60 protein-coding genes and 2 pseudogenes (1 of these 62 running past the window's edge) are annotated in these 57,671 nt (G+C 39.2%); 52 read left to right on the top strand and 10 right to left on the bottom strand.

Translation table 11 applies throughout. From position 1 onward, the window contains the following. The 5 genes from nifJ to B5Y67_RS02975 form a co-directional block, all read left to right on the top strand. Positions 1-1,985, top strand: the 3' portion of a protein-coding gene (gene nifJ, locus B5Y67_RS02995) for a pyruvate:ferredoxin (flavodoxin) oxidoreductase (protein WP_088225133.1). 1,522 nt of this gene lie to the left of the window's left edge; 1,985 of the gene's 3,507 nt are visible here — the last part of the coding sequence; its start codon lies off the left edge, out of view; the stop codon is at positions 1,983-1,985. A gap of 354 nt (positions 1,986-2,339) precedes the next feature. Beyond that, a complete protein-coding gene (locus B5Y67_RS02990) occupies positions 2,340-2,825 on the top strand; it encodes a CarD family transcriptional regulator (protein WP_088225132.1) in 486 nt (161 codons plus the stop codon). Positions 2,826-3,121: 296 nt separating this feature from the next. Next, positions 3,122-3,424, top strand: coding sequence for a zinc-ribbon domain containing protein (locus B5Y67_RS02985; protein ID WP_088225077.1), 303 nt, complete (start codon positions 3,122-3,124; stop codon positions 3,422-3,424). A gap of 299 nt (positions 3,425-3,723) precedes the next feature. Beyond that, positions 3,724-4,020 (top strand): metalloregulator ArsR/SmtB family transcription factor, encoded by a 297-nt coding sequence (locus B5Y67_RS02980; RefSeq protein WP_088225076.1) that lies wholly within the window; start codon positions 3,724-3,726, stop codon positions 4,018-4,020. Positions 4,021-4,148: 128 nt separating this feature from the next. Beyond that, complete coding sequence (locus B5Y67_RS02975) at positions 4,149-4,907, top strand: EFR1 family ferrodoxin (protein ID WP_088225075.1); 759 nt, start codon at positions 4,149-4,151, stop codon at positions 4,905-4,907. A 74-nt stretch (positions 4,908-4,981) separates the two neighbouring features. On the opposite strand, the gene B5Y67_RS02970 is transcribed toward B5Y67_RS02975, so the two are convergent. Continuing rightward, the gene (locus B5Y67_RS02970; RefSeq protein ID WP_088225074.1) at positions 4,982-5,818 is read right to left on the bottom strand and encodes a methyl-accepting chemotaxis protein; all 837 of its coding nucleotides are present in this window, start codon (positions 5,816-5,818) and stop codon (positions 4,982-4,984) included. A 255-nt stretch (positions 5,819-6,073) separates the two neighbouring features. Here B5Y67_RS02970 and B5Y67_RS02965 point away from each other — a divergent pair, with 255 nt between their 5' ends. Next, entirely contained in the window at positions 6,074-7,051 is a 978-nt protein-coding gene (locus B5Y67_RS02965; protein ID WP_088225073.1) for an AraC family transcriptional regulator, read from the top strand. A 174-nt stretch (positions 7,052-7,225) separates the two neighbouring features. Next, on the top strand, positions 7,226-8,149 hold the full coding sequence (locus B5Y67_RS02960; protein WP_348982281.1) for an SDR family oxidoreductase: 924 nt from the start codon (positions 7,226-7,228) through the stop codon (positions 8,147-8,149). 182 nt (positions 8,150-8,331) lie between these two features. Here B5Y67_RS02960 and B5Y67_RS02955 read toward each other — a convergent pair whose 3' ends face one another. Beyond that, entirely contained in the window at positions 8,332-8,775 is a 444-nt protein-coding gene (locus tag B5Y67_RS02955) for a MerR family transcriptional regulator (RefSeq protein ID WP_088225071.1), read from the bottom strand. A gap of 130 nt (positions 8,776-8,905) precedes the next feature. On the opposite strand from B5Y67_RS02955, the gene B5Y67_RS02950 reads away from it, so the two are divergent. The 13 genes and pseudogenes from B5Y67_RS02950 (at position 8,906) to B5Y67_RS02895 (ending at position 17,855) form a co-directional block, all read left to right on the top strand. Then, the gene (locus tag B5Y67_RS02950; RefSeq protein ID WP_088225070.1) at positions 8,906-9,931 is read left to right on the top strand and encodes an aldehyde reductase; all 1,026 of its coding nucleotides are present in this window, start codon (positions 8,906-8,908) and stop codon (positions 9,929-9,931) included. 241 nt (positions 9,932-10,172) lie between these two features. Then, positions 10,173-10,724: a glycopeptide resistance protein VanZ-A gene (gene vanZ-A / locus B5Y67_RS02945; RefSeq protein WP_088225069.1), complete on the top strand. Its 552-nt coding sequence runs from the start codon at positions 10,173-10,175 to the stop codon at positions 10,722-10,724. Positions 10,725-10,828: 104 nt separating this feature from the next. Further along, complete coding sequence (vanR, locus tag B5Y67_RS02940; RefSeq protein ID WP_088225068.1) at positions 10,829-11,527, top strand: VanR-ABDEGLN family response regulator transcription factor; 699 nt, start codon at positions 10,829-10,831, stop codon at positions 11,525-11,527. A 246-nt stretch (positions 11,528-11,773) separates the two neighbouring features. Continuing rightward, a pseudogene (locus tag B5Y67_RS02935) lies at positions 11,774-12,072 on the top strand (M15 family metallopeptidase); the annotation flags it as partial. A gap of 281 nt (positions 12,073-12,353) precedes the next feature. Continuing rightward, positions 12,354-13,481: a peptidoglycan bridge formation glycyltransferase FemA/FemB family protein gene (locus B5Y67_RS02930; protein WP_088225067.1), complete on the top strand. Its 1,128-nt coding sequence runs from the start codon at positions 12,354-12,356 to the stop codon at positions 13,479-13,481. Positions 13,482-13,608: 127 nt separating this feature from the next. Next, positions 13,609-13,770, top strand: coding sequence for a hypothetical protein (locus B5Y67_RS25145; RefSeq protein ID WP_170932562.1), 162 nt, complete (start codon positions 13,609-13,611; stop codon positions 13,768-13,770). Positions 13,771-13,864: 94 nt separating this feature from the next. Further along, a complete protein-coding gene (locus tag B5Y67_RS02925) occupies positions 13,865-14,092 on the top strand; it encodes a hypothetical protein (RefSeq protein ID WP_242975807.1) in 228 nt (75 codons plus the stop codon). 242 nt (positions 14,093-14,334) lie between these two features. Next, on the top strand, positions 14,335-15,156 hold the full coding sequence (locus B5Y67_RS02920) for a MerR family transcriptional regulator (RefSeq protein ID WP_088225066.1): 822 nt from the start codon (positions 14,335-14,337) through the stop codon (positions 15,154-15,156). Then, a complete protein-coding gene (locus tag B5Y67_RS02915) occupies positions 15,146-15,820 on the top strand; it encodes an isoprenylcysteine carboxylmethyltransferase family protein (protein ID WP_088225065.1) in 675 nt (224 codons plus the stop codon). Before B5Y67_RS02920 ends, B5Y67_RS02915 begins: the two co-directional genes overlap by 11 nt. 13 nt (positions 15,821-15,833) lie before the next feature. Further along, positions 15,834-16,331 (top strand): DUF1992 domain-containing protein, encoded by a 498-nt coding sequence (locus B5Y67_RS26325; protein WP_348982280.1) that lies wholly within the window; start codon positions 15,834-15,836, stop codon positions 16,329-16,331. Then, positions 16,322-16,492, top strand: a complete 171-nt coding sequence (locus B5Y67_RS25750) for a hypothetical protein (RefSeq protein ID WP_242975806.1) — start codon at positions 16,322-16,324, stop codon at positions 16,490-16,492. Before B5Y67_RS26325 ends, B5Y67_RS25750 begins: the two co-directional genes overlap by 10 nt. Positions 16,493-16,601: 109 nt before the next feature. Beyond that, on the top strand, positions 16,602-17,048 hold the full coding sequence (locus B5Y67_RS02900) for a GNAT family N-acetyltransferase (RefSeq protein ID WP_170932561.1): 447 nt from the start codon (positions 16,602-16,604) through the stop codon (positions 17,046-17,048). A 339-nt stretch (positions 17,049-17,387) separates the two neighbouring features. After that, positions 17,388-17,855, top strand: a complete 468-nt coding sequence (locus tag B5Y67_RS02895; RefSeq protein ID WP_242975805.1) for a GNAT family N-acetyltransferase — start codon at positions 17,388-17,390, stop codon at positions 17,853-17,855. Positions 17,856-17,960: 105 nt separating this feature from the next. Here B5Y67_RS02895 and B5Y67_RS02890 read toward each other — a convergent pair whose 3' ends face one another. Continuing rightward, positions 17,961-19,151 carry a cell wall-binding repeat-containing protein gene (locus tag B5Y67_RS02890; protein ID WP_242975804.1) on the bottom strand — a complete coding sequence of 397 codons (1,191 nt, stop codon included), beginning with the start codon at positions 19,149-19,151 and terminating at the stop codon, positions 17,961-17,963. A gap of 59 nt (positions 19,152-19,210) precedes the next feature. On the opposite strand from B5Y67_RS02890, the gene B5Y67_RS25745 reads away from it, so the two are divergent. From B5Y67_RS25745 to B5Y67_RS02845, 8 genes and pseudogenes are all read left to right on the top strand, one after another. Further along, positions 19,211-19,474 carry a hypothetical protein gene (locus B5Y67_RS25745; protein WP_242975803.1) on the top strand — a complete coding sequence of 88 codons (264 nt, stop codon included), beginning with the start codon at positions 19,211-19,213 and terminating at the stop codon, positions 19,472-19,474. Further along, positions 19,459-19,623: a DUF3658 domain-containing protein gene (locus B5Y67_RS25740; protein WP_242975802.1), complete on the top strand. Its 165-nt coding sequence runs from the start codon at positions 19,459-19,461 to the stop codon at positions 19,621-19,623. The genes B5Y67_RS25745 and B5Y67_RS25740 overlap by 16 nt, the downstream gene beginning before the upstream one ends. Before the next feature lie 153 nt (positions 19,624-19,776). Next, positions 19,777-20,559 (top strand): annotated as a pseudogene (locus B5Y67_RS02880) (DUF3102 domain-containing protein). Between the two features lie 335 nt (positions 20,560-20,894). Further along, entirely contained in the window at positions 20,895-21,686 is a 792-nt protein-coding gene (locus B5Y67_RS02875; RefSeq protein WP_088225062.1) for a lipid II flippase Amj family protein, read from the top strand. Positions 21,687-22,090: 404 nt separating this feature from the next. Then, positions 22,091-22,462, top strand: coding sequence for a DUF3796 domain-containing protein (locus B5Y67_RS02865; protein WP_088225060.1), 372 nt, complete (start codon positions 22,091-22,093; stop codon positions 22,460-22,462). A gap of 15 nt (positions 22,463-22,477) precedes the next feature. Continuing rightward, positions 22,478-22,678 (top strand): helix-turn-helix transcriptional regulator, encoded by a 201-nt coding sequence (locus B5Y67_RS02860; RefSeq protein WP_088225130.1) that lies wholly within the window; start codon positions 22,478-22,480, stop codon positions 22,676-22,678. A gap of 583 nt (positions 22,679-23,261) precedes the next feature. Further along, on the top strand, positions 23,262-24,392 hold the full coding sequence (locus tag B5Y67_RS02850; RefSeq protein ID WP_088225058.1) for a HAMP domain-containing sensor histidine kinase: 1,131 nt from the start codon (positions 23,262-23,264) through the stop codon (positions 24,390-24,392). A 93-nt stretch (positions 24,393-24,485) separates the two neighbouring features. Further along, complete coding sequence (locus B5Y67_RS02845) at positions 24,486-25,463, top strand: D-alanyl-D-alanine carboxypeptidase (RefSeq protein WP_088225057.1); 978 nt, start codon at positions 24,486-24,488, stop codon at positions 25,461-25,463. A gap of 199 nt (positions 25,464-25,662) precedes the next feature. Here B5Y67_RS02845 and B5Y67_RS02840 read toward each other — a convergent pair whose 3' ends face one another. Continuing rightward, the gene (locus B5Y67_RS02840; protein ID WP_088225056.1) at positions 25,663-26,853 is read right to left on the bottom strand and encodes an MFS transporter; all 1,191 of its coding nucleotides are present in this window, start codon (positions 26,851-26,853) and stop codon (positions 25,663-25,665) included. Positions 26,854-27,301: 448 nt separating this feature from the next. On the opposite strand from B5Y67_RS02840, the gene B5Y67_RS02835 reads away from it, so the two are divergent. After that, a complete protein-coding gene (locus tag B5Y67_RS02835; protein ID WP_170932560.1) occupies positions 27,302-27,730 on the top strand; it encodes a transposase in 429 nt (142 codons plus the stop codon). Positions 27,731-28,007: 277 nt separating this feature from the next. Here B5Y67_RS02835 and B5Y67_RS02830 read toward each other — a convergent pair whose 3' ends face one another. Beyond that, positions 28,008-28,871 (bottom strand): methyl-accepting chemotaxis protein, encoded by an 864-nt coding sequence (locus tag B5Y67_RS02830; RefSeq protein ID WP_088225054.1) that lies wholly within the window; start codon positions 28,869-28,871, stop codon positions 28,008-28,010. Positions 28,872-29,310: 439 nt separating this feature from the next. On the opposite strand from B5Y67_RS02830, the gene B5Y67_RS25735 reads away from it, so the two are divergent. Both B5Y67_RS25735 and B5Y67_RS25730 read left to right on the top strand, forming a co-directional pair. Further along, positions 29,311-29,736: a hypothetical protein gene (locus tag B5Y67_RS25735; protein WP_242975801.1), complete on the top strand. Its 426-nt coding sequence runs from the start codon at positions 29,311-29,313 to the stop codon at positions 29,734-29,736. Between the two features lie 47 nt (positions 29,737-29,783). Beyond that, positions 29,784-30,047, top strand: a complete 264-nt coding sequence (locus B5Y67_RS25730; protein ID WP_242975800.1) for a hypothetical protein — start codon at positions 29,784-29,786, stop codon at positions 30,045-30,047. Positions 30,048-30,464: 417 nt separating this feature from the next. On the opposite strand, the gene B5Y67_RS02815 is transcribed toward B5Y67_RS25730, so the two are convergent. After that, entirely contained in the window at positions 30,465-31,283 is an 819-nt protein-coding gene (locus tag B5Y67_RS02815; protein ID WP_348982279.1) for an amidohydrolase family protein, read from the bottom strand. Next, the gene (locus B5Y67_RS02810) at positions 31,240-31,623 is read right to left on the bottom strand and encodes a MerR family transcriptional regulator (protein ID WP_088225052.1); all 384 of its coding nucleotides are present in this window, start codon (positions 31,621-31,623) and stop codon (positions 31,240-31,242) included. The genes B5Y67_RS02815 and B5Y67_RS02810 overlap by 44 nt, the downstream gene beginning before the upstream one ends. Before the next feature lie 554 nt (positions 31,624-32,177). Between B5Y67_RS02810 and B5Y67_RS02805 the strand changes: the two genes are divergently transcribed. The 5 genes from B5Y67_RS02805 to B5Y67_RS02785 all read left to right on the top strand — a co-directional run bounded on the left by B5Y67_RS02805 (position 32,178) and on the right by B5Y67_RS02785 (position 37,545). Continuing rightward, the gene (locus tag B5Y67_RS02805; RefSeq protein WP_088225051.1) at positions 32,178-33,653 is read left to right on the top strand and encodes a long-chain fatty acid--CoA ligase; all 1,476 of its coding nucleotides are present in this window, start codon (positions 32,178-32,180) and stop codon (positions 33,651-33,653) included. Positions 33,654-34,353: 700 nt separating this feature from the next. Then, complete coding sequence (locus B5Y67_RS02800; protein ID WP_088225050.1) at positions 34,354-34,659, top strand: type II toxin-antitoxin system RelB/DinJ family antitoxin; 306 nt, start codon at positions 34,354-34,356, stop codon at positions 34,657-34,659. After that, positions 34,656-34,982 (top strand): type II toxin-antitoxin system RelE/ParE family toxin, encoded by a 327-nt coding sequence (locus tag B5Y67_RS02795; protein WP_088225049.1) that lies wholly within the window; start codon positions 34,656-34,658, stop codon positions 34,980-34,982. The genes B5Y67_RS02800 and B5Y67_RS02795 overlap by 4 nt, the downstream gene beginning before the upstream one ends. 412 nt (positions 34,983-35,394) lie before the next feature. Next, positions 35,395-36,654: a DEAD/DEAH box helicase gene (locus B5Y67_RS02790; protein WP_242975799.1), complete on the top strand. Its 1,260-nt coding sequence runs from the start codon at positions 35,395-35,397 to the stop codon at positions 36,652-36,654. Between the two features lie 336 nt (positions 36,655-36,990). Next, positions 36,991-37,545: a class I SAM-dependent methyltransferase gene (locus B5Y67_RS02785; protein ID WP_088225048.1), complete on the top strand. Its 555-nt coding sequence runs from the start codon at positions 36,991-36,993 to the stop codon at positions 37,543-37,545. Between the two features lie 333 nt (positions 37,546-37,878). On the opposite strand, the gene B5Y67_RS02780 is transcribed toward B5Y67_RS02785, so the two are convergent. Beyond that, positions 37,879-38,703: a phosphodiester glycosidase family protein gene (locus tag B5Y67_RS02780; RefSeq protein ID WP_242975798.1), complete on the bottom strand. Its 825-nt coding sequence runs from the start codon at positions 38,701-38,703 to the stop codon at positions 37,879-37,881. A gap of 582 nt (positions 38,704-39,285) precedes the next feature. Between B5Y67_RS02780 and B5Y67_RS02775 the strand changes: the two genes are divergently transcribed. Beyond that, positions 39,286-40,272: a recombinase family protein gene (locus B5Y67_RS02775; RefSeq protein ID WP_242975797.1), complete on the top strand. Its 987-nt coding sequence runs from the start codon at positions 39,286-39,288 to the stop codon at positions 40,270-40,272. A 413-nt stretch (positions 40,273-40,685) separates the two neighbouring features. Then, positions 40,686-40,934 carry a hypothetical protein gene (locus B5Y67_RS02770; protein WP_088225129.1) on the top strand — a complete coding sequence of 83 codons (249 nt, stop codon included), beginning with the start codon at positions 40,686-40,688 and terminating at the stop codon, positions 40,932-40,934. Between the two features lie 166 nt (positions 40,935-41,100). Here B5Y67_RS02770 and B5Y67_RS02765 read toward each other — a convergent pair whose 3' ends face one another. Next, the gene (locus B5Y67_RS02765; RefSeq protein WP_088225045.1) at positions 41,101-41,661 is read right to left on the bottom strand and encodes a flavodoxin family protein; all 561 of its coding nucleotides are present in this window, start codon (positions 41,659-41,661) and stop codon (positions 41,101-41,103) included. Positions 41,662-42,385: 724 nt separating this feature from the next. Here B5Y67_RS02765 and B5Y67_RS02760 point away from each other — a divergent pair. From B5Y67_RS02760 to B5Y67_RS02750, 3 genes are all read left to right on the top strand, one after another. Then, complete coding sequence (locus B5Y67_RS02760) at positions 42,386-42,964, top strand: TetR/AcrR family transcriptional regulator (RefSeq protein ID WP_088225044.1); 579 nt, start codon at positions 42,386-42,388, stop codon at positions 42,962-42,964. A 142-nt stretch (positions 42,965-43,106) separates the two neighbouring features. Then, positions 43,107-44,204: an NADH:flavin oxidoreductase gene (locus tag B5Y67_RS02755; protein WP_088225043.1), complete on the top strand. Its 1,098-nt coding sequence runs from the start codon at positions 43,107-43,109 to the stop codon at positions 44,202-44,204. An 877-nt stretch (positions 44,205-45,081) separates the two neighbouring features. Then, entirely contained in the window at positions 45,082-47,328 is a 2,247-nt protein-coding gene (locus B5Y67_RS02750; RefSeq protein ID WP_088225042.1) for a molybdopterin-dependent oxidoreductase, read from the top strand. Between the two features lie 223 nt (positions 47,329-47,551). Here B5Y67_RS02750 and B5Y67_RS02745 read toward each other — a convergent pair whose 3' ends face one another. Then, complete coding sequence (locus B5Y67_RS02745) at positions 47,552-47,902, bottom strand: helix-turn-helix domain-containing protein (protein WP_088225041.1); 351 nt, start codon at positions 47,900-47,902, stop codon at positions 47,552-47,554. 299 nt (positions 47,903-48,201) lie between these two features. On the opposite strand from B5Y67_RS02745, the gene B5Y67_RS02740 reads away from it, so the two are divergent. The 11 genes from B5Y67_RS02740 (at position 48,202) to B5Y67_RS02690 (ending at position 57,276) form a co-directional block, all read left to right on the top strand. Then, on the top strand, positions 48,202-48,705 hold the full coding sequence (locus B5Y67_RS02740; RefSeq protein ID WP_088225040.1) for a polyketide cyclase: 504 nt from the start codon (positions 48,202-48,204) through the stop codon (positions 48,703-48,705). A gap of 132 nt (positions 48,706-48,837) precedes the next feature. Then, complete coding sequence (locus B5Y67_RS02735) at positions 48,838-49,701, top strand: NAD(P)-dependent oxidoreductase (RefSeq protein ID WP_088225039.1); 864 nt, start codon at positions 48,838-48,840, stop codon at positions 49,699-49,701. 317 nt (positions 49,702-50,018) lie between these two features. After that, positions 50,019-50,219 carry a hypothetical protein gene (locus B5Y67_RS02730; RefSeq protein ID WP_088225038.1) on the top strand — a complete coding sequence of 67 codons (201 nt, stop codon included), beginning with the start codon at positions 50,019-50,021 and terminating at the stop codon, positions 50,217-50,219. Next, on the top strand, positions 50,209-51,459 hold the full coding sequence (locus tag B5Y67_RS02725; protein ID WP_088225037.1) for a Wadjet anti-phage system protein JetD domain-containing protein: 1,251 nt from the start codon (positions 50,209-50,211) through the stop codon (positions 51,457-51,459). Before B5Y67_RS02730 ends, B5Y67_RS02725 begins: the two co-directional genes overlap by 11 nt. Before the next feature lie 284 nt (positions 51,460-51,743). Beyond that, positions 51,744-52,004 (top strand): hypothetical protein, encoded by a 261-nt coding sequence (locus B5Y67_RS02720; protein ID WP_088225036.1) that lies wholly within the window; start codon positions 51,744-51,746, stop codon positions 52,002-52,004. 697 nt (positions 52,005-52,701) lie between these two features. Beyond that, complete coding sequence (locus B5Y67_RS02715) at positions 52,702-53,163, top strand: helix-turn-helix domain-containing protein (RefSeq protein ID WP_088225035.1); 462 nt, start codon at positions 52,702-52,704, stop codon at positions 53,161-53,163. Beyond that, positions 53,150-53,845: an alpha/beta fold hydrolase gene (locus B5Y67_RS02710; RefSeq protein ID WP_088225034.1), complete on the top strand. Its 696-nt coding sequence runs from the start codon at positions 53,150-53,152 to the stop codon at positions 53,843-53,845. Before B5Y67_RS02715 ends, B5Y67_RS02710 begins: the two co-directional genes overlap by 14 nt. 327 nt (positions 53,846-54,172) lie before the next feature. Next, positions 54,173-54,721, top strand: coding sequence for an XRE family transcriptional regulator (locus B5Y67_RS02705; RefSeq protein WP_088225033.1), 549 nt, complete (start codon positions 54,173-54,175; stop codon positions 54,719-54,721). 122 nt (positions 54,722-54,843) lie between these two features. After that, positions 54,844-55,650, top strand: coding sequence for a class I SAM-dependent methyltransferase (locus tag B5Y67_RS02700; RefSeq protein WP_088225032.1), 807 nt, complete (start codon positions 54,844-54,846; stop codon positions 55,648-55,650). Positions 55,651-55,714: 64 nt separating this feature from the next. Next, positions 55,715-56,470 (top strand): methyltransferase domain-containing protein, encoded by a 756-nt coding sequence (locus tag B5Y67_RS02695; protein ID WP_088225031.1) that lies wholly within the window; start codon positions 55,715-55,717, stop codon positions 56,468-56,470. Positions 56,471-56,673: 203 nt separating this feature from the next. After that, entirely contained in the window at positions 56,674-57,276 is a 603-nt protein-coding gene (locus tag B5Y67_RS02690; protein WP_088225030.1) for a pentapeptide repeat-containing protein, read from the top strand. The last annotated feature ends 395 nt before the right edge of the window (positions 57,277-57,671 follow it).

Below are 57,671 nucleotides of genomic sequence, written 5' to 3'. Positions count from 1 at the left end.
ATTTCCTTTTGAATTGTAATTGGACGGTGCAAGAACTGGATGAGAATCTACCGGCTGCTATGAAGCGTTATATTTTCAAGAAATATATTAATTTTTATACTTTAGATGCCATTGGTATCGCTCAAAAAATTGGTCTGGGTGGAAGAATTAATATGATCATGCAAGCTGCCTTTTTCAAGATTGCCAATATTATTCCCGTGGAAGATGCAGTGAAATACTTGAAAGATGCTGTCGTAAAATCCTATGGCGCTAAAGGTGAAAAAGTTGTCAAGATGAACCATGATGCCATCGATAAAGGTGTGCAAGGCATCGTGAAGATTAGTATTCCCGCTTCCTGGGAAAAGGCACAAGATAAAAGTTGGACTGAGGATAACGTGCCGACGTTTATTAAAAACATTTTGATTCCCATGAACAGGCAAGAAGGAGATCAATTGCCGGTTAGTGCTTTTGTTGGTATGGAAGACGGCACCTTCCCAATGGGTACCGCGGCTTATGAAAAACGCGGTATTGCCGTTAATGTTCCTTGCTGGATACCAGAAAATTGTATTCAGTGTAATCAATGCTCCTATGTATGTCCCCATGCTGCTATCAGACCTGCATTAATCAATGAAGAAGAAATGAAAAACGCTCCTGCTGGTTTCGTAAGTATTGCCGCCAGTGGTGCGAAAGGCTTGAACTTTCGCATGGTCCTTTCAGTCTATGATTGTACAGGCTGTGGAAACTGTGCCCAGATTTGTCCAGCCAAACAAAAATCCTTAGAAATGAAGCCCCTTGAAACCCAACTTGAGCAAGCTGAGCTGTGGAATTATGCTCTGGCTGTATCGCCAAAAGTCAATCCTTCAAATACGCTCACTGTAAAAGGTAGTCAATTTGAGCAACCACTCCTTGAATTTTCTGGTGCTTGCGCAGGGTGTGGCGAAACTCCGTATGCTAAACTCGTGACTCAATTGTTTGGTGACAGGATGATGATTGCCAATGCTACGGGTTGTTCTTCCGTTTGGGGCGCTAGTGCACCATCTATGCCTTATACCAAAAATCATAGCGGGCATGGACCAGCCTGGGGTAATTCGTTATTTGAAGATAACGCCGAATATGGGCTAGGCATGTTACTTGGTCTAAATCAAGTCAGGGCGAAATTAGCCCAGGACATCAAAGAAGCGGTTAAATTAAATATTGGAACTGAATTCAACGCTGCCTGTGAAGAGTGGTTGGAAAATATTGATCAAGGTGAAGACACCCGTGGCAGAGCAAATAAACTCATCGCCCTACTGGAAAAAAATAAAGGTAATAATCCTCTGCTTAATCAAATTTACAAGAATAAAGATTTTATGGTCAAGAGATCCCAATGGATCTTTGGTGGGGATGGCTGGGCTTATGATATTGGCTTTGGCGGCTTAGATCATGTCCTGGCATCTGGTCAAGATGTGAATGTTCTGGTTTTTGATACCGAAGTCTATTCCAATACAGGGGGTCAGTCCTCCAAATCTACGCCCACGGCGGCGATGGCTAAATTAGCCGCGAGCGGTAAACGTACTAAGAAAAAGGATCTTGGCATGATGGCCATGAGTTATGGACATGTCTATGTCGCACAAATTTCTATGGGCGCTGATAAGAATCAAACTCTTAAAGCCATCGCTGAAGCAGAAGCTTATCCGGGACCATCCTTGATTATTGCTTACGCACCTTGTATCAATCATGGGCTAAAGGTGGGTATGGGATGTAGTCAGTTGGAAGCTAAGCGGGCCGTGGAAAGCGGTTATTGGTCACTGTATCGCTACAATCCTCAATTGAAGGATGCGGGCAAAAAGGCATTTGCGTTGGATTCCAAAGAACCAACGCTGAACTTACAGGAATTCCTGATGGGAGAAGTGCGTTATTCTTCCCTGAAAAAGAAATTCCCTGAGGTAGCCGAGGCTATATTTGAAAAAACCGAAAAGGATTCGGCTGAAAGACTGGAAAGCTACCGGAGATTAGCGGGTCAATAGGACGAAGCAGCACGTTGAGACTGTTATTGATTTAGAAAATAGTTAGGGAGGTCATAGCCAGAGAGTTTACTCTCTGGCTTTTGAATTAATTTATATGAATGGATTATTGGTCTGAGAAGACTGGTAAACGGACTCCTCTGGGTCAAAATTATGTTGTACAAATACTTGGCGGATGGACGGATCAACCATCGAGCTCAGTCAACACACCACCCATTGTACTTCTAAGTTTAAGAAGATAATTATCTTTTTCACCAAATTATTGACACAAATAAATGTAATATGGTAGAATAATTATTTCCACTTCCTCCAATTTCATGATATACTTAAGAGGATAGTCTGGAGGTAGGTGTAATGATATTTAATGTTGGCGACAAGATTGTATATCCAGTTCATGGAACTTGCGTTATAGAAGCAGTTGAAGAAAAAGAGATTTTAGGTGAAAAAAAACTCTGCTACATTTTGAATATTCCTCAGGAAAAATTGCATGTTATGATTCCTATGGACAAGGCTGTCAATATAGGGATACGTCAGGTGGTTAAACCTGAAATATTAGAAAATGTACTCAGTGGTATTAACCTTGGAACTACTGACCCAATTATCTTTGAAAATCAACGATGGTGCAAAGATATTAATAAAAAGAAATTTAAAAGTGGTGACATTTATAAAGGTGCGGAAATAATCCGTGATTTAACACGTAAGGGCCAAATAAATAAGCTTGATGCAAATGATACAAACATGTTGAATAATGCACGTCAGGTTTTTGTTAGTGAGGTTATGGAGGTCAAGGGCTTACGAGAAGAACAAGCTATTCGTTTATTGGACGAAGTGTTGAATTCCTAGAGAGATGATTTATTCACGCAATCGGATGGGGGATCTTCAACCAAGATTCTGTTAAGCATACGTTTTAGGCTTGCCGGAAGCCCCCATCCTTCGGCAAAAACAGTGTTTTCGTTCTTAACGAGAAGTGCAGGTGGGGGCGGTTCACTAAAATGTTTGACTTATATCTACATTGTAGTTATACTTAAAAAGCTCGTTAGTATTTGTGGATTTACGAAAACCTTCCTCTATTGCCTAAAGCTATAGGAAGCAATAAATACTTCCCATGTAGCGGGTAATAAATTTTTGGAGGTTTTTTTATGTTTGAAGACAAAATTTTAACATGTAAGGATTGTGGCAGTGAGTTTACCTTCTCTGCTTCCGAACAAGAATTCTACGCAGAAAAGGGATTTACCAACGAACCTGGCCGGTGTCCAAGTTGCCGTTCCGCCAAAAAGGCGCAAGGCAGAACCAACAGCAGGTACTCTCGTCCACAAAGAGAAATGTTTCCCGCTATTTGTGCTAGTTGTGGGAAAGAGACAACAGTACCTTTCCAACCCACAGGAGATAAACCAGTATATTGCCGTGATTGTTTTCAACCACGTACGCGAAATAATTGGTAATTTTCTAATCGACGGAGGCCTTTCTGGGTTTTAATACCTAGGAAGGCTTTTTAGTTTTTATGCAGGCAATGTGACATAAATGTTTAGGCTACTGATAATGCTATAATGGTGGAATAAAAGGTTTCTGATTTTCAGTGACAAAAAGAAGTTTTCTTTAAACTGATGCTTTCTTAAGGAGATTTGCAAAATATGAATCAAAACAAAAGCTTCGTCTAGTTCAGTATTGACAGAGATGTATCTTACAGTTACAATTAATTCGATAGTTATCGAAACTTTATAATGATGATGTGGAGTGAAATATGGATACTAAAAAAGCTGCCAAGATCTTTAAAGCACTATCGCATCCCAACAGATTAGAATTGTATTTTAAAATTGCCGAGATGCAAGAATCTAGTTTTCAAACTGAAAGTGAATGCTTTGTTTCAGATATTATTAGTTCTTTGAATATCGGAGCTCCTACTATTTCACATCACATCAAAGAATTGGTGAATGCTGATTTGATTTATACAGAAAAAAAAGGTAAATTTCTTCTTTGCAGAGTGAATGAAGAATTAGTTGAGGAAGTGAGAACCTTGTTATCATTAAAGCATAAATAATTTAGTTACTAGATTACGATTAACAATTCGATGGTTATAAAATTGTAATATTGTAGAAACGTCATTTGATTCTTATAACGCAAAATGATAAAGCTTTTGTGAAAGACAGAATTGATGGAGGTACTTAAATGAAAGTGTTTTATTTCACCGCGACTGGAAACTGTTTGGATGTCGCAAAAAGATTTGGAGGAGAACTTTTTTCGATACCAAAAGTACTAAAAAGCAATCAACTACATTTTGAAGATGAAAAAATAGGACTAGTATTTCCTTGTTATGGATTTGCTGCTCCCAAAATAGTTCGCGAATTTGTCGAGAAAATCACCCTCGAGAGCCCCTATATTTTTGTTATTATGACCTATGGGAATAAGCTTGCAGGCGGTGTCAATTGGTTTGTGCGTTTTGCAGAAGAGAATAATATAAATGTTCAATATGCAGATGGTTTACTAATGGTTGATAACTATTTGCCGTTATTTAATATTGATAAACAGAAGATGAAAAAGAAAAATATTGAAGAGAATTTATGCCGTTTATTAAGCGACGTCAATCAAGGAAAGCTATATATACGAAGAGAAACATTATCTGATTCGCTATTGACAAAAGTTATTCAATACCTTTACAAAGTAAACCCAAACTTTAATACGGATAAAGATTTTGAAATTGGTACTAATTGTAATCGTTGTGGGACTTGTGTAAAGGTTTGTCCCCGTGACAATATAAAACTCGACGGATTGAAACCGGTTTATGGAGGAAATTGTGAATTTTGCCTTGCCTGCATAAATCTTTGTCCACAGAAAGCGATCCGATTAAAGAAAGAAAGTAATCCGAATGCACGATTTATAAATGAAAATGTAACCTTAAAAGAGATTATTAAAGCAAATGGTGGATGAACCGGACAAAGAAAAGAGCACCGAGCGCTGACGGTGCTTTTGCATTAATTATGGCGTTGGATAGCGCCCTCCTATTAGAAACGGCTTGACATCTCGGCTAATTTCTTAGCTGTCGTGTTTAAATTTTCCATTGCGGCGTCAATCTCTTCTAACATAGCCGTTTGTTCTTCAGAAACTGCATTTGACTCTTCGATACTTTTATCAATCTTTAGCACAGAGCTTTGGATGTTAATGAGAACATCTTCTACTTTTTTAATCGACTCACTACTGGAAATCGATAGTTTCCGAATTTCATCCGCGACCACTCCGAAACCTCGGCCGTTTTCTCCAGCCCTAGCCGATTCAATAGAAGCATTCAATCCCAGGAGGTTTGTTTGGGTGGCGATGTTTTTAATAAATTGGATCACATGGTCCGTTTTCTTAGTTTCTTCCGCTGTTGCATTTGCGTTGTCCAAAATATTTGAATTGCTTGCTGCTAAGGATTGGGACGCTTTGGTTAATTGAAGTAAGGCATTTGTAATTTGACTTGAAGTATTGGCTAATTCGTTGGATACATCTAATATTTCAGCCTGTTTTTCTAAACTGCTTAATACTGTGATTGCGCCAATAATTGTCCCATGTTCGTCCTTAAGTGGAATTACAATAGACCTACAAGGAAAGCCGAAGGATTCTTTGGGGATAATCTGGTTCGTTATCTTTCCGGAGTTCATTGCGTTGATGATACCACGATGTCTTTGGGTAAATGGATCTCCATCTTTGATAGCTATGGGGAAGTTAGGGTTAGGAATCGTTTTTAGAAATTTTTGATGGTCGATAATTGAAATAATAACATCTTCAGCAAAAAGATCTAAAAAGTATGGTTTAAAAGTATCAAAGGCCGTCAATATTCGATCTAGTGCGTCATTATTCATATAATCTTGTCCTTTCAAAGCAGATAGTGGAGGGTATTCGACGACTATCGAGTGTTTCCTGCTTTGGAAATGCAAAAAAGTTAATAATGTTAGAGTCTGTAATTTCTATCCGGTGACGATGTTCCAGATATTGCAGAGGCCAATTTTAGCTGGATAACTTTAAGATGGAATTATTAATCCTGTTACTGGATTTGATATTATTACGATATCATAGAAAAATAGTACTGAAATTACTTATTTATGGGAGACTTAACCATGAGTAAAACGGATAAGCACTTAGAACTGACACCAGGAGAGGGCATTGAGGAATCAATCGATTCAGAGATGGCAAAACTGTCACATTTGATTTGTAATCATTCTCCGTATGATGGTATCTTCAGCCAACGCATTCCCGGACTGCATATCAGACGCTATTCCAAAACAGGAACCGATTGGGTGAAATCCTTTTATCTGCCCTCTGTGTTAATTGTTGCGCAGGGAGTAAAGGCTGTCAGGCTGGGACAGGAAACCTTTGAGGTCGGCAGGTCGCATATGCTCATGATTCCCGTTGCATTACCAGTTGCTCTGAAGACTATACAGGCCAGCTCTCTAGAACCATTTCTCGGCATCGGATTGACCCTCGACCCGGAGAAAATTGCGGAGTTTGTCCCCAAAGTTTATCCACAGGGGCTGCTCCCTGTGCAAACGCGGAGCGTAGGTTATATCACAGATGCTGACAAAGGTATTATCAATGCGGTGACGAGGCTGGTGGAATGCTTGCACAATCCCAGTGACACGGAATTACTTGCTCCAATTGTTAAGGATGAACTTTTAATGCGGCTTTTGCGCAGCCCAATCGGTGTTCACATTGCCGAAATGGGTTTTGCGGACTCAGGTGTGCAACATGTCGCAAAGGCAATCGGTTGGCTTCGCAACAACTTCAACCAGCCAATGGAAGTTTCAGATCTGGCAAGGCTTGCTCATATGAGTGTCTCTGTTTTCCACAAGCATTTTAAGGAGGTCACTTCCATGAGCCCGCTGCAATACCAAAAAGCACTGCGTCTGCAAGAAGCCAGGCACCTCATGTTGTCCCGGCAAATGGATGCAATGACTGCATGTCAGATGGTAGGGTATGCAAGCGCCTCCCAATTCAGCAGGGATTACAGCAGCTATTTTGGAAATCCGCCGCGAAGAGACATTGCTAAATTGCATCAGCAGGCTCAAAAATCAAACGAAGCAAATGCTATTGACTGAAAGTATCTACTTTCACTATAGGAGAATCAGGCAATGAGTCGCGTGGAACAGGCAATGATCTTGTTGAGATTTAGGCTATAATACGCTCAGAGTGTTTCATCCGGCTGCACTGACTGTTCATGCATGCCAAGAAAAGGGGCTAACTCTATTACTAAATAGTCTCAGGAGGATTTTATGATGCGTGTTTTTGTTACAGGTGCTACTGGTTTTATCGGTTCCGCTATCGTTCGTGAACTGATCGGTTCAGGTCATCAGGTGCTCGGGCTCGCCCGCTCGGATAAGTCCGCCGAAGCGTTGGTGGTTGCCGGTGCCGAGGTACATCGCGGCTCTCTTGATGATCTTGATAGCCTGCGCAGAGGAGCGGAAGCTGCGGACGGTGTAATCCATGCTGGCTTTGCCCACGACTTCTCAGATCTTGCCGGTGCATGCGAAAAAGACCGTTGTGCCATCGAGACAATGGGCAGGGCGCTCAAAGGATCTAATCGACCTTTCGTTACTACTTCGGTAATTACAGTTCTTAGGTCAGGGCACCTTGGAACGGAAAAAGATGCAACTGATCCTGATTCCGCGGGGGCACTCCGTATCGCTTCGGAGGAGGCTGCCCTTTCAATGGCTGCGCAAGGTGTGCGTGTATCTGTGGTACGGCTTGCACCCTGCGTACATGATGCAAACCGTCAGGGATTCGCCACTCGTCTGGCTGATCTTGCTCATGAAAAAGGTGTTTCGGCATACGTCGGCGATGGATTAAACCGCTGGCCAGCTGTTCATCGACTTGATGCGGCAAATTTATTCCGATTAGCGTTGGAATCTGCTCCTGCTGGTTCATGCTTGCATGGTGTCGGAGAAGAAGAAGTAGCATTTCTGGACATCGCTGAAGCAATAGGACGTCGTCAGAACCTGCCGGTGGTTAGTATTTCCCCTGAAGATGCATATCAGCACTTCGGATGGCTTGCCCAGTTTGTCTTAAGTGACAATCCAACATCGAATGCATTGACACGGAAGTGGCTGGGTTGGAAACCGACGAGACCTTCACTGGTCGCTGACATTGAAGGAACTATAGTTCTGATGACGACATGTAGTTTGGAGGACAAAAAGTAGAGGTGGACCACAATATGTTGTGGTAGTGAAAAATGAGCAAAACTCGGGCCGGAAAAGTGCGCTTTTCGGCCCGAGTTTTGCTCACGTTTTTATAGATGACAAAGCATACACCAACAATCTGTATTCCACACGCCAATGCCATCTGCCTTCGTAAAGAAAAATGGTGCAGCTATTTTTCACTATTAATTGATTTGGGTATAACAGCTTGGCAAGCCATTCTCGCGCTTTTCATCAAAAACTATCCTTCTTAGCTCATTAATGATTTCTGCAGCATTGGGAGAACTGTAAATTTTGAGTTTCGAATCAATTAGCTTGAGATTTTCATTAAGGGAATTTATTTGGTTAATAATTTCATTTCGGTGAGCTACAAATAATTCTTTTCTGGAATCAATAGTACCGGCACCTTCCATACAATAATCAATATATTTTTTTATATCTTTAATTTGCATACCTGTATTCTTTAGACAACAAATTGTCATAATCTGATTAATATCTGATTCGGTAAACACTCTAATTCCTGATTTGTTTCTGGAAACAAACGGTAGAAGTCCTTCTTTATCATAATAACGAATTGTAAATATGGACAGCTTTGTTATTTTAGCTACATCTTTTATTGTATAAGTCAATTTTAAACACTCCTTTAAAAATATATGTTTAAAACACTTGACCTAGATATAACTCTAGGTAATAACATGAGCATAAAACATGAGAGATTAATTTACAAGTGGTTATGAATATGTATTGGAGGTATACGATATGTCGGAAAATGTTTTGGTAACAGGTGGTACAGGCTTTGTAGGCGCACAAATAATTCTTCAATTATTACAAAAAGGTTACAATGTGAAAACCACGCTTCGCTCAATAAGTAGTAAAAACAAAGTAATTGATACTCTAAAATCTAACGGTATCTCGACCTTTGACAACCTTGCATTTGTTGAAGCAGATTTATCAAAAGATGATAATTGGGACGAAGCTATGAAAGGTTGTGACTACGTATTAAGTGTGGCTTCACCTGTCTTTATGACGATACCAAAAGATGAAAATGAAGCGATACGGCCTGCAGTGGAAGGCATCGTTCGCATACTAAAAGCAGCTCGAAATGCAAGTGTTAAACGTGTGGTCATGACTTCTAATTTTGGTGCTGTTGGATTCAGCAATAAAAATCCGGATACCCCTACCACGGAGGCAGATTGGACAGACCCAAAAGAAAAAGGTTTATCGGTTTACGAAAAGTCAAAACTCTTGGCGGAACATGCCGCTTGGGATTTCATTAAGAAAGAAGGAGGCAATTTAGAATTTGCTACCATTAATCCTGTTGCTATTTGGGGACCTGCTTTAAGCGCACACATCTCAGGTAGTTTTGGACTTTTTAAACTTTTATTAAGCGGCGATCCAATTCCCAATCTCCCTTTAAATATTGTTGATGTTCGAGACGTGGCTGATTTACACATTCGTGCAATGACAAATCCTGACGCAAATGGACAACGTTTTATAGCCTCGGCAGATGGTCAAATATCTATGCTCGAAATTGCAGCACTGTTAAAAAATAAAAAACCCAACGTTGCGAAAAAAATTTCTTCAATAAAAATACCCAATTGGGTTATTTATATAGCAGCTTTATTTAATAAGCAAGCGAATGAGGCAGCCCTATTTTTAAGGATGAGCCGCAATGTAAGTAATGAAAAGGCCAAAAGAATTTTGGGTTGGAAGCCGATTGCAAATAATGAAGAAACTATTCTTGCTTCGATCAATAGTATGATTAAATTCGGAATTATAAAATGAAAGCAAAGAAGAGAATAACTTCAAAGTGTTGCCGACACCGGCTTTAAAGAGATATCAAATATGTTTTCTCAGAAAAGAAAAGGTGTATACCTTCACTGAGAAAACATATTTGATATCATAAGGAAAACTTAAGGAATTTATAAGTACTTATTTAAAAAAAGCCTATGCCATTTTGGTAGAATGAAGTTATCGAAATGGATAGGCTTTCGTAATTTACAAAAACTAAAGGAGTTTAGATAAAATGACAGCATGCAATCAATCAACTGGAGAAAATACACAAAAAAAAATTAGAGGAAAAATGTTATCTAGAGGGTTGCTAGTTTTATATTTAGTGATACTAATTTGGTTAGTGTTATTCAAATTACAATACAATATTTTGTCAGTATTTAATTATCATCATAGAAGCCTTAACTTGAATCCATTTGCTGCTCCTTTAAATGTAAATGGAAGAATTAATTTTGGAGAGATGAAAGATAATGTTATAATCTTTATTCCTTTTGGCTTGCTTTTGGATGTCAATTTTAAAAAAGTTGGATTTTTACCTAAGTTTGCTTTAATACTGGTTTTTAGCCTTACATGTGAATTGATTCAATTTATCTTCGCTATTGGAGCGACAGACATAATAGATGTAATTACAAATACTGTTGGGGGCCTTCTTGGACTGAAATTATATGGTTTAAGCAATAAGTATATTAATACTAAACTATTAGATAGAGTCATTATTTTTGTTGGTGCACTTTTGCTCGTATTACTGCTCTATATCCGTATTCATATACTGGTACTAAAATACTAATTAATTAAACCTTAAGGTTTTCATAAGGAATTTATCATGATACAAATTTTTGCTTTGTTGTACTATAATAATGAGTGTTTGTCCAGGAAGAAGGGATAGAACTTATGAGCATCAATATTTTAATTGTAGACGATGAACAGTCCATAGCGGATCTAATTGAAGTTTATTTAAGAAATGAAGGTTTTACAGTATACAAATTTTATAATGGTCAAGATGCGTTCCGGTGTGTTGAGTCGGAACAGTTAGAGCTTGCAATACTTGATGTCCTGCTGCCGGATATTGATGGCTTTACTCTCTGTCAAAAAATTAGAGAAAAACATAATTTTCCGGTTATCATGCTGACAGCTAAAGAAGAAGAAATCGATAAGATTACCGGGCTGACATTAGGTGCAGACGATTATATCACTAAACCGTTTCGCCCCTTGGAACTGGTTGCCCGTGTAAAGGCACAGCTCCGGAGATTTACCAAATATAATTCTGCGGTGCCTAACCAGGAAGAACACTTGATTGCCTTTTCGGGCTTGGTATTAGACATGAAGACCCATGAATGTACGCTGAATGAAAAAAGGCTATCTCTCACTCCTACAGAATTTTCTATTCTTTGGGTCCTTAGTACCAATCTCGGACGTGTGGTCAGTTCGGAAGAATTGTTCCATGAGGTATGGGGAGACAAGTATTTCACCAATAGCAATAATACGGTAATGGTTCATATCAGGCATTTAAGGGAAAAAATGCGTGACAGCGCGGAACATCCTAAATATATCAAAACGGTATGGGGAGTTGGTTATAAAATTGAAGAGTAAGAGAGGTAAAAGGGTTATCCTCCTGCGTTTTTTAATCAGCAAGCGTGAGCAATGCGGTAGACAACAGTATAGAAAAATAATAAGGCCTTCGTAAGAATTTATTAAGATCTTGATAAGCAAAAATTCCAATTTAGCCTGTCTTAATTCGATAAGATAAAATTGTCGAATCGGACAGGCTTTTATAGTTTTGAAAGGGGGTCTCAGACATGAGATGCTTTATGAATGGTGTACGGGTCGTAGCTTCCGATGGTTGAAAAAGGATATGTGGCTGCTAAGTCGGCCACGGTCGGGGCAGCGCCATTGACTTAACGCTTTATCATTTAGCTACAGGTACACTTGTTCCAATGGGCGGCGACTTTGATTTGATGGATTCAGTCTCACATCATGGAGCAAAAGGAATTATGCAAGTCGAAGCGAGAAACCGTCGATACCTTCGTTCTATCATGGAGCCCTGCGGTTTCGTTTTATACGATTGCGAGTGGTGGCATTACACACTAAAACACGAACCTTATCCAAATACTTATTTTGATTTTCTCATCGCCTAGTTGAGCCGGACACATCTGGGGAAGCGAGAGTTTTTGCCTTTTTGTATGAAATAAGTCGAAGCTTCTAAATGAAAATACAGGCTTTAGGAGCCTAAACATCAAAATTGTGGTAAAATGATTAATGCGGTTATTTTTGACCTTTTATATAGCCAAATTTACTAAAAAATATAAAGCCTTTTTACGACGGGTAAATCGCATAATACTGTATCTGTTGGTACAGGCATAGATAAAGATATGTAACCCTTGGCTTTGTGTTTTTATAATGGAGTGTAATTTTCTTGATGTTGAAAGTAGACAAAATAAGTGAAGAAACCTATTATTCGTTTATTTCTCAAGCAGATTTAGGCAATTTTATGCAGTATCCTTCCTGGGCCAAGGTCAAAACTGAGTGGACCAGCGATTTATTAGGATGGTTCACCTCAGATAACAAATTGGCGGGGTGTGGTTTAGTTTTATACCGGAAAATGCCGTACCTTAACCGGTACCTGGCTTATTGTCCCCGCGGCCCGATTATTGACTGGCAGAGCCCTAAGCTCAAGGAATGGTTTGAACCTTTTTTTGCTTATTTGAAAAGCAAGCACGTTTTCAGTGTCAAAATCGACCCGCCTGTGGTACAGGCAAAGTGGTATACTCCAACAATTAAAAAGTTTTTAGAGCAAGCTCGCGAACAGGGCAGCTCTGGTAAAGTTTTGCGTGATTTGCCGCCTGATGAGAATTACGCAACTGCCAAACAGGTGCAGCCGCAATTACGGCAAATCGGTTGGCAGAAGCAGCAAGGTGATACGGGTTTCGCCGCGTCCCAACCCGAATATGTTTACCGTTTGCCTTTAAAGGGGCGCAGCTTGGATGAGGTCTTCGCCTGTTTTCATACCAACTGGAGGCGCAACGTTAAAAAGGCTGATCGTTTAGGTGTCAAGGTCCGAGTCGGGACAGAACAGGATTTACCGGCTTTTTATGAGTTGCTGAAGGTAACTTCAGAACGGGATCAATTTAAGGTGCGCAGTTTCTCTTACTTTTCTAATATGTACCAGTCATTAAAGGCCGAAGCAGCAGACCGTATTGCTCTTTATCTGGCGGAAGACGAAGAGGAATTATTGTCTGCTACCTTAGCCGTCCATTCCAACTTCCACTCATGGTATCTTTACGGGGCCAGCAGCAATGTAAAACGGGAGAAGGCCCCTAATCACGCTATCCAGTGGCGTATGATTCAAGATGCTTATCAGCTTAATGCCTACACTTATGATTTTAGAGGCATCAGCCCTACCCTGGATGAATCTGACCACCTGTTTGGGTTGCTGCGATTTAAATTGGGCTTTGGAGGCGAGGCCTGTGAAATGATTGGTGCTTGGGACTATCCCCTGCAGCCTTTATTACACCGGGCTTTCCAGCTGTATTTAAAACGGCGGTAGGGTGGTGAACATGAAACGGTATACGCCAGCAGATGGCCGATGAATTCTAACATAAGATGGAATTCCAACATTGCTCCTTGTTCTGTGGCTGAATAAATATCAGCACAGAATAAGGAGCTGTTTTCTTATGGTACGAAAAGTAAGAAAAGAAAAAGTCGGGAATACATTTTGGTTACAGTCGACGGCAAAAGAAATCAAATCCGAGCAATACAATATTACCGGCGCGTTGACAGTGTACAAGAGCTTAAAAAAAGAAGAAGTGCTTCGTAAGCACTTCTTAAGATTTTGATAAGCAGAAATTCTGACATCGCCTGCCTGATTTCGGTAAGATGAACTTGTCGAATCGGACAGGCTTTTATATTCCTGAAAAGGGGTTTCAGATATTGAAAAGAAAAAGAATTACTCAGTTGTTTCCATTCTTATTGCCGTTCCGCAGGACACAAAGAAAATTATTCTTCTATATCAAAAAAGAAGGGAAAACCTATGAGCAAGTTTCTGTTTGTCAGCAGAAGATAGACATCAAATCCAAACAAGTTATTTCTGAAAACCTGCTTTATACGGACGTATGTGAAGTCGGGTATCCGCTCCAGGAAGAAACTGTCATGAATTGATATTAATTTCAAGAATCCTTGGCGGCCAAATCGACTATATTAGGTGAATTAAAAATATGGTTATGCAAGGAAAAATTAAGAAATTAACTAAAGTGCCATATGCAGATTTTAAGAAGCCACGGTTTGAATTTGATATCAAACCGTGGCTATTTTCAGATCAATTTATTCTTTACCAAATATTTAGGTTTAAGTTGACTCGACCCTTAGGGCGGGGTTTATACTAAATACAAGGAGGGATAGCGTTGGAGAATCGTATAAAGATCAGCGATTTCGCTAAATTAACCGGTAGTACATTAAAAACCATCATCTACTACCAAAATATCGGTTTACTGCAAGAACCAGCGCGTTCTCGGGGAGGGTACCGTTTATACGGGCCAGCGGAGCTGACGCGTATGCAGTTAATTAAACGTTTAAAATCCCTGGGTCTGGATTTAAAACGTATTAAGGAAATATTAGGAGATATACACGATTCGAGAACCCTGAGCGAAGTGCTTCAGTCATTGAAAACTGAACTTATGAACGAGAAAAAAACGATTGAAGAAAGAGTTGCGAAGATTGAGTTGTTATTGAGCCAAGACACAGTTCATCTCGATGAAAATACCTTCGAGTCGCCTTCTTTTCAAATGGTCAAGGATATACTGGGACAGGAGCAAATCGACAATTATATCCAGACCAGCCCTGAAGTATATGAACAGCAGCGTAAATTGTTTGGTATCCTGGATGATTTTCAGTGGGGTCAGGACTATCGGGAAACGTTTCTGTCATTTGCCGAGTACTTTAAATCCCATCCAGATAAGTTCCAAATGGCTTTGGATAGCGCAAAGCGTTTAGCTAGGCTGGATCAAATGTCTGAAGATGATCCGGAGGTCGAAGCTTTGGCCAGGGATACTGTTAAAATTATGAAAAGTATGCCACTGTCGGAAGGGGTCAATCAGTCATTGAGTAAAGCTATGGAAAGCTTATTCAATAGTATTGTTTCTGGTGTTCTTTCACCGGCCCGAATGAAGCACAAGCAACTTGTTGAACAATATTTAAGAGAAGGAAGTGATCTCAATGGAAAGTAAAAGTAATCTGACTGCGTCAAAAGCTTATCGGGGACCAGTAATTATTATGGTTGTGATGGGACTTGTTTTATTTCTGCCCGCAGGTTCTTTAAGGTATTGGCAGGCATGGACTTATTTGTTCGAATTCTCTGCCCTGACGCTTTTTATTACTGTTTATTTTATGAAGAAAGATCCCGGCCTATTATTGAGACGAATGAAAACTAAAGATCAGGAAAATACGCCTCAGCCTCCCGCCTTCTTAAAATTGTTTTTACTCGGTTACTTCATTCCCGGCTTCGATTTTCGATTTCATTGGTCAGCTGTGCCTGTTTGGCTTGTAATTGCATCCAATGCTATTGTTATCTTAGGCTATATATTTATTATCATTGTATTTATGGAAAATAGTTATGCTTCAACTGTCATCCAGGTTGAGAAAGAACAGATGGTTATAACAACCGGCCCATACGCCGTAGTTCGCCATCCAATGTACTTGGGGATGTTAATCATGACATTATTTACTCCTCTGGCGCTTGGTTCATATTGGGCGATAATACCTTTTCTTCTCATAATACCTTGGACTGTATGGAGGATAAAAATTGAAGAAGAAACTCTTTTACGTGACCTTCCGGGGTACCAGGATTATTGTTTAAAGACAAATTATCGTCTAATTCCACTTATTTGGTAAGGATGGTGTTATTATGCAAGATATATTATCCTCTATTGCGTCTATTGCAGAGCAGAAAATAAGGGAAGCCATACGAAATGGTGAGCTTGACAATCTGCCCGGAAAAGGGAAGCCTTTGAGCTTAGAAGACCTTTCTCACATCCCGGAAGAACTACGGGCAGCTTATATTATTCTTAAAAACTCCGGTATCTTGCCAGAAGAGATGCAGCTTGAGAAGGAGATAATCTCCCTTGAGACTCGTATAAACTGTTGTTGCGATGAGGATGACAGGAAAGTGCATTATAGTGGAATCAACTTGGCCTGGACCTATAAAATTAAACATAAGATTGAATTTGGAACAAACCAAATAGAGATGGGCCGAATGGTCAACCTCCTGAAAAGGATGAGTGGCTTTAATTCCCCAGTTCGTAATGGTGAAGATTTCTTCAATAATTTATTGAGCATCCAAGCTATGTCACAGCAAAGGTTTAAGAACTTTGAGGACAGGTTGGATGCTTTTTTATGTGTTTAGAGCTCGCTAGTAATGACGGAAAGGTTTTTGGCGACGATAAGAATGGTTTCATTACTGTACCTGTACTGGATGAGAAGAGCGTACATGTCAGCAGATCACAGAATGTACAAGTCTACTATAAGCTTGTTCGCGATAATATTCCTCGGATCATTGAGGAATGAGGAAAGAAGGCCATTATAGAAAAGGTCTCCGGTAAAAAGTACCTTAGCTTATTGCACGTAAAATTTTTATGGATGGACAATGACAGAAATAACAAAATGGAGGCTGACTATGATAATTCGTGACATGGAAGAAAAAGATTTAAATGACATAGCTATATTGTATGAAGAGTTATTAGGACAAAAAAGTAATATCGAAAATTTACTAAGAACCTTTCCTTTAATGAATGATAGCGATAACTATATATTATTAGTGGCAGAAGACAACGGAAAGGTTATTGGAACTGTCATGGGTATAATTTGCCTTACTATGGTGGCCGATTTGAAAAAGTTTTTGGTGATGGAAGCCGTAATTGTAGATGAGAACTATAGAGGAAATGGTGTAGGCAAAAAAATGCTACTAGAATTAGAAACTAGGGCTAAAAGACGAGGATGTAGTTATATTATCTTGGTTTCAGGAAACCAAAGGAAAGAAGCACATAAATTCTATGAAGCGTTTGGATATGGAGAAGACGAAGCTAAAGGATTTAGAAAATTTATAGATCCCGAAATCATATAAATTTCAGGAATGTTTATTGTCATGAAGTCATTTAGCGTTCCGCAAGGACCTTGAAGGATATTAATTCTAATAGGACGAAGACATATATAGTAAAAATAGACGAACATGTTCAGTGATACTCCGGATTTCAAGGGTTATACGAAACTGGTTCATTGATCAAACATTCTACGACATATCGTGCAAGGCCGCGCCGTCCATGGCGCGGGTGAAAATTTTGGGGTATTGCTTCGCAGTTGTAGTATACTTGGATGGATTTAAACTTCAGATATGGCTAAAAATGCGAAGTTACCCAGAATTTATTCAAGTGGTGGGCTATTTATATAATAAGGACTGATAATTGTGGATTTAAAAGACGTTATCATATCGGCAGAAAGTCCATTTTCCTCCGACGCCATTTCTTTAATGGATGATCTTTCGGAATGCCTTCAAGACATTACAGGTGATAGCGGAAAGAACTCATTTGACGCTAAAGATGTATGCAACGATAGAGCTATATTTGTAATTGCTAGGAACCAAAGCGGCAAGGCAATTGGATGTGGCGCTTTCCGACCTATGGATGAAACAACAGCAGAAGTTAAAAGAATGTATGCAAAGGATAAAGGTATGGGAATTGGCAACAAGATTCTTTCATATCTTGAGCATCGGGCGCATGATATTGGGTATGAAACCCTCCGCCTTGAAACACGTATTATTAATGCTAAAGCGGTATCATTTTATGAACGAAATGGATACAGGAAAATACCAAACTACGGGAAATACGCAGAGAGAGTAAATTCCATTTGCTTTGAGAAGAATTTGTCAATTTGATTTAACGGTATATTATGAGAAAGAATCATTGTTGAATCTGTGTGACATCTACTGATCTTTAATTATGTTAAATGAATCTTAACGGATATAAAAATTAAATATTCTCTATAGAGCTAACGTTTCAATTGTTGTAACGCCACTATTTAAGTCAACACCGGTTATTGTAACTTTTGCAAGTGATTCAGGATTAATATTCGGGTAAAATCTCAATTTGAGTATACCTTGCTCTGTTGTAATTGTACCTACATTTGATTCGAATTGAATATTATTTGCAAGAGATGACTTTATAATATCAGCGCCGTATTGATCATTCACAATATATGTTGTATAACCTATCCTGTCAGTTCCATTAGATGGGACTACCACCAATTTAGTTGAGTTTATCGTAATTTTACTGACCTTTTGATCTGAATTTTGACTAGGACTTGGGCTTTCAAGTGTCGGATTAGTAATGGGGGCGGTATAACTGGAAGACTCTGACCCGGAAGAAGAATCAAGGCTTACAACTATGCCGGTGGTTAAGTTAACAAGCGTAATAATAATCGGTTTATCAATATCTGAAGAAGAATTATAAGTTATCGTACCTATGCCTTTGCTCGGATCTAAGGTAATTGATGACCTTACTGAAGCAACGGCCGATAACTGGGTAGCCGGGACGTTTGACGTAATGTCTTTTCCCGTTCCATCAAGTACCTGGTACTTAAAGGTTGCAATAGTTGTCTCAACTTTTGCGAGATTGCTTAACCTAAGAGTCTCATATTTTTTAATTAGGGTATCCACATTTGTTGCGTTAGGCGAATTTAGATCAGTTATTACGGAGTCAGGAATAATTCCCGTTCCGCCAAATACATAGACATGACTTGCATCGGCAAATCTTTGCTGATAGTAACTCCTCGTATTTGCTGGAGAATTATTATTAACAAAGGTTATAGGTTCTGATATCTTAGCGCTATAGGCGGTGCCTGCTAAGGCATCGGCAAAACCTTCGCCTGTAGCTAAACAGATACTGTCTGAATTAAAATCAGTGATAAATGTTTGATTTATGAGGATATTTCTGGCATATTTATCGGCCCCTAAGATCCGTACGATATTGGGGAACTGTTGAGCCACTTGATCGCTAATAATATTCGAATCCCCAACAACATAGGTTTTACCGACATTGAGAGTTGAAATGTAATTTTTAACATTATCAGGCATAGAATCATGTGGTACAAGAATAATTGGAATTTGCTTCATAGAAGCAATGGATGCAACCGATAAAGCATCAGGATAGTCTTCGCCAGTGACCACAAACAACGTTGATGGCTTTGAATTGACTTGTTGGGCAACTTGAATCGCGGTGGCATACCGATCATATGATTGAAATAGTGTTTAGCGATAGTGCTTGTGGAAGTCTCAAAGTGGCACAGCACTATGGCGAGGGGAAATATCAAAGTGTGGGTATTGGCGTTATCGTTAGTCACGAGGATGGAAGTAAGCCAACCAAAGAGGAAGTTGAAGCTGCCCGACGAAAAGCGAAGGAAAAGGCACGCTTAGCGTGGGAGAGTGTTACCCCCAAAGCTGTGCATCTCATTGGAAAGATCTTCAAAGGGAGAACACACCTTTGCGGGCCACGCTAAATGGACAGTTGATCAGTGTACCGGAAACCCTCTATAATGACTTTATCTTTCGTGAAATCGAAGCAGAAGGTGAGGAATTTCAGGAGGCTCACATCCTTTCCGACCTATTGACTGGCCCCTTAAAATCAGCCTGTCCATTTATTTTATGACCTTACTTGTCTGGAGGTTACAGTTTGTAGCCGACTTAAAAAAGTAAGGTTTCCGATTCCGATTCTTTGACAGCTATTTATGAGAGGTTTGTCACACGCATAAGCCTGGCCCCATATTCTGTGAATAAAGTAATAGGATGGGCAGGTAATCTCATGAATGATTTGATCACAGAACGTACGCCGCTGGTGATTGCGGCGGAAATAAACACAATCAGACATTATGCCGGGAAAATCCTCCTTACCAGCGCCATAGTGATCGGCCGGCGCCTGAAGGAGGCTAAGGACCTGCTTCCCTATGGAGAATGGGGCAAGTGGTTGAAGGAATCAGTCTGTTACTCTCAGCGAACGGCCGATAGGTTAATACAGCTCTGTGAAACGTACGGGACGAAACTGCTTGTCTCCTCTGACAGTGACAGCCATCCAGATTCGTCACTGGTGACGAATCTGACCTAAACCCAGGCGCTTATTCTCCTCGGGATTCCGGAAGAGGAGCGGGAGGAGTTTATCGCGGAGCATGATGTTGAGAGCATGACCAACTCGGAATTGCGGCAGGCTGTCAAGGACAGAGACCAGGCCATTGAAGAAAAAAAAGGTTTTCAAAAAGACTAGGATTTAAAAAGCAGTGAACTCGCCCAATTAACCACTCAGGCCCAAAGTCTGCAGTAACAGGTGAACGACTACAAGTTGAAGTACTCCACTGAGCAGGAAAAAGTCACGTTAAAGCAAAAGGAGCTGGAGGCTGTCAAAGAAGAGGTTCCATCCGCCAAGAAAATTGCCGAATTAGAAAAAAAGCTCAAAGACGCGGAAACCAAATCCTCTGTCATGACGGCCGAAGTACAATTCACCATTAACCGCGATAACATGATCAAAGCTTTCGATGAGCTGCTGAAAATGCTCACCGCATTAGACAGAACGGATTCGGAGATGAAGGAATAATACAAAGTCATTGGGGTCAAGGGGTAAAGTCAGGAACGGGCAGAAAAACTAAACAGGCGGGGTCAGGCAGAGTTGGATTAAAAATGGCTAGTGATTTCCATTTTAGTGTAATTTGAGGTATAATTAGCAAAAGTGCCGGAGAGGAGACCCCGGTCAGTGAATCGAGTTATGTTACATAGAACTATACAAAGCTAATTTTTGATCAACATGAGACTGACAAGAATGTTGGTCTTTTATTTTTAGAGGGTCTGGGAGAAGTGCTTCTACTTGACTTCAAGGAGAGGGAATTACCAGCATTTTTTGCTTAATAAAGAATTATACGTGAAGGAGACGTTATGAGTATTCAAATCATCCTGGTCTTTGTGCTTAATTTTCTAATATCCATTATTGGAACCCTGGCATACTCCGTCCGCTTAGTGGGGATTCGGACGGGTAAGATCGCCGTATCGTTTGCTCTTTTCAATATCCTGATGCTGGTCTCAAGGATTGCGGTTACTTTTCAGGTTCCCATTCTCACTAAATATGTGGAAAGAACTTCGGGAAGCGGCGATTTATTAGCCCTTTTTAATGCCATCATTCTAATTTCTGGTGTGGCGACGGTTTTTGGAGCCCTGTTGATTCCCACCTTTCAAAGAATTCTCTGTAAGGGAGTAGAGGCTTTCTCTGCAGACAGGTCATTGTCGAAATTGATTTTACACAGCTTTTCCAAGGCGGGGATTCGCTACATGAAAGAATGTGTTTCCGTGCCGGGGAAAGAACATGTTAAACAGCTAAGTTATGGAAGATTGCCCAAGAGAATCATTGTCGCCAATGTGGCGGCGGTTGCGCTGATTACGATAGGGTCCCTGGCTCCCATTTACGCGGGAGCTATCGAACCGGATTTGAGAGCGACCTGCATTACCTTATCCTCGATTGTGAATGGGATTGCCACCATCTTAATGACAATTTTGATTGATCCCAAATTATCCATCATGACGGACGATGTCATTGACGGGAAATGTACGGAGGAAGACTTCAGGTTATGTGTCATTGGCTTAGTGGGGAGCAAAACCCTGGGAACTTTTGCGGCAGTCTTTTTACTGATTCCCTTCTCTTATCTGATTGTGATCGCAGCCAATATTATCTAGACAACTTTTGGGGGACTTCTGCCAATGAGTGACTGTATGTAAAACAGAAATATGCCCGGGGGTATGGGAAGTTATTATGAGAGCATTTGCTTGATTTTACCTGCCAACCGTCAGGGATTAAGAAGCTTGAGATCGTTACAAGTCTCCAGGTCAAAGAGTTTTATACCAAGTTGGGGGCTGGGGAAGATGGAATCTTTGCTAAAAAAAGGACGTATGATTCCGCGCTTGGTGTATTTGATGTATTCCGCGAAGGTAGAAAAATGCGAAAGAAAGATTAATTCAATAACTTTTAGCTAGGCTATAAACATAATCTGATGTTTATTTACTATACGTATTGACGACCTGCTCCCATAGTGATATATTTGTCACAAAGTTACAAATATATCACTATGGGAGGCTTTATTATGAAAATTAAGAGTGCATCTCCAAAATCTATTAAATATGCGTGGCTTTTTGGCTTTTTTGGATTTCAAGGTTTCACATATTTTAAAACGGGTAACCCGTTATCGCTATTTTGGTTTAGTTTTTTTGGTTTTTTTGCCTATTACTTTATAGCAAAAATGGCTGACGAAATGCAGGATGAGCGTTATTTTGAAAACAGCAAAAACGCAAAACTGAAAACTGCTGCCATTCCTTTAGTCACTTTGTTTATTATTGGTTTTTGTTCGGGATTTCCTTTTGTTACAAAAGAACTAATTATTTTAACTTGTGCTTTTGGATGGGCGGTTACGCTTATATCTTATGCTTTTCTTTTTTGGTATTATGATAAACATTAAAAGGGGGTGAGTTTCATCGAAAAGTTTACTTGTAATTTAAAGAAATATCGTCAACTTATTGAGTTGACTCAAGATGAACTTGCCCAATTAGTTGGAGTACGGAGAGAAACTATCATTAGACTGGAAGCAGGCAAGTACAATCCATCACTTAAATTAGCTATTGATATTTCACGAGTTGTAAAAACACCAATTGAGGAGATTTTTATTTTTGAGTAGTGTTACTATTATGAACATTATCCAAGGTGGTTCATAGGTCACATCATTCTTATATAGCGTCACAAATTAGGTTCCCATAATTCTTAAACACTTCTTGTCCGTCGTCTCAAGAGCCGACTGGAGAATGACACAGCTTCTTCTTGCTTGGTTGAGGCGTTATGCGGAATGGGTTCGTTTTCCACGGTTACACCGAGTGATCAGTTTATGTAACTTGGTGAAATTAAATATGGCATTCATAAGGAAAACTTAAGAAATTAATAAGAAATTATTTAAAGAAAGCCTATTCCTCTTCGGTAGAATGAAGTTATCGAATCGGATAGGCTTTTATAATTTCAGAAAGGGGGCCCCGGAGATTAAAGACATTTTAAAGAAGAATAAAGTCTTGTTTGGAATTATTGTGGCTGCCGGGATTGCAGGGATACTTTACTTTGTTTTAGGCAGACCCCAAAAATCATCGAGACTGGATCCTATTGATGCCTTAAGATTTGAAAAATAATGAGTGTTTAATCAGAAAGAAGTGATAAACTAATGAGTATCATATTTAGGTTGTCTACCAAAACGGTGTGGGGAGTTGGCTATAAAATTGAAAAGTAAGATAGATAAAAGAAGGAATGATTATTCAATATTAAAAAGGAAAGTATTTCTTCAAATGCTTCTGATTACAGTTGCCGCCGCTGTGACTGTTTATCTATTGCGCTCTATCCTGCGTGGACATGTCGGAGATCGTATCGTTCGATTATTAGTCAGCGCTTTTAGATTTAATAATTCGGACGCACAGCAAATCTATCAGTTGGTGATACGCAACAATATGGATACGATCCTTTTTGTTGTAATCCTAATAGTTTTAGTTATATTACTTTTTCTATTTTCTGTTTCTTGGTTCACAAATTATTTCGATGAAGTCAGTGCTGGAATGGATAAGCTTGTTGCGAAATTCGATGCTGAAATTACTTTATCACCGGAATTGGACTTTATGGAAAATAAGCTTAATCAGGTAAAAACCATCTTGGAAAAGCAAAAAAAAGCTGCTCTTGATGCCGAGCAGCGCAAAAATGATTTAGTCGTTTACTTGGCTCATGATATAAAGACACCTTTGACCTCCGTTATAGGTTACTTAAGTCTTCTGGATGAAGCTCCTGATATGCCTCCTGAACAGAAGACCAAATATGTCGGGATTACTTTGGAAAAAGCTTATCGCTTAGAGCAGCTTATCAATGAGTTTTTCGAGATTACAAGATTTAATCTACAAACAATTGTTTTGAATAAAGAAAAAATCAAATTACAGTTCATGCTCCAGCAGATGGCCGATGAATTCTATCCAATGCTGACTCCACAAGGAAAACGAGTGTCAGTCAATGTGCCTGACGAACTCACTCTGTTGGGAGATGCTGACAAACTGGCCCGTGTGTTCAATAACATTTTGAAAAATGCGATAGCCTATAGTTATGAGAACAACGTTATTGACATTTCTGTTAAACAACAGGACAAAACTATTGTTATAACGTTTACTAATCAGGGAAAGCCAATCCCGCAGGCAAAGCTTGAAACTATTTTCGAAAAATTTTACCGCTTAGATTCCGCTCGTTCCTCAAACACCGGTGGAGCAGGGTTAGGCTTGGCGATCGCCCAAGAAATTGTCACGGCTCACGATGGAACAATCTCTGTGGAAAGCAACACAGAAAATACGACATTTACAGTAACGCTTCCGTCATAAGAAAAACTTAAGAAGTTCATAAGATGGAATTCCAACATAGCCCCTTGTTCTGTGGTTGAATAATATCAGCATAGAATAAGGAGCTGTTTTATAATGGTACGAAAAGTAAAAAGGAAAAAGTCAGGAATGCGCATCATTGTATCATTTCTGTTGATGGTTGGAATTGCTGCTTTTGTTTATAAATCTATCATTATTCCTGGATACCCGCACATCTTTGAGAATGAATATGACAATATAACCTCGTCATATTCTTCTTTAAAGACAACACCTGATCCCTCTGCTTCTATATCCTTGGACAAGCTGAACAGTCCTAATGCGATTCTGATCCGGTTAAATGATTATACCATCCTGATGCAGAAAAATAGTGAAGAAAAAATCTATCCTGCTTCTTTGACTAAAATGATGACAGCCATTATTGCAATAGAAAATTTACCTAATCTGAAGAAAGAAATCAAACTGACCAATTCTACGTTTCAGGGGTTGTACGGAGCAGATGCATCGATGGCCGGCTTTCTACCGGGTGAGCAAGTCAGGGCAATCGATCTGTTATACGGGGTAATGCTGCCGAGCGGTGCGGAGTGCTGTATTGGACTCGCTGATCAGATTGCGGGATCAGAACAGAATTTTGTAAACTTAATGAATCAAAAGGCTGCAGAACTTGGTATGGAAAATACCCATTTTGAAAATTCTACCGGACTTCACAACGAAAATCACTACACAACAGTCAAAGACCTGGCTATTCTTCTCAGCTATGCTTTACAAAATGATACTTTCCGGGAAATTTTCACTTCATCCCGTCATTCAACACCACCCACGAATAAGCACCCTCGGGGGATAACCTTTTACAGTACCACGTTTGAAGAACTCAACGATCAAAATATTATTGGTGGGGAAATTTTAGGAGGAAAAACTGGATATACCGATGAAGCCGGTCTATGTCTTGCGAGTCTCGCCAAAGTAGGTAACCAGGAATATATTCTGATTTCAGCTGGCGCGAAAGGAGATCACCAAACGGAACAGTATAATATTACCGATGCCTTAGCCGTATACAACAGTATTGGAAAACGATAGGGTCTTTATAGGAGTTTGTTAAGATTTTGTATATGAAGAATTATATCAAGCGGTTAGTAAAAATTACGGTAGAAATGAATTAGTTGATACTATTGTCAAGAAATCGCTCAAAAATTAAGACCTTGAGATACGATAATCATACGTAATTCAAGGCATATTAATTATATATGTATGTACTTTCCGGCCGAATATGTTTTATTCACTTCGCTTTAATGGCGGGATCAACCTCAATCTTAATTCTGCGTGAAAGTATAAAGTTGAGTAAAGCGATAACGGCTGCACCCATAAATACAGCTTGATATCCAAAAGCCGACCACAAAAGCCCGCCAAAAACGGGAATCATCATTGAAGCGACGTGCTGCAGGCTCACACCTGTCGATAGTGTTGGGGTCACGTCAGCAAGATCGACGGCAATCTTCCGTAAATAAGTTGACCGTGCCATTTCGACTGCAGCCATGGAATTGTCGATGACATAGCAGCCGGCGATAATCACCGCAGCGATGCCAACGGGAAAAATAGCGGCAGAGAACGTATATCCAAGACAGATGGCGAACAATAAAGCGGCCTCCAAAGTCAGAACGAATCGCTCGCCCCGGACGTCTATCAGTCTGCCAATCATCTTACGTGTGCCGATACTCACCAAGGCGACAATCATTCCCAGGATGGCAAACATTTGGGGCTGCACACCGAACACTTTAATCAGCACCCATGGCGCAAACGTCAGAAAAATCTGTGCCCGTGCACCGCTAACGCCGGCCAGTACATAGTAGAGCGTATAGCGTTTGCGAAAAACAAATCTGACTTTCCTGGCTTTCGGTTCACCTTTCTTCATCAGCCCCACCGCTAAAGCTGCGAACACATAGAAAACAGCACCTACGATAAAGGCAATCTGATAGGTCATATGCAGGAAGTGAAAGCTCAGGAAGACAAAAACATAGGCAGCAATACTGCCGAACAGACCGAAAGCGCTAACCGTTCCAAGCCTGGCGCCGAAAGAATTCTGCTTGGACAGGGACATGCCGATGGATGGCGTGACGGGCATGACCATGTGTGTCCCGAGGCTGTACATCATCATCCAGATAATCATAACCGCGAAGGTCGGCGACAACAGGCCGAGGCCAAGCATCCCCAATCCTGCCGCTGCCATACCGAGCATAGCAATTCGTACATCACCGCAAAAACTTAAAACCGCCAAAATTAGCATGATAAAGAAACCCGGCGCTTCCCGCGGTACTTCAAGGAAACCTCTGAGATTCTCGGACAGCCGGAATATGTCGTTTAAATAGTTGTTGAATATCGATGTATTAATGCCTGCACCGATCCCAGCGAACAACCCTGCCAGTAAAAATAGGTTGAAGTCCCGATCACCGTCAATATGTTTACTTTCCATTAAGCCGAACCCTTTCAAAACCATATGATGTATTTTTTATCGCTTTTGACATAAACTGCAAGTGCATTATAGCACAAGAAAATGCCTCTTTCAATGAGCTGCCGAAAAGCTGTCCAGAATGCTTGAAAAACACTAAAGGCGATAAGACCCATTCCTTTCATAGTGGCGCTGTAATGTCAACAGTAGGGAATGGACCTAAACTAGTTATTGGCTTTGAGATGTACAATCCCGGACGGGATGCTGCTTCAAAGGATGAAGGAGAACTGAACGTAGGGAAGAGACTTATCTCAAACGTAATTAAGAGTCATAAAAACTTAATTGATGTTGTTGTTTATGATGCTCTGGCCTGTAATTCCGTTTGGATTAACCACTGTATAAATCTTGGTATTGATACAATTGTCAGAGCAAAAAACAATAATAAAAAAACAATAATAATAAGAGTTTGCGGTTGGCCAAAAAGAGAACAAATAAATCGAAGGCTGTTGATGTCTGGGAAGATGAAAAAGGGTTTGAGAAAGTTGAAGTTTATGACTCAACATTTACTATGGACAACATAAAGCAGGCATTGCGTTTTATTAAATTCGCAATGATACCTAAGGATAAGAAGCACTCACAAATTATGATTGTAACTACCTGTATGGATATGTCGCTTAAAACATTGTTTAGAATAATTAGAGCGCGATGGGATATTGAGAACTCAATCTTCAAGAACTTGAAAAGTGAGTGTGGCTTAGAGCATTGCTTTGTGCATGGCGGGAAGGCCGTAGAAGCAGTCCTATATTTGATATTTATCGCATCAAACATCATACAATTATTTTTATTAAGACGACTGAAAAAGCACGTTAAAACCCAGCGGGAATTAGTGAGGCTTTATTAAAAGGTCTATATCTGCTGAAGTATAAAGACGAATTAATTTTGAGCAGTGCATAGAGATTTGACATTCAAATAAAGAGGCTAATATCGGGGTAGGGGAAGGTGTCTCGTTTTATGACCATATTAAGTAACTGATGGAGAAAAAATACATTACAATTGAAATTAAATCAATAATGACCTGCGAGAATAATAACAAAAGCTAAATTGCTGCAGTGCCAGGGCATAATGCCCGGCCTATTTTATTTTATCCTGGCATACTGCTAGAAATGGGTTAATGGGCCTTATCCTTCTCCTAAAGCCTCTCCCATAGTGTCAATCCTTGCCATATCAGAAAGCTGTTTGGTAACGCCTAAAATGTCATCGATTGTTGCCGCAATTTGTTCTGTAGTAGCGGCTTGATTATCGGAAGCAAGGCTTGTTTTGACAATTTGTCGCGCAATCGTTTCAATAGCTTCTTTTACATTTAGGAGAGATTTCTCTACCTTATCCGAAGAATCTTTGCTCAGATTAGAAAGTTTACCCATTTCTTTAGCCACTACACTAAATCCTCTTCCAGCATCTCCGGCCCTCGCTGCCTCAATTGAGGCATTTAGTGTCAGAAGATTCGATTGAGAAGAAATGTTTTTAATACCCCTGACGATATTGCTGATTCCACCAATATTATTTTGAGTTTGGGAACTGAAATCAACGATTTCTTTGATAAAGGATGCAAGCTCCTGCGAATTGGATGCAATTTCCTCTATTCCGGCACTTAATTGTTCGATAGAAGTATGGAGTATAGAAGAAATGCCATTAATTTTTTCTTCCTTTTCTATACCTTTATAAATGGCAATCGCTGCAACAACTGCTCCCGTCTCATCCTCAACAGGGGTAAGTATCAGCTTGATGGGAACCCCAAAAAAATTATTTGGAACCATCGCCGCAATTTGTTTATTCTCTTTTTTAACTTTGCGGAATGCCGGACGATCCTCAAGTTTAAAAGAATCCCCAATCTTAAAGGCTGTTGATGGCAGAGTTTTCGCCGTTTCACAGGCAAGAATTGTTTCTTTAACGAGATCATGTACAACGATAGTCATATTCTCTCGAGTTATTTCCGCAAGTATAGGCATAATCTCTATGAACTTCGGAAGATATTTCGTTTTCATTTGGAATCACTCCTACGGTCTGTGGTTTACTTCAGTATAAACGCTGTCCAAGAAATAATCATAACACCTTGTAAATCCTTCCGCATACTCTTCACTTTGCTTAAACATTGATACTATCGACTCACTCGGATAGATGAATGTTATTTCTTATGACAAGACTATGTTATTCCCACCACTTTTTCAAACAATGATTCGTTGTTTTATACTACAACAAACCGTTGTGCTATTAAAATCAGAACACCGTAAAGGCTTTAAGAAAATAATAGGTGGATAGTGATCTGTCCACCTAACTCATTTAGTTCAGCACTTTAGCCTCAACTATGTCTATCCATTGATATTACGCATCATGACCTTTTTCAAAAGTGTATCAAATTCCGAGTTTTTTTACCTTCTGTCAGACTTCTCTATCTGATAAAATCAGTGGAGAAAAGAGGTTGTAATGAGAAAGAACTACTTTGTAAAATTGGTAAACTACATGAAGAATGTTTATCAAATTGATCACGGCATGAATAAGCTGACTGACGGGAGAGTTAACCCCACTTATAGCACAGGCCAAGTAATTCTGCCTGTGCTATTTGGTTTTTTGCTTAGGATAAAAAGCTTTAATGAGCTTAATTTCATGATAAAGAACAACGAGTTTAGTAAACTGTTTCACCGAGGAACAAAGTTGCCGCAGATTGATGCGATCAGGGACACACTCAAGGTAATTGATATAAACAGATTAAACCAAATTAATTATCACATTGTAAAAAAGTCAGTTGAGAATAAGGTTTTAATGATGGAACAATCGACGGATATACTGTGGCTGCAATTGATGGAACAAAGTTTTTCGGGAGCAATAAGAAAAGTTGTCCGAAATGCTTGAAAAACACCAAGGGGAAAAAGATTCATTCCTTTCACAGTGGCGCTGTAATGTCAACAGTAGGGAATGGACCAAAACTTGTTATTGGCTTTGAGATGCACAAGCCCGGACAAGATGCTGCTACAAAGGATAAAGGAGAACTAAACGAAGGGAAGAGACTTATCTCAAACGTAGTTAAGAGTCATAAGAACTTAATTGATGTTGTAGTTTATGATGCTCTTGCCTGTAATTCAATTTGGTTAACCACTGTAGAAATCTCGGTATTGATACAATTGTCAGAGCAAAAAACAATAATAATAAGAGTTTACGGTTAGCCAAGACAAATAAGTCAGTAGCAGTTGATGTTTGGGAAGATGAAAGAGGATTCGAGAAAGTTGAAGTCTACGAATCAACATTTACTATGGACAATGAAGGTGGAGGATGGGGGATGGGTTGGATGGAGAGTTGCGTCTAAATATCCATATGAATCAGATTATTTGGCTTGACATGATCTTCGGTTGCACAGTTAATACCAACTCCTCTAACTCCACAAAACCCAGTTATCCCTAACTGCCATTGCTGCGGGATGCCATTACCTATCCCAAAGACGCTCACCAAACTGAAGGGATGAGTGATGCGTCACATCGTGATGGGGTGAATGAGCTAGGTGCTGGGAATTCGCCTCAACAGGTTCCGCACAAGGTGAAATTCCTTCGGCGACTCGGTAGGTATAAAGGTTGACCTAGAAATACTTATAGATTGAGTAACTCTGATATATTTTCACCCAATACTCGATCACGAATGTAATTATCGGCGGCAACCCTTTCGATAGTATTTCTAGCTAATACTGGATCGCCATAAGGTGCATCCGAACTGAAAAGTGTACGATCAGGTAATTCCTTAATCGCAAATGAAACGGCAATTGTTGCAAATGTTGCTGATAAGTCTAGATAAAGGCTTGGATTTTCTTTAGCTAGTTTTATGGTGTCTAGCCAGTTTGTGCCACCAAGATGACCCAAAATAACAGGAATGCGTGGGTACTTTTTTGATAGCTTATTAATATCTTTAATATCGTCTAAAGTTAAAGGCGCAAATGTGTGAATCCATAATGGCAGGTTATTAAATGCTGTTGCTGCTGAAAAAATCGGGTCTAACTGGCGCATTTGTCCAGGGGCTAGAGTGAATTCACCAAGACCACGAAAATCATTTTTAATTACATTTTCCTTGATCATTTCGGCAGTTGACTCTTCAGATAAACCCAACGGAACCATTCCAAAACCAATAAATTTATTGGGGTATTCTTTAATGACACTTAATTGTTCTTTAAGTGATTGGATTCTAGCCTCTTGGGCATTGCGATTACCATTAAGAATTTCAGAAAGAGTATATATTTCTCTTGTGAATGATTCCATGTCAATAGCGGTTTCAGGGTGAATTGTTGTACAAAATAGTATTACTAGATCAAGTCCAGCCTCGGTCATTATTTCCAGTTGTTTTTCATTGGGTAGTAAAACGTGTTGGTGACTATCAATTATCATTATTACTGTCCTTTCTTGCAATTGTATTTTCAAAGATTGATATTCCTTGTTGCAGGCGTGATTTCAACATTTCTAATAACTCTATTTGCTTATTTACTTCCGTCAGTTTAGCATGATAAAGCTTGTACGCTTTCTCACAGAGTGGTTGTTCATTAGGCCAATTGATTGGGCATTCAATAACACGTTCAATTTCGTCTGTATTTAACCCAAGCCCCAAATAAAGTTGGATAATTTTAACTCGTTGCACAGCTATTTCATCGTAATCCCGATAACCGTTCTCTAATCGTCGTGACTGGAGAAGATTTTTGCTTTCATAGTAACGTAGGGAACGAACACTTACACCGGTCTTCTTTGATAAAGTGCTTATATTCAAAGTAATCCTCCTACTTTTTTGTATACCTAATTATAAAGTATGACATCAGTGTTAGGGTCAAGGAGTTTCTTTCTAAAGTATATTTTTTGATCTATAACTGACGGTATTCTCTCCCGCGCCCCAGCTAACCTCAAGAAGAAATAGCCACCTCGTATAAAACCTAGCCACCCGTCAAACCACCGAACTCCTTCAATCCCGCAGGATGGGATGTGCTTAGCTAGTGGATACGGGAAGGTGATGGGGATGGATTGGATGGGAAGTCGATTTGTGGATAAGCAAATGTAAAGAGGGTGTATGATGGCAAAGGAGATGATTATTTGTTATCAGTTCCAATCTCGATATTGATTTATATTTTTGTTTGTACATATATTTTTGCGAAAAGCCCTACTCAAAGAAGAGGGCATTATTTTGTATGGGGGGGCGCAGAATTTTGATTTAACAAAGAAATTACAATTTCGTATTAATACGAAGCGATGTATAGTATAATACGATTGCTATATTTGTGTTGTTTTTTTATTAAATCTATCAAGTTCTAGTATTTTATGGGGGTCATTATGGTAGGAAAAATTTATAAGAAAGAATATAATCCCAATTCTATCGCGATAAAATTTAAGGGAAATAGTATCACCTATGAACAGCTTGATAAAACAGTTAGTCAGTATTCAAGTCTACTATTGAAACTGGGAGTTAAGGCAGAAGAAAGAGTACTACTGAGTTGCCCGAACTCACCTGAATATATCTATTCCTATTTAAGTGTGGTAAAAAATGGAGCAATTATTGTTCCAATGAATATGCAGCTTACCCTGGATGAAATTACATATTTGGTTAACGATTCCGGAGCTAGTTTTATGATTATGCACCCTGCAATTCTTCAAACAATAAAGCGAAGCAAAGAATCGCTCCAAGAGCTTTTGGACATTAAGATTATTGTTCTGAATGAGGAGTTTCAGAGAACTATTTCTGAAATCTCGGTTGAAGTAGTTGAGGATTTTACAGATGAGAATGCCGTATCCACGTTTTTATATACCTCCGGTACTACAGGAAACCCAAAGGCCGCAATGCTTACCCATAAAAATCTAGTTACAAATGCTGAACAGTCACGGATTGCGTTTGGTGGGACTGTAAATGATAACTATTTGTGCGTGCTTCCGATGTTCCATGTTTTTGGATTTACAGTCTGTGTTCTTAACCCTTTATGGAGCGGTGCAACAGTTACGATATTAGAAAAGTTTCATCCAAAAGAAGTTATAGAATCTTTATTAAATGATGAAGTTACTGTTTTTGCGGGAGTTCCAACTATGTATGTATTATTGTTAGAGGCCTGCAAGAATACCGTTACTTTCCCTAAACTTCGCTTAGCAATTTCCGGGGGAGCAGCACTGCCTGTAGAAGTACTAAGACAGGCCAAAGATATCCTGAAGCTCCCAGTTGTTGAGGGATACGGTTTGACAGAAGCGTCTCCTGTAGTATGCTTCAATCCTTTGGATGGAATACAGAAGGCAGGCTCTATAGGTCTGCCTCTTAGTGGTGTTGAATGCAAGATTGTTGATGATAGCGATATGGAACTACCGGCTGGTGATGTCGGTGAACTGATAACCATCGGTGACAATGTAATGTTAGGATACTTCAATAAGGAGAAAGAAACAGAAGAGGCAATGAAGAATGGTTGGCTGCATACCGGGGACCTTGCGAAGAAAGATGAAGAAGGATATATTTATATCGTAGACAGGAAAAAAGACTTGATCATTGCTGGTGGCTTGAATGTATATCCTAGGGACGTTGAGGAAGTTATATATCACTATTCGAAGGTGAAAGAGGCAGCGGTTGTCGGAATTACGGACAAATTGCGAGGCGAGTCTGTGAAAGCTTTTATTGTTCTTAAAGATAATGAAGAATGCACTTCTAAGGAAGTATTTGGATATTTGAAAGAACATCTTGCCGGTTATAAAATACCTCGAAAAATCGAATTTGTATCTGAGCTTCCTAAAAACAGCTCAGGTAAAATATTGAAAAGAATGCTTAAAATGTAGTGATTAGTAAGGATAAAATATGTTCCCTCAAACTGATAGTTTGGGGGAAATTTTTCTTATAGGGCCGTACTTATACTCAGGACTAAACGAATACAAAAAAAGTTAGAGGATTTGCATCCGGCTATCAAAAATGTTCTTGAATCTAATGATCTCTTGTAAGATAACGCCCCCCTAGGTTTTTGGGATCTACCTTTACGAGACTATGGGAGGTTTGGTATATATAGTGATGAGATGTTCAAAACGATCGGGTGGTGACGTGACGGCACCACAGTTCACCGTTTACTTCATAGAAACCCACATTTAAAGTATCGACCTCATCTGATCTTTCCTGGTGAAAACATAAGAGTAAGGTAAGTCAGAAGATGACGAGTAAGGTATTAACCTCTTGGCCGTTAAATTATTGAATTGTTTGGTCGGTGTGTTATCTAAACCGACAAATCAAGCACCCGACGCACGTTGACGTTACTTCATTGAAAGTTTTTAGGGTAAATAGGTTTCAGTGGATAGTTTTATGGATTTACGACTCAGGGGTCCATAAATACGTAAAAATAGCGGGTACTAGGTGGGGGAACAAGGAGTCTTTGTGTAAGAGTATAAAGCTAAGAAAAAATATTTTGAACCAACCATTAATTCTGGTAAGTGTATTGCTTCTGTATATACAATAGCATAATATATATATATATGAAAGGAGTGATTCGCCATGGCCAAAACAACAAATCTCTATGTAAGGCTTGAACCAGGGCTTAAGGAACAGGCAGAATCAGTTTTAGGGCAATTGGGTATTCCGGTATCTAATGCAGTAAATATATTTTTAAAACAGGTTGTTATGCAGAGAGGAATTCCTTTTGATGTTAAGCTTCCTCCTATACAACATGCAGCACTTTCAGACTTAACTGAGAAAGAGATTAATGAAGAATTGGAAAAAGGATATACTGATTTCACTCAAGGAAATACAAAATCTGCAGAGAAGGTTTTTTCGGATATCCATAGAGATTACGGCATATGACATACAAGATTATATTAACAAAACAAGCCGATACTGATTTGAGAGCCATCTATGAATATATTGCGTTTACTTTGCTTGAGCCTGAGACAGCAGTTAGACAATTGGAAAGAATTGAAAAAGGAATACTGAGCTTGAATGAAATGCCTGAGCGATTTCGAGTCTTTGAAAAAGAACCATGGTACAGTAGAGGACTACGACAGATGCAAGTAGATAATTTCATTGTATTTTATATTCCAAATGCTGATGATGAAATAGTTATCGTTATCCGTATTATGTATGAAAGAAGGGACATCAATAAACAGATGAAAAGGATTAATCAGTAACTAAAGACACGGAAATTAAACCCTTCAGAAGGATGTTGTTTTGATATTGATCTCGCTACTGTCTACTGTGATTTGGCAGTTAAACGTTGGGGGAAAAAAGGCTGTGAAGCTTGCTATAAAAGTGGAGGGCAGGCTGAAATCTGCTTTTGATATATCTTAGTATTTTTTGGACCCAACTAATAAAGTTATATCTACAAATTTTCCCAAATTTCTATAGGGATACGTAAAACAATGAATTACGAAGAACTTTATGGAAAATATCAAAAGCTGCTGGAAGAGAATAAAAGACTGAAGGTTGAAAATGAAAATTTCAAAATTCGGCTTGGTTTGGCATTGAAGAGGTTGTGAGATTAATTTAACAAATTTATTTGAACCATTGAGAGCCGATATCAAATGGGAAGACGAAACCTTTTTGGGCAAAACCATAAAGGTTAAATTTAATGGTCAGCTTCGCGACGAACAGGTAGATGCCGTAAGTCATATGTTGCAACACAATAATGGGGTTTTATCTGCAACAACTGCTTTGGGAAAGACTGTAATAGGGGCAAAACTAATAGCTGAAAGAAAAGTCAACACGCTTGTACTTGTTCATACGCAGCAGCTATTGGAGCAATGGAAAGAGCGGTTGACCCAATTCTTGATAATAGATGAAGAGTTGCCCGCAGATCCTGTTACAAGAAGAGGCAGGAAAAAGGTTCGTAGTATTATTGGACAGTTTGGCGGAGGCAGGAAGAATTTAAGTGGGATTATCGATATTGCGGTTATGCAGTCATTGGTAAAAGGTGACGAAGTAAAAGATGTTGTCCGGGATTATGGCATGGTTATTGTTGATGAATGCCACCACGTACCTGCGTTCAGCTTTGAACAGATACTTAAAAACGTCTCGGCAAAATATATTTACGAGCTTACAGCGACTCCTGTGAGGCAGGATGGGCATCATCCCATAATATTCATGCACTGCGGTCCGGTTCGATATAAGGTGGATGCCAGAAAGCAAGCTGAAAAAAGACCTTTTGAGCAGTATATCATTCCACGCTTTACGTCATTTAGAAAACCGGTTAGCCAAGACGAAAAGGAATGGTCTATTGGGGAAATATATTCTGAAATCAGTACTAGCCAAATTCGCAATCAATTAATTATTGATGATGTAATTAGATGTGTAAAAGAAGGACGGAACCCTATTATATTGACTGAGAGGAAAGCGCATGTTGAACTGATTGCAGAGGAATTAGCGAAATCTATTCCCAATGTTATTGAGTTAACTGGCAGAATGACGACTAAAGAAAGAAAAGCCAAGCTGGAAATGCTATCAAGTATTCCTCATGATAGTAATATTGTTATTGTTGCCACGGGTAGATTTGTTGGTGAGGGATTTGACGAACCGAGGTTAGTTACACTATTTCTAGCAATGCCTGTTGCCTGGAAAGGGACAGTTCAGCAATATGCCGGACGTCTTCATAGGGTGTATCAAAACAAGAATGAAGTGCAGATTTATGATTACGTGGATATCCAGGTTGGTGTACTTGAGCGGATGTACCAAAAGAGGCTTAAAGGATATGCCGCCATAGGATATTCAGCCAAAAGTGACAGTAAGCCATTTGAAGCTGCAAATGCGATACTAACTCACCCACCGGTTTCGCCTTGCCAAGTTCAAGAAGAACATGCGGTTTGAAATAACACGTCTTCATAAAGCCTATCCAGCAGTCAAGTGCTTTGTCTTGAGTGTGCGGTCACCGGAGGTGGCCTTTCTATTCGAAGAGCGTTATGGGCTGGCGCAAATAGCCAAAGTATAAATTGATATAATCTTTAGGAAATGTTTATAACCAGTTTAAAAACTTCTTCTATAATGTCCCTGTTAATGCTTTTTAGGGGAGGGTTTTACTAAATGAAACAAAGGGCAAAAAACTATGGAATTGATGCTCGTTATGCTACAAGTAACATTTTATTAAAGGATATTTAGCTTAGCTGCATCATTTTTTATCCAATTTTCAGTAGAGGAGGTCAATAAATGACGGATAATCGACGAGTATGCCCTGTCGAACATGCTGGAGGTTTAGATAACCGTATTCGGAGAATATTTCAAAACCCAATAAAAATATTAAAACCTTATCTTCAACCAGGAATAACAATGCTTGATCTTGGGTGTGGGCCAGGTTTTTTTACTATTCCAGCAGCTGAAATAATTGGGACAAAGGGTAAAGTTATAGCAGTTGATTTACAAGAAGGGATGCTATCAAGATTAAAAGAAAAGATCACAAATATTGAGCTAGAGAAAAGAATCAAGCTTCATAAGTGTGAAGAGAGTAAGATAGGTGTTTCTGAAAAAGTTGATGTGATTTTAGCTTTTTATATGGTTCATGAAGTTCCAAATCAAGAGAATCTTTTCAAAGAAATAAAGTCAATATTAAAATCTGGCGGAAAATTATTAATCGTTGAACCAAAATTCCATGTTTCTAAACAATCATTTCAGGAGACTATGGGGTTATTAGAAAAATTGGGATATGAAGTTATTGAGCAGCCAAAGATAATTTTGAGCCGAGCGGCATTTTTGAAAAAATATTGAGAATAAACGGTAACTTACAATATTTAAGGTTAATGTCTCTTTAAATCCCAGACCATTTCAAGTAGTTTTGTTAGCATTGAACCAGTATAATCTTCACGCCAGGAGCGTTGGGTGGGCGCATTCGGACACACCAAATCGGTGGTATTGGCCCAGCCGGGGGCGTTGGGTTGTGCCAAGAACATGCTCGAAGAGCACGATGTTGTACCTGAGATGAAGGGAGTCCCTTCAAAGCCGGTTTGTAGGAGAAGCTTCAAACAGACGTAAGCTGATCATCCAAAAATTATGCGGTGGTGTAATAAACCGCTCATGGACTTCTTACATATTTTTGTCTATCTATTTCACTATAAAAAAGGATGGCGCATGGCGTTCACCGTATGGACTGGATGGGTGATTTACAATCTGGCCGTGATAATAGAGGACAGTTGATGCCCCGCCGTCAAGATTGGCTACGTTGTAGGCGCCATATTTAAGCATGATATCCTGAACGTCTTTTAGAGTAGCTCCTAGTGACCCAATCTGGCGTCCGTCGATGACCAGCATTAAAATTGTGCCGTCCTTTGTTTGCCCTATGGCTGTTCTTGGAGCAATCCCCCATGCTCCATCTCCATGGGTTATGGCAGGTTTACCATTGACAACAAGAAAAGGACCAAATGTAACTGCATCACGTATCCCCATCCGTTTGATGTTAGCTAAGGTATAACGACCTAGTACAAGAACATTTCTTTGGTTCATTCCAATGATATCGTAGGTTGAAACTCCAGAATCCTTGTATAAAAGTCTACCGCGCGAAATAAGGATACCCTGTGGGTGCCCACCGCTTCCGTTGCCCTGTGGATCATTAAAAGCTCCACCATTAATGACTGCTACAGCCCCAGTAACCGCGGCTATGTCCTCAGCTCTTTCGCCCATTTTCCCTAGATAACGCGTTGCTGCCACTCTCACGCGTCCAGGATTACTAACCTTAAGTAAGTATCCAGTAAACCCATTTTGATTAATGTCAATAAGCTCGGTGCTATTATTCTTATTCGTACCGCGCGTATTAATTAAGGTCGGATCGGAGTTTCCCAAATCTTTAGCTTGGTCGCTGTCCAGTATTTTTTGAATCTCGGCATCACTAAAAAGCCATTCTGCTAAATACTGATGACTCATTGACGTCATTGCACTTTCCACCCAGAAATTACGCAGCGTTTCAAAAGGTTGAAGAGGGCAATAAAGAAACCCCAAAAAGAGCAAAAGGAATATACTAAAAGACCATGCCATGAGGCGGGGGAATAACCTTTTTTTATGTTTATAATGGTAGACCGCAAAAGGTTTCTTTTCGGGTCGTGGTTGCATCGTCGAATTTGAGGATTTAGGGATTCCAGTACTACCCATATTACTTACATCTCCGAAGACTATTTTCTATATTTGCAACTTAAAGAATTTGCGTGAAATATTCTAACCTTGCCTCATTTCGAGCTACTATCAAATCAAATGAAAAAAATATTTTTCAAAAATATTATAAAAGATATTATAACCCGTATTGTATCACATAAACTAACATAGACCTAAGCGGTATGCTTTTGCGGTAGCTCCTCTATCCGGGGGTGCAGGTCCCCTCGTCTCTGCCAAGAGGAAAGCCGAAGTATTTCTGAAAACGTAACGTGGGGTCAAAGAAAGCGTTTTGCCGACGGGAAGGTCAGTCTTCCCTATAAGCAGTTCCTTGGTTACGAAAAGGGTAACGATGGTCTGCCAAAGATTGTGGAATCAGAAGCTGCTACTGTAAGGCTAATTTATCGGCTTTTTCTTGAAGGGAAGACTCCGTCGGGCATTGCAAATCACCTCACTAAAAATGAAATTCCAACACCATCAGGTAAACAGAAATGGCAGGTCAGTACGGTCGAAAGTATTCTTACCAACGAGAAATACAGAGGAGATGCGCTCCTTCAAAAGACCTTTACAGTAGACTTTCTCACAAAACAGAAAAAAGTGAACGAGGGAGAGATCCCCAAGTATTATGTAGAAAACAGTCATCCGGCGATTGTCGAGCCGGATGTATACGATATGGTTCAATTTGAGATGAAACGGCGAAAAGAAAACGGTGGACATCACAGTGGGGCAAACTGTTTCTCTAGTAAAATTGTTTGCGGGGAGTGCGGAAGTTTCTTCGGCTCAAAGGTTTGGCACTCCACCAGCAACTACCGGCGAACGATTTGGCAATGTAACCATAAATTTAAAGGCCCCAATAATTGTGGTACCCCACATGTTTATGAAGACACCCTAAAGCAATTATTTTTGAATTCCATGAACCAATTGATTAGCAATAAAGATGAGATTATAGAGAACTGTAAAATGATAAAGCATGTGCTGACGGATACCACTTCTTTGAATGTTCAAACTGAAGATTTGCAGCACGAGCTTACCCTGGTTACTGAGCTGATTCGGCAATGTGTTGAGGAGAACTCGCGCATAGGCTTAGACCAATTGGAATACCAACAACGCTATATGGGACTAGTAATGCGATACGAGAAGGCCAAGGATGAAATTAAAAAGATCGAGGATCAACGCCAAGCCCGTCGAGTAAAACGAGAACAATTGGATACCTTTCTTGATACGGTGTTACAGCAGGATTCTATTTTGACGGAGTTTGATGAAACCCTATGGTATGCGGTCCTAGATAAGGTTACAATCTATGCTTCCGATAATATTCAATTTACCTTTAGGGATGGTACGGTAGTGAAGTCATAAAATCTACCTACAAAGCGCTCGCAGGGTTGGTTGCTACCTTGCGAGCGTTTAATTTTTATGCTTAAATGAGTCACCATGTCAATAATGATACCAACGGTACAAAAGTGTCAGTTCAGCCTGCAACGTTTTGTCTTCGAGAGTTGATAAAATTATAGTATAAAGATTTTTCCATTGATATTCCTTCAGTATATGGATATAATAGAACATAAGTTCGATAAACACCAAATACATGTACTGAGGGGCGATAGCTATGAGAGACGTTTGTAAAGACTGCGGGCGAAAATCGTATTGCATGGAACACTGCGAAGAATGGTTAATTTCCCACGATCAATGCCCAGTGTGCCGGAACAAACTGTTACATATCGGAGGATGCACCGAGTGTATCACAGGTGATTGGGCGAAGTGTGGCTGAGATGAAAGTCGTTATGGCTCCCATCGAAATGATAGCATGGTTTGATATCCCCGGTACACCACGTCCGATTCGCTTCCGGCATGAAGGCAAAGTCGTTAAAGTTGAGATGATTATTAGAATCTCTGAAGAAAAGCTTGCAGGAAATCGTATGAAGGTCTATGAGTGTCAGAGCGAGGTTCACGGGCTGATGAAGCAATTTCAGCTGAAGTACGAATTGAGTAGTTGTAAGTGGTTCTTGTATAAGATTTGAATGAATGTTGAAACCTTGTAAACACCAGAGCTTTCATTCTACATCTTAGCATACCGCCGGTTAGGGACATTCAAAAAAACCACCGAAATTAGATTAAGATCTGAATCTAATTTCGGTGATGGAATTGGTTTTAAGTAGAAATGAAAATTTACTAGGAATGTATCCCTTATTTAGTAAGTAACTCTCCTGCAGTATATGCCTGTTCTAATAATTCATCCGTTAGCTTGAAATTGGGCGAACCTGTATGTGAACAAAGCAAGCTATCTGTTAGCTCCCAACCGAACGCGGAGAAGGCGCCATTGACGAACTGGATAGTAGCTTGAAACGCATCTTTATTCGCGTTTCCTTGTGAGAAAATTGTAACTGCTTTTTTTCCAGGATAACGGGCTTGGAATGGGAATCCAGTACCTTCAAGCATAGGGTACATTCTATCAAGCCACTGCTTGGATTGTCCTGAGATTTGCATGAAATAGATGGGTGAGCCAAAAATAACACCGTCAGCATTTTTTATATCCTCATACATTGGTTGTAAATAATCTTTAGTAGCGCAGCCCTCATGACTCCTACAATAGAAACAGCCTTGACAGCCCTTGATACCTTCATCATTAAGGTCGTAGACTTTTACTTCAGCGCCTTTTGATTGAGCTCCTTTGATTACTTCCTGAATTAGTTTAGAGGTATATCCGTTTTTTCTTGGACTACCGATAAATGCAACAATTTTACTCATGCTGTGACCCTGCCTTTTAAATATTTTTATAATATAGCAAGATTATATCAGTATAATTGTGCTAAAGGCAAAAGAAACAACACATATTGAAGTCCGTCTGTAATGGACAAGGCTCTTAAACTGCTAATATTGAACTATAGAACAGCATAGAGAATTGAAGGAATCACGAGTATTTGGAAGATCTTAGGTTTAATCAAAAAACACTAAAACGCTTTGGTTTGAAACACCAAAATCGGCCCCTCAAGCCTGAATTTGGTGTTTTTTGAGGTTTCGGTGTGATATTCACTTGACGTAAGCTTCGTTATCGGACGCATAGAAGATCAGCCTGGGGCTCCGGTAAAAATAAGAAGCACGTTTGGATTTGCATCAGCCATCAGATGAACGGCGATTCGGCTTGTGACCAAAAAGCCGTTAAAGAAAAGGCTTTTGTTCGGGCGATGCGGGAGAAACGCTGGAGGAATTACGGAATTATTTGATGGCGCAGGAGAGTGGGATTGACAAGTTTGACGATGTGATATTTCGGAGGTTTGTGGAAAAGGTAATGATCCAATCGATGGCGGAGGTGACGTTGTGTTTAAAGTGGGTGTTGAGGTAAGGGAGGTACTTTAATAAATGTAATGCCGATCGGGGTTGAGGTGATATTCGATCAGCGATTTTTCTATAAAAATAATTCTTGACCGATCGTTCTCAAAATGCTACTATTACAACAACAGGAGGGAAAGTAATGGGACGCAGCAAGGAATTTGAGGAAAGTGTAGTTCTCCAGAAAGCCATGGAATTATTTTGGGAACAAGGCTACGAAAAGACATCTATGAGTGACCTGGTAGAGCATATGGGAATCCATCGTAGAAGTTTATATGATACCTTTGGTGATAAGCATACATTATTTTTGAAAGCGCTAGATTACTTTGCAGAATTTATGAATGCCAAACTAAAGTCTGAAACTTCACATGCAGAAACAGCAAAACAATCTATACAGTTTATCTTTGATCTCATGATCGAAGGAGCTGGAGATAGCCACTGGGGCTGCCTATTTGTGAATTCTGCAGCTGAGCTGGCTCTCCGAGATATGGAGGTAAACGAAAAGACAGAAAAAGCATTTATTCGAACAGAGCATCTTCTTGAGGATCTTATTCGCAAAGGACAGCAAACAGGTGAATTTTCGTGTGATTATGATGCAGAAGTTTTGGCGGAAAGTTTGCACAATACTTTGCTGGGGATTCGGCTACTTGCAAGAACCACAGCGAGTAAAGATAAATTACATCGTATTGCAGATTTTTCTTTAGCACTGCTGAATAAATAAATTTTTTTTTTGTTAAAACTAGAATGAACGTTCTCATAATGCTCTCTATGGAAAATTATGATGTACATTGTATCAAGGGTTTTGCAGGGGATGTTTTGTGTGAACTTCATATATAAAAATATTTTAAAAGGAGTAAAATTCAATGAAATCTTTGTTTGACAAAACGGAACTGGCAGGTATGAGGCTGAAAAACAGATTTATCCGCTCAGCAACCTATGACGGATTTGCTGATGAAAATGGTCATATGACAGAAAAGGTGTATGAAATCTATGAAGATTTAGCAAAAGGGGGAGTAGGCACAATTATCACGGGGCTTACTTTTGTAAGTGATTTAGAGAGTGTTTATCCAGGACAGGAAGGGATCTATGATGATACATTTATCAATGAGTATCAAAAGCTGACCGAGATGGTTCACCGATATGATGCCAAAATCATTATGCAACTTGTAAGCAACGGTTCACAAGCCTCGGTTGCCGCAAATAGTGGTAAGGTAGTGTGGGGGCCAAGTGCTGTGGAAGACCTTGCTTATAAAATTACGCCGCAGGAAATGACAAAGGAAGATATTGCATTTGTACAAAGAGCGTTCGCTGATGCGGCAGATAGAGCTAAGAAATCCGGGTTTGATGGTATCCAGATGCACGTGGCACATGGCTATTTATTAAATAGATTTTTGACACCTTATTATAACCGCCGGACAGACGAATATGGTGGTAATCAAGAAAATCGGTCAAGAATGGTGCTGGAAATTTATGAAGCAATAAGGGACAGGGTTGGTCCGGATTATCCAGTGTTTATAAAAATCAACAGCGAGGATTTTTTTGAGCAGGGAATGACTTTTTCGGATTGCAAGTATGTATGCCACAGGTTGGCAGAATTAGGAATAAACGGGATTGAAATCAGCGGTGGCAATCCTGCATCGCGTCCGAACGAGGGCTTCTCCCGCCGAGTTTCAACTGAACAAGAATCCTACTTTAAAAAATATGCCGATGAAATCGCGCAAGAAACCAAGATACCGGTCATATTAGTAGGCGGTAATCGGGATGTAAAAGGTCTAACAGAAGTTTTAAATAGTACTGCAATTGAGTATATTGCTCTTTGCAGACCATTTATTCGTGAAAGTGATTTAGTCAAGCGCTGGTCGGAAGATGCTGCCGTTCCAGCAAAGTGCATCTCTTGTAGTAAATGCTTCACCGGTGCTGGAACAGTCTGTATTTTTAATGCTAAAATACAATCTAATTGATGCTTTCTTAATAAACAAAATGCATCTTATAGGAATTAGGGCCAGGCTGGAATAGCGGACGTACTGTTTACCTTTAGGGATGGTACTGAAATCAAGAGTTAATATCCTATAGATAACCATGAAATCGCAAGGCTGGCTGAACTTTGCCGACCTTGCGAGTATTTTTCTACCCGAAAACCACCTGCTTGTCATGCTAGGTAGGCCCTCTTTAATTAAGAGACGAAAAAACTGCCTATGGGTTTATTAATACTAAAAGATTTCAGTGTTCTTGATGGGTTCTGGTAATATCCAACTAGGAACTATGAAAAAATAATTCTTGACCGATCGTTCTTGAAATGTTACTATTGCTAATAACAGGAGGAAAATATTGGGACGTAGCAAGGAATTTGAAGAAAGTGTTGTTCTATAGAAAGCCATGGAATTATTTGAAAATAAGGCTATAAAAAGATATCTATGAATGACTTAGTAGAGAAAACAAATGAATTTTTTTTATTGAAACTAGAACGAACGTTCTCAATACACATTCTTGAAGGTTAACGGGTATTTTTCCTCAGGAAGGATCACGCTATCCTCAACAGCCTGTTTCTCATAAGTGGCTGCAATGGCCTCAATGAGTAAAAAACGTTGCCTAGTATGAGTTTTCCTTTTGGATCAAGGTCTCGTAGGGAATTTTGATATAAATGTCTGGAATACTGAGGACGGCCCCTTAACAAACAACCAGAATCTTTTATAAACTTCAATTTAATTGCTTCGGATTAAGTTTGATGTACTGCTCCTCCAAGCACTGGGCCTTAGATTTTCCTGAATAACACCGTATTGCGTCTAGCTTTCGGATGTATTGAGGAGTTGTTTTATTAAAAAAGAGGGGGATTTGAGTATGAAAGAATGGTTTAAGTCAGGATGTGCGCTATGTGCTCAGAATTGTGGTGTGGAATTATTAATTGAAAACAACCATATTATTCAGGTGCGAGGTGATAAAAGCAACCCCAAAAGCCAGGGTTATATTTGCCGTAAAGGCATGAATTTGGCTTATTACCAGCACCATGACCAACGCCTGAAATATCCTTTAAAAAAATTAAATGGTGAATTTGTACGAATATCATGGGATCAAGCAATTTCAGAAATTGCAGCCAAACTAAGTGAGATCCAAACTGAACATAGCCCGCGTTCCATAGCCTATATGGGAGGTGGTGGGCAATCCTCCCATTTTGAAGCTGCTTTCGGTGTTCGTTTGCTACGGGCGCTGGGTTCACGTTATCATTATGGTGCCCTTGCCCAGGAACTGACAGGATATCACTGGGCTCAGGGTCGTTGCTTGGGTCGTCAGTATCTGGGCACGGTGCCAGATGAGGAGCATGCCGAAATGCTGGTATCGATTGGCTGGAACGGAATGGTTAGCCATCAGATGCCCAGAGCGCCTCAGGTGTTACGGGAGTTTTCCAAAAATCCCAACAAGATTTTGGCAGTTATTGACCCGCGCAAATCAGAAACAGCAAGGATTGCCGATATCCATCTTGCAGTACGCCCGGGAACCGACGCACTGCTCCTCCAAGCTATCATTGCAATGATTATTCAAGAAGGTTGGCAAAACCAGGCTTATCTTGACGAGCATGTTAGTGGTTTTGAGCAAATTAAGCCGATTTTTATCAGTTTTGACATAGAGGCGGCCCTAAAAATATGCGAACTGGATTACCAGCAGGTAAAAGATTTTGCCTACTTGATGGCTACTCGAAAAACTGGAGTACACACTGACTTGGGGGTGTTGATGAACCGACATAGCACCTTGGTCTCCTGCCTGGTTATGGTTTTGCAGGGGATTTGCGGACAGATTGGGTTACCCGGCACAAACCTAATACCAGGCCATTTTATGCCAATGGGAGCCCATAGCGATGAACGCAAAGATAGTAATTGGAAAACAGTTACAACCGGATTCCCCAGTATTTTGGGGTATTTCCCACCTAATGTACTGCCCGAGGAAATCATATCAGATCACCCAGAGCGCATTCGTGCTGTGCTATGCTTCCAATCCAATCCTCTTCGTTCGTATGCTGATACTAGTGCATACGAAGAAGCATTCCAGCGGCTTGATTTGTTAGTGACCTGTGAATTGGCCATGACCGAAACGGCGGCTATTTCTCACTATGTTTTGCCATCACGGTCTGTTTTTGAATCATGGGACAGCTCTTTCTTTACATGGACGCTGCCCGGTGTATTTTTCCAGATGAGACGTCCGCTCATTAGGCAAGAAGGAGAGGCCCTGGAGGCATCCGAAATTCATCTGCGGATAGCCGATGCTCTGGGGATCATACCCGAATTGCCCGTTGCTCTCTACGAGAAAGCTGGAAACAGGCTGGAATATGGGTTAGAGCTCATGCAATACCTGCAGGCCAACCCGCAGTCAACAGACTTGATACCCTTCATTTTAGGTAAAACGTTAGGTCCAGCCTTGGGTTCCACTAATCTAGCCACTTTGTGGGGATTGTTACAGAGAATGCCCAAAGAAAGCCGTGAAAACGCTGTCCGAGCAGGTTTTAAAAAAGGTCCGTTTATGGGTGAAGAGATCTTCCAAGCCCTACTAGATCACCCAGAAGGAATTTGGCTTGGACAAATCAACCCTGAAGAAAATTTCAAGTTTTTAAAGACAGAGGACGGCAAGATTAACCTATGGATTCCGGAAATGGCTGAATGGATGCTGGAGGTAACTCCTGAAAAGGAAGCTGTCGCTCTGCAAGCTGATGATCGATACCCCATGATTTTAATGGCAGGAAGGCACACATCTACAAACGCTAATACAATAATGCGAAATCCAGCTTGGAATGAAGGGAAGAGAGCCTGTACCTTGGCATTGAATCCACTGGATGGGGAAAAACTTGGATTGAGCGATGGCTCAATGGCGCTGATTACGACTGAAGCAGGAAGTGCTGAGATTGAGGTTGAAATCACCGATGATGCCAGGCCGGGACAGGTTATAATACCGCATGGCTTTGGTTTGGAATACAATGGGGAAATATACGGAGTTAATGTTAACCGCTTGACTAAGAACACCCACCGTGATAAATTTGTGGCTACGCCGCTGCACAGATATGTGCCGTGCCGGGTTGAAGTGGTGGAACGTCAGGATTAGCCTATTATCAATTCCACCTCAAAGGCCGATAATATTGGCGGTAATAATCCCTGAACTTTCCTCTGCCAAGGTTACGCTTTTATCCTTGAATGTTTAACTAACGTACCACAAGCCCTCATGTACCTTATCCGCAGTGGTCATTAAATACCAATCCTCCCGCTTTCCCAAAAGGAGGGCCTATTGACTGAGTCTGATCTGATGAATTGAGAGTTAGTAAATTTTACTATTTATCTTCGCAAGATATATGTATGTTATGGTTATTTGCATAAGTATTAGACCAAGTATACAGATTGTTTAATATATTATCTAGACTACGTCCATATTCTGTAAGCGAATATTCTACTTTTGGCGGAACAACAGGATAAACTTTTCGATGAACCAATCCTTTTTCTTCTAACTCTCTTAGTTGTATTGTTAGCATTTTTTGAGTAATTGTCGGCATTAATTTATCTAATTCATTAAAGCGTTTAGAACCATTAAGAAGATGCCAAAGTATGATTAATTTCCACTTTCCACCGATTAAATCTACGGTTAGTTCAAGTGCACAACCATAGTTGCTTTGTACATTTGCCATATTAACCTCCAGTTAATACTTAAACTATTGAAAATAACTGTATACTATAAAAAGGAGAGTACACATCTAATTGTAGTGTTGATATCAATATATCAGTAGGTTGAAAAAAATGCAAAGGGAAAAATATTTACCAGTCAGGAAGATGTGGATTGGAGAATTGCAGATGCTAATGAGTTCGACACTATAAAAAATGATAGTACATGATAAAAAAGTAAGTACTTGTATAATTATCTGATATAAATTATTATATCGGTGTAGTCAAAAACTAACATGTAAACAAAATCAGGGAGGAAAAATTAGTGAATTATATTTACTGGCCAGAGGGTTATTTACCAGGAACAACAGATCACTATGCATCAAATGAAATTATTATAGCAGGTCTAACTGCAGAGCAAATATGGCCATATATTAGTAACACTTCAGAATGGCCCAAATACTACAGCAATGCATCTGACCTACATTTCTACAATGGACCAGGGCCTGAATTATTTGAAGGAGCTCGTTTTCGTTTTACTACCTTTGGTTTAATTGTAGAAGCAGAAGTGACAGAATATGTGCCTCCAGCAAATGGAGAACCGGCTCGTGTAGCATGGCATGGATGGTGTGAAGGTTCAGAAGATAAAAAGTTAAATGTTCATCATGCATGGTTATTCGAAAACCTTTCTGGAGGAAGAGTGCGAATCCTTACACAAGAATCGCAAATTGGAAAACCAGCTAAAGATATGGCAGTGCAAAAACCAAACCCAATGATTAATGCTCATCAAGAGTGGATCGAAGGATTGGCGAAAGCTGCAACGAAATAATTCATTTTAAGAAAATGTAGAAAAAGCCCATCACTTAACAAGAGGTGGTGGGCTTTCATTTATTAACCAAAAATATTTAACAGGATAGAGGGAAAATTAGCGGTTATAAAATGTTTGAAAGGTGGCCTATAAATGCAAACATTAGGTTGGATTGGATTAGGACACATGGGAACACCTATGGCGACTAATCTTTTAAAAGCGGGTTACAAAGTAATTGTCTATAATCGTTCGGAGGATAGAACAATTACTTTAGTAGAATTAGGAGCAAAGAAAGCAAATTCACCAAAAGAAGTAGTAGAGCAATCAGATATTAATTTCATAATGTTATCAGATGCGAATGCAATACAATCTGTATTAACACAGGAAAATGGTGTACTTGGGGCAATTACACAAGGAAAAGTAGTAGTTGATATGAGTACAATTTCGCCACAAGAATCATCCGCATTTGCGAAATTAGTAATGGAAAAAGGCGGTGAGTATATTGATGCTCCAGTTTCAGGTTCCGTAGGTGCTGCAATCATGAGTCAATTGTTAATTTTAGCCGGAGGCCCAAAAGAAACAGTAAATCTTTGTCAGCCTTTCTTTAATGTGTTAGGTAAAGAGACCATTTATTTTGGCTCTACTGGTATGGGAACATCAGCCAAATTAACAATTAATATGCTGCTGGGTATAATGATGCAAGGATTTGGAGAAGCTATTGTTTTTGGAGAGAAGTTAGGCTTAGGTAAAGCTCAGATTATAGAACTTATTTCAAAATCTGCATTAAATAGTGGTCTCTTCCAAGCTAAAAAAGAGTCCTATGCAACAGAGGAGTTCCCATCGGCATTTATGCTAGAACTTATGTCTAAGGATTTGGGACTTGTAAAAACAGCAGCAGATCAGATGAGTACAAAACTACCACTTGCAGAAACTGCAAATGATACTTTCTATACTGCTAGAATGAATGGAAAAGCAAAATTGGACATGGCAGCAGTATATTTAGAGTTAAAAGATTGAAATACTAGATGTTTCTTATTGCTTAATATGAATAGGAAGGAAAATATTAAAAATAGCTTGAACATTTACTGATAATTCCCATATTTGCACCTTCTTCAAAATGCACCCCTTTTGAAAAAAGAGTGGGTGCATCGTTAATTTGTATCAAAGATTGAGTTATTAGACAACTAGGTACTCAATAATTGATACAATCAATGAACATAAAAAGTCCAGCAATGCTGGGCTTTTCGGCTGTTTAGGGCAGATTGAGCATCGTTTACTAAGGGTAACGATTCTGGGACAATTAGATTAATAATCTTCGACGAAGCATTTTTAAAATGGACGGAGAACGTATTAGTGAGAGTATTCGTTTATTGCGTAAATTTAATTTTCAAGTTATTTTGTCCGCACCCCCAGAAAAAATTGGTGATATTGCGACACTGGTTGACCGGAATTTATGTGTACTAAGGAAAGATAAACGTTCATTTGTAAAGGCCTTTGATCCGAAGCAATTGGAAGGTATTGTTGATGATGAGTAGCAAGAAGCAAATTTTAGATGCTCTAATTGACAAATACGAAAGAAGTAAGGCATATAAAGAGGGGGCACGCCGTATTATGATCAAGCTTTATGATAATGGCCGCTCAGACCTGCGTTCATATAACATCGAAAACAGTGAAGAGAAGGAGTCATTTAATAAAGCAATAGAAGAGCTTAAAAAAGATGATATAGTTGACTTTGAATGGCTGAAATACGAAATCGGTAATATAATTTCCCAGGTTTGGTTATTGCCAGAAAAAGTTAATAATGCTTATATGATTGCTGGCCGCCAACCAAAGTTAGATAAAGTCGAAGCAATAGTTAATTATATTAGAGAAAATTCAAGCGACGTGAAACATAAATGGATTGAAGAATTATTTAATAATATATGCGCCATTATTGAAAAGAAACGATCGATCACTGTTGCGTTGCCTGATAATAATGAATTAGCCCGAGATGTTCTTTACGCAATTAAGCAGATTGATTCAATAGATGAAAACGAAGTTTTAGAACGGGTTTTCTCAGTGCGTTGTTTCGGCGATTCTAAACGATTTGAGAAATACATTAAAAAGCGTGTTGTCACGATTATACGGAAGAATTATATTGACGATCCTGATAATGAACTTAGCGATGAAGAAGTTCTTAGGAAAGTTGGTATTATCAAAGCCCCTGAGGTGGTGGAGTTTTGCGGTAATTTAACTGTTTGCTTTAATACGGGAAAGGTAGATTACTCCCCGCTTAAATTCGGAGCAACAATTAATTCGTTTGACATCAGAAACTGTAACTTAATTATTGGAGAGAATATTACTAGGGTGCTTTTTATTGAAAACAAGGCAAACTATTTGGATTATATCTTAAACCATAAGGGATCAGATGATTTGGTAATTCTACATGGAGGATTTTATAGTCCGGTGAAGGGTTTGTTTTTTGAAAAGTTATTTTCTGTATGTAATAAGAGTTCGGTCAGATTTTATCATTGGGGAGATATGGATTTGGGAGGATTTAAAATATTTGCCCGTCTAAAAAAGAATATTATAGCCGATCTAATTCCTTATAACATGGGGATAGTAGATCTTAAAAATAATAGAAATTTTCTTATCGATATTGATGAGAAATATGCTAACAAAATTTTGCTATTACTCAAACAGCCTGAGCTCAAAGAATGCTATGATACAATCAAATATATTGCTTTAAACAAAGTCAAATTGGAACAGGAAGCCTTTATCCGAGAAGAGGTTTAATACTGTGTTCGCTGCTCACTCGCTAGGGATCTGGGTCCTTCCCGGAATTTTACGATAAACAGGGTAACTTAAGGCAACACAGGAAGTACAGAATGAAAGTAGAATTAGTCCGACAAAATTACCTCAACTTAAACTATGCAATGTGAAGACTAAAAAGTAGATTAAAAATCCCCCACCTGTTAGAGCGGGGTTAAAAACCAAATAACTGGGAGAAAGACATTTCATTTTCTTATAGAAGAATAGCTTTAGAAGATATTGAGGTAATTATAAAAAGAAAAGGGGACTTGGAAAATAATATAAATGGAATGAAAATTGATAAAGCCTATCAAATTCATGGCATTGAGGTTTTAGAATTAATTGAAAAGGAACAGATGTACAATAGCACAAAGAAAGAAGAGTTAAAAAAGGTGCTTGCACTAGTTAAACTGACTGATTTAGAAATCAAAAAGATTATTTTTGGTCCTGAAATTTCAAAAAAGCGTATGAGAACTAAGCCGCTTGGGAAGATGATGCATGATTTGCACAGGGAGTTGAAGATTTACTAGAGCGTGTTTGAAAAGTATTATACCGGCTATTCGGAAAATCAAGTATTTCCACTACTTTTCTTGGAGGTAAGGAGTTTTTACCTTTCCAAGATCAATATTAATACATTTAGTAGCATTTTTCCTTTAAAAATTACTTCTAGAAACCTATAACAAGTATACATACAATAAAGTAACATCAACGCACGTGGAGACCGTGGTTTGTTTAAGAAAACAGACACTCTAAACCAGCCTGTGGCGCTGGTTTTATGGTTTGTAAATATTCAGCATTGAACCAAATAAAGGCTTAAAAGCGTTATAAAATGAGGTCATAGTGTAACGGGGGCTGTGACTGTGAAATTAGGTGATATGCGATTTGCGGAAATTAATGTGGTAATTTGTGGCCTAATAATATAAATCAGCTCTCTTTATGTTGATTGACATAGGGAGGGCGTTTATTTTTGCCTGGGCGGGGTTGTGACGTGAAACTTTCATGCGTGGTGTGGAGTTGGAGATGCCCCAAGAACGTGCTCGAAGAGCACGGTGCTGTATCCGAAATGAAGGGTAGGTCCTTCGAAGTCGGTTTGTAGGATCAGGCTTCAAACAGTTGCTTCAGTTCAAAAGACTGCGATGGTAGGGGGTAAGGGAATCAAGGGGATACATTAATCATTGACCACAACTCCCATATAGTGTAATATTACATCATATGGGAGTTGTTTAGATGACAAAAGATGAATTTGTAATAAAACTGGACCAAAAACTAAAATTAGTTCGTACAGAGTTTGATTATTCACAGGATAAAATGGCAGAAGTACTTGGTATGTCTAAAAAAACGCTCGTACAGATTGAAAAAGGCAGGTCGACACTCGGTTGGATGGGTGCAGTAACACTCTGCGCGATTTTTGCAAAGAGTGAAATTCTATCTATATTGTTTGGCGGCCAGCCCAATGAAGTAATTATGGCGCTTGCCTTTGACAGCACCGAACGGGACTATCCTAAAACTCTTGGCGGTAAAGTATGGTGGGAAGAGATTGAAACTTCTTTTGGCTATAAGATACAAAAAAACCTAATCTCCCAGCATTATCGAATCCTCGACAGCCAGGAAAGGCGAATTTGTGCTTCCTTTGAATTTGACCATATAAAAAAACGCTTTGAGGAGCTTGCTCGTAATGATGAAACATAATATAGGATGCTTGCTAATTCACGGTTTTGCAGGAAGCCGCCGTGAGATTGATTCTCTTGTTACTAAACTCGATGAATGTGGGCTACCAACTGCGGTACCTCTGCTTGCAGGACATGAATCAACTCGCAGGGATCTAGCCAGAACTAAATACACTGATTGGATTCAATCTGTCTTGGCTTCCTATGCTGATTTAGAAAAGCGTTGCAATAATGTAGTAGTTATCGGATTTTCAATGGGTGGCTTGCTTGGGATTCAACTTTGCCAAGTACATAAGATCCAAGCTTTGGTGCTAATCAATACGCCGATATTTTATGGGAATATGAAACGAGTAATTCTCAATTTAAGATGTGATTTTAGATTTTATGTTAGAAAATATCTAAGTTCAAGTGCCAATGTACCCCCTCTTCCAGCTTTAATCCAATTTGTAATTTTACTTCATAAAACTAAATCACTCTTAGCAAACATTAAATGTACTTCAATGATCATTCAAACCCTTGACGATGACACAGTTAAGCCAAAGAGCGCTAATTATCTAAATTCTAGAATTGCCGGACTGAAGGTCTTAAAAACTTATCCTACAGGGGGACATGTCGTTTTTCAGAGTGAAGCCGGTGATAAAATCGGTGCTGAGCTGTGTCGTTTTCTCCAAGAACTAGAAAGGCAGAACTATAAACCCCATTAATACTTGAAAAGAGTAAAGTAAAATTTACTTCGAACCTAAAAATTTATCTTTGAGTTACAAAGAAGCTGCATAGAATAACAATATTAGCAATCGAGATTAACCATAGCATGCCTAATGCTTACACCGGTATATAGATAAGTTTAAAACCTTCCCTAAATTGCTGTTGTTTATAATATTTTGTGGTGATTACAGTCTTAGTCAATTATCCTATTTGTGATAATTTATTGACAATGAGTTGACTGAGGGGATATAATGTTTCCACAAGGTAAACAAATGATATAGTTATACAAATCTTGATTTAGAGACATTTTAAGGATAGTGACGGTTATGGAAGATTTGATTATTAGCAAGCAACTAAAACAAGTTCGGCTGGAAAAACAGTTGACATTGGACGAATTAGCAAAGCGCACTGGTTTTACTAAAAGTCTATTGTCAAAAATCGAGAATAATAAGGTGTCGCCGCCACTCAGTACTTTGATGAGAATAACCCGTGCCCTTGATGTTTCCTTAAGTGAGCTTTTTAGAGCTGCTGAAGCGCGTCGCATTGAAATTGTGCGGGGGAATCAGAAAGCGCAAAGGCCAAGCAGTACAGTTGACGGGCAAATGATGGAAAGTCTCGTGCAGGGTTTTCCACAGCAAAAATTTGAACCAATACTAGTTAGCATAGATAACCAAGCTAGTCATGAGATTAAGCTCTATGACCATCCGGGGCAAGAATTCATTTATGTTCTAACTGGTAAAATGAAGTATGTATATGGAAATGAAGAATATTTCGTTGAAGCAGGAGATTCGCTATACTTTTATGCTGATGTGCCACATGGCGCACTCCCGATGCAGGGGGAGAAGGTAACTTATATTTCGATTCTCAGTCTCTGATAATCTGATAAGCAGGAGTATGGGATACTGTTTGGAAAGAGAATTTATACATTATTTTCGTCTGCTTTGTTTCCTTACAGTAAACAAAGTTTCATAATTTGATATTACTTAGGGGGGATAAAATGTCTAAAATTAATTTTAGTAAAGTAGCAAGTGTTTATGAAAAAACAGCTCTCGTACAAAAGTCAGCTTCCGAAGTTCTACTGGATTTATTATCTATTAAAAATGGTGAGGATGTTCTTGATGTGGGTTGTGGGCCTGGCAATGTTTCGATGAAGATAGCCAAGATGACAAAGGGACGAGTGCTTGGAATCGATGTAGCACCGGGCATGATTGAGAGAGCCTGCCGAAGAGGAACAGCATCTGGCAATGTAACTTTTGCTGTGCGAGATGCTGCTGATTTTGAATTTATTTCTGAATTTGACGTAATTTTTTCTAATTCCGCTTTTCAATGGTTTAGAGATCCTGATGTTGTTATAAAACGATGTTTTAACGCCTTGAAGTTAGGTGGTCGCATGGGTATACAGGCACCTGCAACCAGAAATTTTTGTTCCAACTTTGTGGCAGCGGAGGGGAAGATTCTGAGCAACCCAGTAACAAGTGGAGTGTTTTCAGACTATAGAAGTCCTTGGCTTTTCTTGGAAAACGCTGAGGACTATGCACGACTGTTTGAACGTAATGGTTTTAGAGTTAGTCATTGTCAGATTGTGCAGGAAAAAACTCTTTACAGTGTAGACAAAGCATTTCAGATTTATCAATCAGGAGCAGAAAATGGGTACTTAAACCAGGATTATTATCAGGTGCTGTTATCGTCGGATTACGTAGAGATGTTCAGGGAGCTTTTTAGAGAATCTCTCAGTGAGCAGGCTAGGGAAGATGGCATGGTGCCAATTGTGTTTAATCGCATTTATTTGGTTGCTCACAAGTGAGAGTAAGTTAACAAATATTTTTCATTATTTATGCCGTCATTGTCAGCGGCGGAATGGAGGTTATATGGATAATACGAATGAGGTTAAGAAAAACTTTGGGCAAAGAGCATGTGAATATCGATTGAGTTCTACCCACGGTAATCCGGAAGATTTGGATAGAATGATTAGACTTATTGATCCTAATTTTGATGACGATGTATTGGATGTTGCTACAGGAGGAGGTCATACTGCGATCGCTTTGGCCAAATTTGTAAAAAAAGTGGTTGCAATTGATATTACCCCGGAGATGTTAGCTGAAGCTAAAATAGCTTCAATTCAAAATGGTATAAATAATATAACTTTTAGGACAGAAAATGTACACAACCTAAATATTTCCGACTGCCAATTTGATATTGTTGCCTCGAGATTTGCAGTACATCATTTTTCCGATGTACGAAGTGCCCTTCAGGAAATGTGCAGAGTATTGAAGCATGGCGGTAAGTTATATATTCTTGATTGCTCAGTTGTTGACGGCGATGAATCTGAGAAAGAAATTAATCGTATTGAGTTATTAAGAGACAGTTCTCATCAGTATTCTTATTCACCGCGATTATGGAACCAGTTATTGCAGGATTTGCCGCTGACAATAGTTCATGCATCGCCGCTTCAATCACAGTACAAGTTACCAGTCTGGTTTGACAGGATGGAAACAAACCAAAGCAATAGAGAGGAGATCTTTAAGGTGCTTAATAATTTATCTAGTGAATGCAAAATCAACTATCCTTTTGGAAATGACTATATAACTACTTATCGTTATGAACTTTTAGCAACCAAGAACTAGCATATATAAGTACTGAGTTTATAAGTCGCCACTTCTAAAAGAAGGTTCTTTTCGAAATGGGCAGGTAGGCAGATTGGAATATTAACGGCGGAGCGTTTTGGCGTATGATTGGGGAGGTTTTTGATGATTTATGCAGGAAATACAGGATATCGGTGGAATTAGTATTTATCATTAAGGATATTAAGATATAAGAGGCAATTTTTATGTTAGAAAAATCGATTTCAGATGCAAGGTTAGATGATAATTATATAAAGAATGTAAGTTTTGTAAATGATGTTCTTACAAATGTTGATATCTCAAGGATTGAATTTGAGTCGGTACAGTTTGTTAAGTGTCAATTTATTAATTGCAATTTTTCACGTACTAGCTTTTATGATGCAGCCTTTATGAATTCCGATTTTTCAAATTGCATTTTTGAAGATAGCTATTGGAAGAAAGCGAAAATATCAGAATGTAAAGGCAGTGGAAGCAATTTTAACCAAAGTCTTTTTAAAGAGGCAGTGTTATCTAATTCTTCATTCCGTTACGCAAATTGCACATTATCAGTATGGGAAAGCTGTACGATTAGTGATTGTAACTTTCAAGAAGCATTTCTTTCGGAGGTGAAGTTCAAAAAGATTAACCTCAAAGCGGTTAATTTTCAGAGAGCAGATTTCTTTAAAACTTCACTAAAAGGAATTGACCTTTCAGATTGTATAATCGAGGGTATTACGTTATCCGATACGTTCAGTGAACTCAAGGGGGCAAAGATAAACGCCTTGCAAGCAGTTGATATAGTACAAATTTTAGGGGTAAAAATTATATAACCTTACTTTAAGCAGTTGATTATTCCCACGATTATATGCTTTATTCTAATTCACCACACCACTAGTTGCTAACACCCTTCATGAACAAAATTCAATTTCTCCCATCATTAAATGAAGGACCTTTTCATGGTGAAAATTTAAAACCTTTAGTCTTGTCAATTAAAACCTCTGTATCACGATAAAAGTGAAAACAGGGTTTTTTTTGTTAAGAAGTGATTGAGTTATAGTGATTGTAATAATATAATATGAAAGTGATTTGTATCCATAATTAATTACTGAAGTTTCGCACCTAATAAATCAGCTCTAATTCCGGCTTAATTGGGTCAAACAGATATAAAAATTCCGCATGAACACAGGGTTTTGGTATAATTTGATTGCGTACAAATCTACCAAAA

Origin of the sequence: Desulfosporosinus sp. FKB (assembly GCF_002196705.1) — a bacterium.
Taxonomy (GTDB): Bacteria; Bacillota; Desulfitobacteriia; order Desulfitobacteriales; family Desulfitobacteriaceae; genus Desulfosporosinus.
The sequence above is the reverse complement of the archived record's forward strand: the minus strand, read 5'-3'. Positions and strand labels throughout refer to the sequence as shown.

What these genes read in the sequence shown, in the direction of transcription:
- B5Y67_RS02985 (WP_088225077.1), top strand. Translation starts at nt 3,122, where the DNA reads ATGTTTGAAGACAAAATTTTAACATGTAAGGATTGTGGCAGTGAGTTT.
- B5Y67_RS02980 (WP_088225076.1), top strand. Translation starts at nt 3,724, where the DNA reads ATGGATACTAAAAAAGCTGCCAAGATCTTTAAAGCACTATCGCATCCC.
- B5Y67_RS02975 (WP_088225075.1), top strand. Translation starts at nt 4,149, where the DNA reads ATGAAAGTGTTTTATTTCACCGCGACTGGAAACTGTTTGGATGTCGCA.
- B5Y67_RS02970 (WP_088225074.1), bottom strand. Translation starts at nt 5,818, where the DNA reads ATGAATAATGACGCACTAGATCGAATATTGACGGCCTTTGATACTTTT.
- B5Y67_RS02965 (WP_088225073.1), top strand. Translation starts at nt 6,074, where the DNA reads ATGAGTAAAACGGATAAGCACTTAGAACTGACACCAGGAGAGGGCATT.
- B5Y67_RS02960 (WP_348982281.1), top strand. Translation starts at nt 7,226, where the DNA reads ATGATGCGTGTTTTTGTTACAGGTGCTACTGGTTTTATCGGTTCCGCT.
- B5Y67_RS02950 (WP_088225070.1), top strand. Translation starts at nt 8,906, where the DNA reads ATGTCGGAAAATGTTTTGGTAACAGGTGGTACAGGCTTTGTAGGCGCA.
- vanZ-A (WP_088225069.1), top strand. Translation starts at nt 10,173, where the DNA reads ATGACAGCATGCAATCAATCAACTGGAGAAAATACACAAAAAAAAATT.
- vanR (WP_088225068.1), top strand. Translation starts at nt 10,829, where the DNA reads ATGAGCATCAATATTTTAATTGTAGACGATGAACAGTCCATAGCGGAT.
- B5Y67_RS02930 (WP_088225067.1), top strand. Translation starts at nt 12,354, where the DNA reads ATGTTGAAAGTAGACAAAATAAGTGAAGAAACCTATTATTCGTTTATT.
- B5Y67_RS25145 (WP_170932562.1), top strand. Translation starts at nt 13,609, where the DNA reads ATGGTACGAAAAGTAAGAAAAGAAAAAGTCGGGAATACATTTTGGTTA.
- B5Y67_RS02915 (WP_088225065.1), top strand. Translation starts at nt 15,146, where the DNA reads ATGGAAAGTAAAAGTAATCTGACTGCGTCAAAAGCTTATCGGGGACCA.
- B5Y67_RS26325 (WP_348982280.1), top strand. Translation starts at nt 15,834, where the DNA reads ATGCAAGATATATTATCCTCTATTGCGTCTATTGCAGAGCAGAAAATA.
- B5Y67_RS25750 (WP_242975806.1), top strand. Translation starts at nt 16,322, where the DNA reads ATGTGTTTAGAGCTCGCTAGTAATGACGGAAAGGTTTTTGGCGACGAT.
- B5Y67_RS02900 (WP_170932561.1), top strand. Translation starts at nt 16,602, where the DNA reads ATGATAATTCGTGACATGGAAGAAAAAGATTTAAATGACATAGCTATA.
- B5Y67_RS25745 (WP_242975803.1), top strand. Translation starts at nt 19,211, where the DNA reads ATGATTGAAATAGTGTTTAGCGATAGTGCTTGTGGAAGTCTCAAAGTG.
- B5Y67_RS02875 (WP_088225062.1), top strand. Translation starts at nt 20,895, where the DNA reads ATGAGTATTCAAATCATCCTGGTCTTTGTGCTTAATTTTCTAATATCC.
- B5Y67_RS02865 (WP_088225060.1), top strand. Translation starts at nt 22,091, where the DNA reads ATGAAAATTAAGAGTGCATCTCCAAAATCTATTAAATATGCGTGGCTT.
- B5Y67_RS02845 (WP_088225057.1), top strand. Translation starts at nt 24,486, where the DNA reads ATGGTACGAAAAGTAAAAAGGAAAAAGTCAGGAATGCGCATCATTGTA.
- B5Y67_RS02840 (WP_088225056.1), bottom strand. Translation starts at nt 26,853, where the DNA reads ATGGAAAGTAAACATATTGACGGTGATCGGGACTTCAACCTATTTTTA.
- B5Y67_RS02830 (WP_088225054.1), bottom strand. Translation starts at nt 28,871, where the DNA reads ATGAAAACGAAATATCTTCCGAAGTTCATAGAGATTATGCCTATACTT.
- B5Y67_RS25735 (WP_242975801.1), top strand. Translation starts at nt 29,311, where the DNA reads ATGAGAAAGAACTACTTTGTAAAATTGGTAAACTACATGAAGAATGTT.
- B5Y67_RS25730 (WP_242975800.1), top strand. Translation starts at nt 29,784, where the DNA reads ATGTCAACAGTAGGGAATGGACCAAAACTTGTTATTGGCTTTGAGATG.
- B5Y67_RS02805 (WP_088225051.1), top strand. Translation starts at nt 32,178, where the DNA reads ATGGTAGGAAAAATTTATAAGAAAGAATATAATCCCAATTCTATCGCG.
- B5Y67_RS02800 (WP_088225050.1), top strand. Translation starts at nt 34,354, where the DNA reads ATGGCCAAAACAACAAATCTCTATGTAAGGCTTGAACCAGGGCTTAAG.
- B5Y67_RS02795 (WP_088225049.1), top strand. Translation starts at nt 34,656, where the DNA reads ATGACATACAAGATTATATTAACAAAACAAGCCGATACTGATTTGAGA.
- B5Y67_RS02785 (WP_088225048.1), top strand. Translation starts at nt 36,991, where the DNA reads ATGACGGATAATCGACGAGTATGCCCTGTCGAACATGCTGGAGGTTTA.
- B5Y67_RS02780 (WP_242975798.1), bottom strand. Translation starts at nt 38,703, where the DNA reads ATGACGTCAATGAGTCATCAGTATTTAGCAGAATGGCTTTTTAGTGAT.
- B5Y67_RS02770 (WP_088225129.1), top strand. Translation starts at nt 40,686, where the DNA reads ATGAAAGTCGTTATGGCTCCCATCGAAATGATAGCATGGTTTGATATC.
- B5Y67_RS02765 (WP_088225045.1), bottom strand. Translation starts at nt 41,661, where the DNA reads ATGAGTAAAATTGTTGCATTTATCGGTAGTCCAAGAAAAAACGGATAT.
- B5Y67_RS02760 (WP_088225044.1), top strand. Translation starts at nt 42,386, where the DNA reads ATGGGACGCAGCAAGGAATTTGAGGAAAGTGTAGTTCTCCAGAAAGCC.
- B5Y67_RS02755 (WP_088225043.1), top strand. Translation starts at nt 43,107, where the DNA reads ATGAAATCTTTGTTTGACAAAACGGAACTGGCAGGTATGAGGCTGAAA.
- B5Y67_RS02750 (WP_088225042.1), top strand. Translation starts at nt 45,082, where the DNA reads ATGAAAGAATGGTTTAAGTCAGGATGTGCGCTATGTGCTCAGAATTGT.
- B5Y67_RS02745 (WP_088225041.1), bottom strand. Translation starts at nt 47,902, where the DNA reads ATGGCAAATGTACAAAGCAACTATGGTTGTGCACTTGAACTAACCGTA.
- B5Y67_RS02735 (WP_088225039.1), top strand. Translation starts at nt 48,838, where the DNA reads ATGCAAACATTAGGTTGGATTGGATTAGGACACATGGGAACACCTATG.
- B5Y67_RS02730 (WP_088225038.1), top strand. Translation starts at nt 50,019, where the DNA reads ATGGACGGAGAACGTATTAGTGAGAGTATTCGTTTATTGCGTAAATTT.
- B5Y67_RS02725 (WP_088225037.1), top strand. Translation starts at nt 50,209, where the DNA reads ATGATGAGTAGCAAGAAGCAAATTTTAGATGCTCTAATTGACAAATAC.
- B5Y67_RS02715 (WP_088225035.1), top strand. Translation starts at nt 52,702, where the DNA reads ATGACAAAAGATGAATTTGTAATAAAACTGGACCAAAAACTAAAATTA.
- B5Y67_RS02710 (WP_088225034.1), top strand. Translation starts at nt 53,150, where the DNA reads ATGATGAAACATAATATAGGATGCTTGCTAATTCACGGTTTTGCAGGA.
- B5Y67_RS02705 (WP_088225033.1), top strand. Translation starts at nt 54,173, where the DNA reads ATGGAAGATTTGATTATTAGCAAGCAACTAAAACAAGTTCGGCTGGAA.
- B5Y67_RS02700 (WP_088225032.1), top strand. Translation starts at nt 54,844, where the DNA reads ATGTCTAAAATTAATTTTAGTAAAGTAGCAAGTGTTTATGAAAAAACA.
- B5Y67_RS02695 (WP_088225031.1), top strand. Translation starts at nt 55,715, where the DNA reads ATGGATAATACGAATGAGGTTAAGAAAAACTTTGGGCAAAGAGCATGT.
- B5Y67_RS02690 (WP_088225030.1), top strand. Translation starts at nt 56,674, where the DNA reads ATGTTAGAAAAATCGATTTCAGATGCAAGGTTAGATGATAATTATATA.